44 protein-coding genes and 3 tRNA genes are annotated in these 50,414 nt (G+C 50.5%); 40 read left to right on the top strand and 7 right to left on the bottom strand.

Annotated features, from left to right (window positions below):
- The first annotated feature begins 250 nt into the window (after nucleotides 1-250).
- The 8 genes from CRG97_RS26895 (at nucleotide 251) to CRG97_RS26860 (ending at nucleotide 8,003) form a co-directional block, all read left to right on the top strand.
- Nucleotides 251-326 (top strand) — tRNA-Lys (locus tag CRG97_RS26895).
- Between the two features lie 39 nt (nucleotides 327-365).
- Nucleotides 366-448: transfer RNA gene (locus tag CRG97_RS26890), tRNA-Leu, on the top strand.
- A gap of 314 nt (nucleotides 449-762) precedes the next feature.
- Nucleotides 763-1,221, top strand: coding sequence for a KGG domain-containing protein (locus CRG97_RS26885; protein WP_098748717.1), 459 nt, complete (start codon nucleotides 763-765; stop codon nucleotides 1,219-1,221).
- 257 nt (nucleotides 1,222-1,478) lie between these two features.
- The gene (locus CRG97_RS26880) at nucleotides 1,479-3,146 is read left to right on the top strand and encodes an AraC family transcriptional regulator (protein WP_098748716.1); all 1,668 of its coding nucleotides are present in this window, start codon (nucleotides 1,479-1,481) and stop codon (nucleotides 3,144-3,146) included.
- A 117-nt stretch (nucleotides 3,147-3,263) separates the two neighbouring features.
- Nucleotides 3,264-4,286, top strand: a complete 1,023-nt coding sequence (locus tag CRG97_RS26875; RefSeq protein WP_098748715.1) for an ABC transporter substrate-binding protein — start codon at nucleotides 3,264-3,266, stop codon at nucleotides 4,284-4,286.
- A gap of 40 nt (nucleotides 4,287-4,326) precedes the next feature.
- A complete protein-coding gene (locus tag CRG97_RS26870; protein WP_098748714.1) occupies nucleotides 4,327-5,334 on the top strand; it encodes a FecCD family ABC transporter permease in 1,008 nt (335 codons plus the stop codon).
- A complete protein-coding gene (locus CRG97_RS26865) occupies nucleotides 5,327-6,346 on the top strand; it encodes a FecCD family ABC transporter permease (protein WP_098748713.1) in 1,020 nt (339 codons plus the stop codon). The genes CRG97_RS26870 and CRG97_RS26865 overlap by 8 nt, the downstream gene beginning before the upstream one ends.
- A gap of 22 nt (nucleotides 6,347-6,368) precedes the next feature.
- On the top strand, nucleotides 6,369-8,003 hold the full coding sequence (locus CRG97_RS26860) for an alpha/beta hydrolase (protein ID WP_098748712.1): 1,635 nt from the start codon (nucleotides 6,369-6,371) through the stop codon (nucleotides 8,001-8,003).
- A 101-nt stretch (nucleotides 8,004-8,104) separates the two neighbouring features.
- Here CRG97_RS26860 and CRG97_RS26855 read toward each other — a convergent pair whose 3' ends face one another.
- Nucleotides 8,105-8,749 (bottom strand): PAS domain-containing protein, encoded by a 645-nt coding sequence (locus CRG97_RS26855; protein ID WP_098748711.1) that lies wholly within the window; start codon nucleotides 8,747-8,749, stop codon nucleotides 8,105-8,107.
- A 176-nt stretch (nucleotides 8,750-8,925) separates the two neighbouring features.
- On the opposite strand from CRG97_RS26855, the gene CRG97_RS26850 reads away from it, so the two are divergent.
- From CRG97_RS26850 to CRG97_RS26825, 6 genes are all read left to right on the top strand, one after another.
- Nucleotides 8,926-9,282: a helix-turn-helix domain-containing protein gene (locus CRG97_RS26850; protein ID WP_076324662.1), complete on the top strand. Its 357-nt coding sequence runs from the start codon at nucleotides 8,926-8,928 to the stop codon at nucleotides 9,280-9,282.
- Between the two features lie 109 nt (nucleotides 9,283-9,391).
- A tRNA-Leu gene (locus CRG97_RS26845) sits at nucleotides 9,392-9,474 on the top strand.
- A 186-nt stretch (nucleotides 9,475-9,660) separates the two neighbouring features.
- A complete protein-coding gene (locus CRG97_RS26840; protein ID WP_076324661.1) occupies nucleotides 9,661-10,080 on the top strand; it encodes an Ohr family peroxiredoxin in 420 nt (139 codons plus the stop codon).
- A gap of 137 nt (nucleotides 10,081-10,217) precedes the next feature.
- Complete coding sequence (locus CRG97_RS26835) at nucleotides 10,218-10,460, top strand: zinc ribbon domain-containing protein (protein WP_006212369.1); 243 nt, start codon at nucleotides 10,218-10,220, stop codon at nucleotides 10,458-10,460.
- Nucleotides 10,461-10,549: 89 nt separating this feature from the next.
- Entirely contained in the window at nucleotides 10,550-10,825 is a 276-nt protein-coding gene (locus tag CRG97_RS26830) for a hypothetical protein (RefSeq protein ID WP_098748710.1), read from the top strand.
- A gap of 88 nt (nucleotides 10,826-10,913) precedes the next feature.
- Nucleotides 10,914-11,339, top strand: coding sequence for a thiol-disulfide oxidoreductase DCC family protein (locus CRG97_RS26825; protein WP_098748709.1), 426 nt, complete (start codon nucleotides 10,914-10,916; stop codon nucleotides 11,337-11,339).
- Between the two features lie 12 nt (nucleotides 11,340-11,351).
- On the opposite strand, the gene CRG97_RS26820 is transcribed toward CRG97_RS26825, so the two are convergent.
- From CRG97_RS26820 to CRG97_RS26810, 3 genes are all read right to left on the bottom strand, one after another.
- Nucleotides 11,352-11,828 (bottom strand): FixH family protein, encoded by a 477-nt coding sequence (locus CRG97_RS26820; protein ID WP_098748708.1) that lies wholly within the window; start codon nucleotides 11,826-11,828, stop codon nucleotides 11,352-11,354.
- A 41-nt stretch (nucleotides 11,829-11,869) separates the two neighbouring features.
- On the bottom strand, nucleotides 11,870-13,282 hold the full coding sequence (locus CRG97_RS26815; protein WP_098748707.1) for a PepSY-associated TM helix domain-containing protein: 1,413 nt from the start codon (nucleotides 13,280-13,282) through the stop codon (nucleotides 11,870-11,872).
- Nucleotides 13,283-13,360: 78 nt separating this feature from the next.
- Nucleotides 13,361-14,227 carry a thermonuclease family protein gene (locus CRG97_RS26810; RefSeq protein WP_098748706.1) on the bottom strand — a complete coding sequence of 289 codons (867 nt, stop codon included), beginning with the start codon at nucleotides 14,225-14,227 and terminating at the stop codon, nucleotides 13,361-13,363.
- Nucleotides 14,228-14,538: 311 nt separating this feature from the next.
- Between CRG97_RS26810 and CRG97_RS26805 the strand changes: the two genes are divergently transcribed.
- The 11 genes from CRG97_RS26805 to CRG97_RS26755 all read left to right on the top strand — a co-directional run bounded on the left by CRG97_RS26805 (nucleotide 14,539) and on the right by CRG97_RS26755 (nucleotide 25,778).
- The gene (locus tag CRG97_RS26805; RefSeq protein WP_098748705.1) at nucleotides 14,539-15,693 is read left to right on the top strand and encodes a P-loop NTPase family protein; all 1,155 of its coding nucleotides are present in this window, start codon (nucleotides 14,539-14,541) and stop codon (nucleotides 15,691-15,693) included.
- Nucleotides 15,693-16,943 (top strand): TadA family conjugal transfer-associated ATPase, encoded by a 1,251-nt coding sequence (locus CRG97_RS26800; protein ID WP_098748704.1) that lies wholly within the window; start codon nucleotides 15,693-15,695, stop codon nucleotides 16,941-16,943. The genes CRG97_RS26805 and CRG97_RS26800 overlap by 1 nt, the downstream gene beginning before the upstream one ends.
- A complete protein-coding gene (locus tag CRG97_RS26795) occupies nucleotides 16,940-17,797 on the top strand; it encodes a type II secretion system F family protein (protein WP_098748703.1) in 858 nt (285 codons plus the stop codon). Before CRG97_RS26800 ends, CRG97_RS26795 begins: the two co-directional genes overlap by 4 nt.
- Before the next feature lie 15 nt (nucleotides 17,798-17,812).
- A complete protein-coding gene (locus tag CRG97_RS26790; RefSeq protein WP_098748702.1) occupies nucleotides 17,813-18,685 on the top strand; it encodes a type II secretion system F family protein in 873 nt (290 codons plus the stop codon).
- A gap of 17 nt (nucleotides 18,686-18,702) precedes the next feature.
- Complete coding sequence (locus CRG97_RS26785) at nucleotides 18,703-18,897, top strand: Flp1 family type IVb pilin (RefSeq protein WP_397329698.1); 195 nt, start codon at nucleotides 18,703-18,705, stop codon at nucleotides 18,895-18,897.
- Nucleotides 18,890-19,564, top strand: a complete 675-nt coding sequence (locus tag CRG97_RS26780) for a TadE family protein (protein WP_098748701.1) — start codon at nucleotides 18,890-18,892, stop codon at nucleotides 19,562-19,564. Before CRG97_RS26785 ends, CRG97_RS26780 begins: the two co-directional genes overlap by 8 nt.
- A 2-nt stretch (nucleotides 19,565-19,566) precedes the next feature.
- On the top strand, nucleotides 19,567-21,798 hold the full coding sequence (locus CRG97_RS26775) for a hypothetical protein (RefSeq protein WP_098748700.1): 2,232 nt from the start codon (nucleotides 19,567-19,569) through the stop codon (nucleotides 21,796-21,798).
- A gap of 82 nt (nucleotides 21,799-21,880) precedes the next feature.
- Nucleotides 21,881-22,801, top strand: coding sequence for a TadE/TadG family type IV pilus assembly protein (locus CRG97_RS26770; RefSeq protein WP_098748903.1), 921 nt, complete (start codon nucleotides 21,881-21,883; stop codon nucleotides 22,799-22,801).
- A gap of 147 nt (nucleotides 22,802-22,948) precedes the next feature.
- A complete protein-coding gene (locus CRG97_RS26765; protein WP_098748699.1) occupies nucleotides 22,949-23,461 on the top strand; it encodes an A24 family peptidase in 513 nt (170 codons plus the stop codon).
- A gap of 14 nt (nucleotides 23,462-23,475) precedes the next feature.
- A complete protein-coding gene (locus tag CRG97_RS26760; protein ID WP_098748698.1) occupies nucleotides 23,476-25,335 on the top strand; it encodes a DUF6382 domain-containing protein in 1,860 nt (619 codons plus the stop codon).
- Nucleotides 25,336-25,592: 257 nt separating this feature from the next.
- Complete coding sequence (locus CRG97_RS26755) at nucleotides 25,593-25,778, top strand: hypothetical protein (protein ID WP_076324645.1); 186 nt, start codon at nucleotides 25,593-25,595, stop codon at nucleotides 25,776-25,778.
- Nucleotides 25,779-25,903: 125 nt separating this feature from the next.
- Here the strand turns inward: CRG97_RS26755 and CRG97_RS33130 are convergent, their stop codons facing one another.
- Nucleotides 25,904-26,059: a hypothetical protein gene (locus CRG97_RS33130; protein WP_161952971.1), complete on the bottom strand. Its 156-nt coding sequence runs from the start codon at nucleotides 26,057-26,059 to the stop codon at nucleotides 25,904-25,906.
- Nucleotides 26,040-28,364 (bottom strand): helix-turn-helix domain-containing protein, encoded by a 2,325-nt coding sequence (locus tag CRG97_RS26750; protein ID WP_098748697.1) that lies wholly within the window; start codon nucleotides 28,362-28,364, stop codon nucleotides 26,040-26,042. Before CRG97_RS26750 ends, CRG97_RS33130 begins: the two co-directional genes overlap by 20 nt.
- A 297-nt stretch (nucleotides 28,365-28,661) precedes the next feature.
- On the opposite strand from CRG97_RS26750, the gene CRG97_RS26745 reads away from it, so the two are divergent.
- From CRG97_RS26745 to CRG97_RS26725, 5 genes are all read left to right on the top strand, one after another.
- A complete protein-coding gene (locus CRG97_RS26745) occupies nucleotides 28,662-29,597 on the top strand; it encodes an ABC transporter permease (protein WP_237566591.1) in 936 nt (311 codons plus the stop codon).
- Nucleotides 29,598-29,648: 51 nt separating this feature from the next.
- On the top strand, nucleotides 29,649-30,521 hold the full coding sequence (locus CRG97_RS26740) for a carbohydrate ABC transporter permease (RefSeq protein ID WP_326114269.1): 873 nt from the start codon (nucleotides 29,649-29,651) through the stop codon (nucleotides 30,519-30,521).
- Between the two features lie 60 nt (nucleotides 30,522-30,581).
- Nucleotides 30,582-32,117 (top strand): extracellular solute-binding protein, encoded by a 1,536-nt coding sequence (locus CRG97_RS26735; protein ID WP_098748696.1) that lies wholly within the window; start codon nucleotides 30,582-30,584, stop codon nucleotides 32,115-32,117.
- A 42-nt stretch (nucleotides 32,118-32,159) separates the two neighbouring features.
- Entirely contained in the window at nucleotides 32,160-33,104 is a 945-nt protein-coding gene (locus CRG97_RS26730) for a DUF1861 family protein (RefSeq protein WP_237566590.1), read from the top strand.
- An 89-nt stretch (nucleotides 33,105-33,193) separates the two neighbouring features.
- Nucleotides 33,194-34,204, top strand: coding sequence for a glycoside hydrolase family 130 protein (locus CRG97_RS26725; RefSeq protein ID WP_098748694.1), 1,011 nt, complete (start codon nucleotides 33,194-33,196; stop codon nucleotides 34,202-34,204).
- 205 nt (nucleotides 34,205-34,409) lie between these two features.
- On the opposite strand, the gene CRG97_RS26720 is transcribed toward CRG97_RS26725, so the two are convergent.
- On the bottom strand, nucleotides 34,410-34,883 hold the full coding sequence (locus CRG97_RS26720; RefSeq protein WP_098748693.1) for a DUF2621 domain-containing protein: 474 nt from the start codon (nucleotides 34,881-34,883) through the stop codon (nucleotides 34,410-34,412).
- Between the two features lie 126 nt (nucleotides 34,884-35,009).
- Between CRG97_RS26720 and CRG97_RS26715 the strand changes: the two genes are divergently transcribed.
- From CRG97_RS26715 to CRG97_RS26670, 10 genes are all read left to right on the top strand, one after another.
- Nucleotides 35,010-36,131, top strand: a complete 1,122-nt coding sequence (locus CRG97_RS26715) for a deoxyribonuclease IV (protein WP_098748692.1) — start codon at nucleotides 35,010-35,012, stop codon at nucleotides 36,129-36,131.
- A 122-nt stretch (nucleotides 36,132-36,253) separates the two neighbouring features.
- Complete coding sequence (gene purU / locus CRG97_RS26710) at nucleotides 36,254-37,153, top strand: formyltetrahydrofolate deformylase (protein WP_098748691.1); 900 nt, start codon at nucleotides 36,254-36,256, stop codon at nucleotides 37,151-37,153.
- Between the two features lie 390 nt (nucleotides 37,154-37,543).
- On the top strand, nucleotides 37,544-39,904 hold the full coding sequence (locus tag CRG97_RS26705) for a DUF7408 domain-containing protein (protein ID WP_098748690.1): 2,361 nt from the start codon (nucleotides 37,544-37,546) through the stop codon (nucleotides 39,902-39,904).
- Entirely contained in the window at nucleotides 39,901-40,830 is a 930-nt protein-coding gene (locus CRG97_RS26700; RefSeq protein WP_076324640.1) for an ABC transporter ATP-binding protein, read from the top strand. Before CRG97_RS26705 ends, CRG97_RS26700 begins: the two co-directional genes overlap by 4 nt.
- Entirely contained in the window at nucleotides 40,827-41,774 is a 948-nt protein-coding gene (locus tag CRG97_RS26695; protein WP_098748689.1) for an ABC transporter permease, read from the top strand. The genes CRG97_RS26700 and CRG97_RS26695 overlap by 4 nt, the downstream gene beginning before the upstream one ends.
- Before the next feature lie 31 nt (nucleotides 41,775-41,805).
- The gene (locus tag CRG97_RS26690; protein ID WP_098748688.1) at nucleotides 41,806-43,485 is read left to right on the top strand and encodes a phage tail tape measure protein; all 1,680 of its coding nucleotides are present in this window, start codon (nucleotides 41,806-41,808) and stop codon (nucleotides 43,483-43,485) included.
- A gap of 71 nt (nucleotides 43,486-43,556) precedes the next feature.
- Nucleotides 43,557-44,546: an AAA family ATPase gene (locus CRG97_RS26685; RefSeq protein WP_098748687.1), complete on the top strand. Its 990-nt coding sequence runs from the start codon at nucleotides 43,557-43,559 to the stop codon at nucleotides 44,544-44,546.
- Nucleotides 44,543-45,490: a DUF58 domain-containing protein gene (locus CRG97_RS26680; RefSeq protein WP_098748686.1), complete on the top strand. Its 948-nt coding sequence runs from the start codon at nucleotides 44,543-44,545 to the stop codon at nucleotides 45,488-45,490. Before CRG97_RS26685 ends, CRG97_RS26680 begins: the two co-directional genes overlap by 4 nt.
- A 249-nt stretch (nucleotides 45,491-45,739) precedes the next feature.
- A complete protein-coding gene (locus tag CRG97_RS26675) occupies nucleotides 45,740-47,746 on the top strand; it encodes a vWA domain-containing protein (RefSeq protein WP_098748685.1) in 2,007 nt (668 codons plus the stop codon).
- A partial coding sequence (locus CRG97_RS26670) for a VWA domain-containing protein (RefSeq protein WP_098748684.1) occupies nucleotides 47,730-50,414 on the top strand: 2,685 nt, incomplete at its 3' end. The genes CRG97_RS26675 and CRG97_RS26670, both read left to right, overlap by 17 nt.

Below are 50,414 nucleotides of genomic sequence, written 5' to 3'. Positions count from 1 at the left end.
ATATAACTTCGGGATGAGAACCCCGTCGGTTCGTCGGAGCGTAACCCTCGTTAGGATAAGCTTCGCAGTCTCGAACGAAGAGAGAGCATCCCCTACGGGTCACCACTTTCTATATAACCTCGGGATGAGAACCCCGTCGGTTCGTCGGAGCATAATCCTCGTTAGGATAAGCTTCGCAGTCTCGAACGAAGAGAGAGTATCCCCTACGGGTCACCACTTTCTTATATGGCAGCCGCACGATTGTCATCGAGAGCCATTAGCTCAGTTGGTAGAGCACCTGACTTTTAATCAGGGTGTCGAAGGTTCGAGCCCTTCATGGCTCACCATTTTTATGAAGTAACGAAATGATGTATCCCTTATATTATGCGGTAGTGGTGGAATGGCAGACACGCTATCTTGAGGGGGTAGTGGGTGTATACCCGTGGAGGTTCGAGTCCTCTCTACCGCATACGAACATTAAGAAAAAGCTCCGCACTTTGTGCGGGGCTTTTTTTTGCGTTTAAGATATCAGAAAGTATAAACTTCGAAGCATGGCTTACCTGATATCGCAAGAAAAACAACATCTAAACGCGATCTGTCTTCTCTAGAAAGTACGTCGATAGACGTTTTTCTTATATCAAGGTTTACATAGGATTCATCACGGTTTTCATCGATTTTTCAGTGCGCGTTTATGCAAAACGGGTGTTTCATCTCTGGTCAGAAGTTTAATATCATAACGTGGACGAGCAACAACTTCAAATTACCTATAAGGAGTGATTCAGAATGGCTAATAACAACAATGGAAAGATGAGCCGTGAAGAAGCAGGACGTTTAGGTGGAGAAGCAACTGCGAACAAACATGACAAAGAATTCTACCAAGAAATCGGACGGAAGGGCGGCGAAGCAACTTCCCGTTCCCATGACAAAGACTTTTATCAGGATATCGGTAAAAAAGGCGGAGAATCCACGTCAAACTCTCATGATAAGGAATTTTATCAGGAAATCGGCCAGAAGGGTGGGGAAGCGACTTCCGACTCTCATGGCAGAGAATTCTATGAGGACATCGGACGCAAAGGCGGCGAGGCTACCTCGGATTCCCACGGACGTGAGTTCTATCAAGAGATTGGGCAGCAGGGCGGCGAAGCCAGAAGCGACAGCAACGGGGACGGCAAGATGAGCCGTGAAGAAGCGGGCCGTAAAGGCGGCGAGGCGAGAGCTAGGCAGCGCCAACGGGGGAACTAATGACAATCCGGCGGATTTGAGAAAAAGTTTCCCTTGGAGGGACTAAACTGCTCACATGCAAAAGATCCGCCTCATCCACACCATTTGAAAAGCAGCAGCTACGACTCCCTGACAGGGAGCACGTGGCTGCTTTCTTTTTGCCTTACATCGTCATGCGATAAGGTGGAAAAGAGAAGATCGTGCTGGACTTTTGGGACGGTGTGTGATAATTATATGATAATGATAACCATTCTCATTTAAGGTTGGGGTCTGTACATATGGTAAACCTATCGACGAATAGCAGTAGCAAAAAAGCTCCACGTGAATACAGCGGGCTCATGGCCCGTTTATGGAATATGGATATTGTTCATGGGCATGAGCTCTCCTTGGAGCAGCAGTTGGCAGTGCAGCCGGCCCTGATCATCCCGCTGAGCGGAGAAACCTGTTTACAACAGGCAGAGCAAATCACCCGTATGAATAAGGGATGTGTTTATTTTTGTGCAGCAGGGTCTACTTTCGGAATTACGACTGCCGATCACAAGAGTTCCGAAGAACACGAGCAAGCTTCGGTTGCAATACTTCATTTTAGTTTCATGGAAGGTGTCTCAGGCTGCGGTCGATTGCATGAGGTGGACGGCACCACTTTCATGCCCTATGACGGCATCTTTGTCATCAGCTCTCCGGACCGCTTGAATCTCGTCTGCCGGTCGATGTATAAGGATTTTCACAGCAAGGAGCCCATGAAGCAGTGGAGGGTTCAGTTGGATTTTCAAGAGCTGCTATATACGATGATTGCCGAATGCAGCCCATACTCCAAGAATGATAAGCGGCAAGCGCTGGAGCGGGTGAAGGAGTATATCGAGGAACATTATGATGAAGATTTAACGATTGAACAATTGGCGAACCTCTCCGAGCTGAGTCCTAAATATTTTGTAGAAGTATATAAGAAGACGTATGGGTACAGCGCAATGGATTATTTGGCCCATGTCCGTTTGAACAAGGCGAAGCAGCTGATGCTGGGCTCGGATTCTTTGCTGCGTGAAGTGGCGCATATGGTGGGGTATAAGGATGAATTTTATTTTAGCCGCAAGTTCAAGAAGGCATTCGGGATCTCCCCCTCGGTGTATATGAAGACAAGGAAAAATAAACTGGCGATGTACGGCTCCACAGCCCTCCTGGGTTACGCCATGCCGCTGGATTTCACGCCGTATGCGGCTCCCCTCCATCCGAAGTGGTCCCAGCATTACTATAACCTTCTTGGGCCGGATATCCCGGTCCATCTGGATGCATACCGCCAGAATCATAACAAATATGCCAATCTGGAGAAGCTGGCCTCGGCACGCCCGGAGCTCATCGTCTGCGCACAGGGGGTGGAGGATTGGGAGAAGGAGCAGCTTCGGCTGATTGCCCCCCTCTACGAAATGCCGGCAGAGCAGGAAGGGTGGCAGTTTAATCTGTTAGGTCTCGCTAAATTGCTGAACAAGCTGCCTGAAGCAGAGCAATGGATTGAAACGTTTCATCATAAAATATCGACTTATCGTGAGAAGCTCCCCATTGTAATGATGGAAGCACGCACGCTTTTGACCGCACGCCTGCATCAGGATGACCTGATGGCTTACAGCCATCCGGGCATGAAGGAACTATTATTTGATTATTTCAATTTTCAGCCGGCGCTGCCTGTGGACTGGGAGGATGCGGGATGTATAACGATTGAGCAGATCAAGGAGAGCCGCGCAGACCATATCCTGCTCTTGATCCGTCAGGATTCGGAAACGCTGGCGAATTGGAGAAAACTGCAGGCAACGCCGGAGTGGATGACCATTCCCGCGGTGCGAGAAGGAACGTTCCATCCATTATCCTCATACCCTTGGCGCGAATACTCTCCCATTGCGATGGAGCAGATGGCGGAAGAGGCCTTCCGGTTGTTTTCCGGAAATTGTCCATGAGGAATCCGGTTATTTGTCCATGGAACTAAGAGAGCAAATCCTATACTATAATCAATAATGATAATCATTATCAATTATTGAGTGATCATAGATCATGGAAGGGGTATTTGGAGAGAGATGAAACGAATGAAATGGGTTTTGGGGTTATTGCTGGCATTTGCGTTGGTACTGTCCGCTTGTGGTGGAGGTAACGAGGCTAAAGATACAGACGGAGCAAGCACGAATAATGCAGCAGAAAGCACGAATACAGCCGGGGAGGATAACGCTGCAAAAGAAGAAGCGACCCCCGCATCGTCCGATACTAAAGTTGTGAAATACCTTGATCAGGAATATACGCTTCCGGCCAAAACGGAGCGCATCGTCATTACGGGTGCCGTTGAAGCCATGGAGGACGCTATTGTGTTGGAAGTGAACCCGGTTGGAGCTATCACCTTCTCGGGTAAATTCCCGCCGATGTTTGAGTCGATCACGAAGGACGCCCAGTCGATTGGTGAGAAGATGGAGCCGAATTTCGAAACGATCCTGTCTTTGAAGCCGGATGTGATTTTGGCATCGTCCAAAGCCAAGCCTGAAGTCATTGAACAGTTGAACAAAATTGCTCCCACGATTCCGTACTCCCATATCTCGACCAACTGGGAAAGCAACCTAAAATTGCTCGGCGAGTTAAGCGGCAAACAGGAACAAGCGGAACAGGACATTGCGAAATATAAAGAGGACTTGGAAAAAGTCAAAGCGACGATTGGAGATAGCCTGAAGGACAAGAAAGTTCTGGCGCTTCGGATTCGTGCAGGTGAGATGTACATCTATCCGGCAGAGGTGTTCTTTAACCCGGTATTGTATGAGGATTTGGGGATTGAAGTACCGGCTGAAGTAGCCGCAGCGAAAGCACAGGAGCTGATCTCGAAAGAGAAGATTGCAGAGATGAATCCGGATTACGTATTTGTCCAATTCTCGCCAGATGAGAATAAAGATACGCCGAATGCTTTGGAAGAACTGCAGAATGATCCAATCATGAAGAATTTGAATGCATTCAAGAACGGCACCGCTTTTGTCAACGTGGTGGATCCACTCGCTCAAGGCGGAACTGCGTACAGCAAAATCGAGTTTCTGAAAGCTGCGGTCGAAAGTCTGACAAAGTAACATCAAACATTTCAGTATAAACCTATAAGGCGTGTTGTTCATGGGGTTCAAAAAATCACTGCCGGCTGTCATCCTTGTGATGGCCCCGGCAGTCTGTTTATTACTCATAGTGGCCTCCATCATGTATGGAGCCAAGAATATTACGATGGATACCGTTTGGGATTCCATCTTTGCTTTTGATTCGGAGAACATCGATCATCAGATTATTGTGAGTTCCCGATTGCCGAGAGTCGTCGGCGCAATGCTCATCGGCGCTTTTCTCGCGGTATCAGGTGCGTTAATGCAAGGAATGACAAGGAACTATTTGGCGTCCCCATCCATCATGGGGGTATCCGACGGTTCGGTGTTCGCGGTGACACTGTTCATGGTATTTATCCCGAACGCCAGCTCCAATATGTACATCGTCAGTTCGTTGATCGGCTCCGCCATCGGAGCAGCCGTCGTGTTTGGCTTGGCATGGCTTATTCCTGGCGGACTCAGTCCAGTTCGACTGGCTATACTCGGAACCGTAATCGGGACGTTTCTTAGCGGTACCGCAGAGGCATTGGCGGCTTATTTTCAAATATCGCAAAATATCAGCTTCTGGTACAATGCCCGACTGCACGCAATGGACCCGGAGCTGATTAAATTGAGCATTCCGTTTGCAATCGTCGGTTTGTGCCTTGCCATTGTATTGTCCAAATCGATCACGCTGTTGTCGCTCGGGGACGAGACGGCCAAGGGGCTCGGTGTGAATACATGGCTGATCAAAGCCCTTGCGATGCTGGCTGTTGTTATTCTGACCGGCGTATCTGTGGCCCTGGCGGGTAAGGTTGCCTTTGTAGGCTTAATTATTCCTCATATTGCCCGTTTCCTGTCCGGCTCGGATTATCGATGGATCGTACCGGTGTCGGGCGTGCTTGGCGGCATGTTTCTGGCATTATGCGATATTCTCGCACGGTTTGTGAATGATCCGTTTGAGACGCCGGTGGGTGTTATAACTTCGTTGATCGGGGTTCCTTTCTTCCTCTATTTGATCAAGACGAGGGGAGGGGCTCAGCGTGCGTAACACCTATTATCGATTCCCGATTGTTCTGACTGGAGGAATCTTGGTGGTACTGACTGCCGTATATTTCAGTCTGACTAACGGGACGTTTGATATGTCGATCAAGGAAGTATTTCAAACTTTGCTCCGGTTGAATCCCAATTCGGATTTTGATCTTGTTGTGTTTGAGTTCAGGCTGCCTCGTATTGTGCTTGGCGCTCTCGTCGGGTTTGCGCTGGGTATGGCCGGTGCCGTTATCCAGGGGGTTACTCGCAACGGACTCGCGGATCCGGGCATACTCGGCATCAATGCAGGTGCAGGCATGGCAGTTGTGTTGTTTATGTTCCTGCTGCAAGGGCAGATCACGATGACCGGCTGGCTCGGGGTTATGATGATGCCCATGTTCGGTATCGCTGGCGGCTTGGCGGCGACTACGGCCATATTTATGTTCGCGAGAGAAAACGGAAAGCTGGATCCGCAACGGCTAATTCTTGTGGGGATAGCGATTGCATCCGGCTTTGGGGCTATTACGATGTTCCTCTCGCTGAAAATGAATCCATCGGATTATGAGATGGCCGTAGCTTGGCTGGCCGGCAGCCTTCACAGCGCCAATTGGAAGTTCGTGGTCACGATGCTTCCTTGGCTCATTATACTGCCGCCTGTCATTTGGCTCCGCTCTCAAGTGCTCGACTTGTTCCAACTGAGCGAGGAAAGCGTGAAGAGTGTCGGGGTATCCGTCGAGCGTGAGAAAAAGGTATTGCTTCTATGCAGCATCGGTTTGGTCAGTGCGAGCGTTGCCGTATCAGGCAGCATCGGGTTTGTCGGTCTGCTCGCTCCGCATCTGGCGAGGCAACTGGTTGGACTGCGGCATAGGCATATCATCCCGATCAGCGGTATTGCAGGTATGGCGATTGTGGTCATAGGTGATTTCATCGGCAGAACGATATTCGCTCCGGCCGAGCTGGCTGCAGGCATTGTGGTGTCCGTGATCGGGGTTCCGTATTTTGTCTATCTATTAATTCGCATGAGAAAATAAAAGCAGCTTTCGGGAGGATCACATGAATCGTTATCAACAGCTGGTGGTTGAGGACAGGGAACTCACACTGTATTTACCTCCTTCTTATCATGAGTCGGACCGTTCCTATCCTGTTGCCTATGTACAGGATCAAGGAGATATGTTTACGGACTGCCTCAACTATCTGAATCATCTGTTTGCAGCAGGCCAACTGGTCGAGGTCATCCTGGTCGGCATATCGTCTACGAACCGGAATCGTGAGTATACGCCTTGGCCGGCTGAGCCGCTGTTGGAGGGCAATCCGCCTTTCGGCGGGGAGGGCAGAGCTTATGTCGATGAGGTTGCGGATGTCATCAAGGCGTACATAGATAGACAGTACCGTACACTCACAGCACCCGAACATACAGCTATCATTGGCGGTTCCTTTGGCGGTTTGATCTCGATGTTCGCGGGGTATTGGCGCGCCGAGACCTTCGGACGGATCGGGATGCTGTCGGCTTCGTTATGGTATGACGGGGTTATGGATTACATCAGACAGGAGGAAGAATTGCCTGCTGGGCTGAGGGTTTATATGTCTGTTGGACAGTTGGAAGGTGCGTATAAGGAAAATGCGCAGAAACATATGTTTTCGAATAACGTCGAGGCCCATCGGTTCTGGATCGAACAAGGGGTGAGCCCCGAGCGGCTCCAGCTGGCGGTAGATCCTGATGGAACCCATGATCCCATCTTTATGGCCAGAAGATTTCCGGATGCACTGCGGTGGTTGTTCGTCAAAGAAGAAGAAGTCCAAGAATCCGAGATGGCGCGTTCTCAGCATGAAGGTAAGGATCATCACGAAAAGGATGAAAAGCGCGATAACCGCGATGACCATAACAATAACCACGAAAAGGATTCTTTGTTTCGCATACCGGGAACGGTGACATGGTCCATGCAATCCGACGTTACCGGCCGTGAATACCGTATTTTCATTGCCGAACCGATGGGACCGCCACCCGAAGGAGGGTATCCTGTGTTATATTCGCTGGATGCCAATGCGACCTTTGGATCGCTTGCGGAGGCAATTCGGGTGCAATCCCGGACGCCCCGCGGCATTCCCTCGGCGCTTATTGTCGGGATCGGCTTTGACAGTGACAGTCCCATCGTGAGCAGCGAGCGTTTTTATAACTTTACTGAATATGCGGAAGATCATGAACTGCCGGTCCGTCCTAACGGATTGGATTGGCCGGAAACGGGCGGCGTTGAAGCATTCCTTACGTTTATCGAGGTTCAGCTGAAGCCGGCCGTGGAGCGGCAATACGCGGTGAACCGTTCGAAGCAGGCGCTGTTCGGGCACTCGCTCGGTGGTTTTTTCACCTTGTATACATTATTCACCAGACCGGAGACCTTTTCGCGGTATATTGCGGCTTGTCCTTCGGTGTGGTGGAAGAACTATGTGCTGTACAAGCGATGGGAAGAGGGAAAAGCGCGTTTACAGCAGAGTGGGCAGCGCAAAGAGCTGCGTCTCTACGTGGGAGCCGAGGAGAAGCCGTCTATGGTGCAAGACGCCAGGGAACTCTATGCATTCCTCAAAGGGCATGATGAGGTGCTGGAGACTACGTTCGATGAAATTGAGGGAGAAGGCCACGTCTCGGTGCTGCCTGCTCTGATAAGCCCTCTGCTTCGTTTTGTGAACGCGTAATATGAGAATGATGCCTTAAGCATGAAGAAGCAGCCTCATATCCAGTGATAAAGCCGGATAATGAAGCTGCTTATTCAGTGTTGTTGCATGTAGGCAGAGAGTTAATCGAGTAATTCCGGATCATCAAGGATGGAAGAGTACTTCGGGTATAATCTGCGAATGCAACCCGGACAGATATCATGGGTGAATTCAATAGGGAGGCGGCTCTCCAAATAGCTCTCCACAGGTTCCCACTCTTCCGCGTGGTGAACGTATTTGCATACGGCGCAGATCGGAATATGCCCGGGAAGGGGAAAGCTGTGAGCCAGCGCTTGTTCCAGCAGCAGTTCCTTGCGTTTGAACTTCGTAATATCCGTAAATAATATCATAGCTCCGTGAATACGGCTGTCCTTGTTGATAAGCAGCGGCAGTACCTCACATAAAACCCAGTTCTCTTGGCCGTTCCATTGCACCGCATATTCAAAGGAATAATCAGACAGCTTACCCAGCATAACATCTCTTACGGAGGGCACATCCAACTCATGGAAAAAATGATCAAATGAAGCCAAACTCAAGGGCTGGGAAGCGATATTAAAAAAAGATGCCCCCTCCCACCCAAACTCAGCGGAAACACCATATCTTTCGGCCATGGTAATGAGTGGATCGTTAATTTTGTCTATGATGCCATCCGGGGAAATGATCATCAGTCCTTTATTCAAGGAATGAACCGCATTATTCCAGGATGTGATCATGGTATCGTAGGGCAAATGACTCGCTCCTCATACTGAATAGACTCATGACTAAAAGATACAACGTTCCATGAGTACTATGGTATAATTTAGGCAATATATGTTGATTATACACTTAATTAAGTTGTTTTGCAAGAGAAAAATACGTACATAAGTAATTTTCTTTCAAAGAGAACTAGGAAGGCGGTTGTTTGATGCAGTCTATTTACCAACGAATCGAACATCTCATAGAAAGCCGAGGTATGACCAAGAAGGCGTTTTGTGAAACCCTCGGGATCAGCACAGGAAATTTTGGTGATTGGAAAAGGGGGAAAACAACGCCGAGCACGAATAAATTAATTGAGATTGCAGCATTCTTTTCCGTAAGCTTGGATTGGTTGATTATTGGCAAGGGCAACCCTACCCGAGTCAGGGAGGCGCGTGGGGAGTATGGAGTGGACTCGGAATCATCCGATCTTCCCTTAATGTCCGGATTGGCAGAGAATGAGAAGGAGTTTATCCGTGAATATATTGAGTTTTCAGCCTACCGGAAGGAAAAGCGAAACGACTAGAACTAGCTGCTCTTGCGCCTAAGCCAATGACCCATAATTTGGTTCTTTACTTTTGTATGATGGAACAGTATAATAGGGAATGTTCGCTACAGAACATCCCTTATAACATGCGGTAGTGGTGGAATGGCAGACACGCTATCTTGAGGGGGTAGTGGGTGTATACCCGTGGAGGTTCGAGTCCTCTCTACCGCATACTTTATGAAGAAGCTGTTTATCAAGAGGAATTCTTCCTTTGATAAACAGCTTTTTTGTTTGCCTTTGCGAGCTGGGAACATGCTGTTTCTTTTGCGAGTTGCCCTATTTATCGTTTCAATTTGTGCTGCAAGTTTAAAGAATACATGTAGAGACCATAATAGGGCATGAAGGAGATGAACGAGCATGAAACCATTATACACAGCAGATGTAAAAGTCATTGGAGGGCGTGAAGGCTCTGTTGAATCTACGGATGGGGTGCTTAATCACAAATTAAGCATGCCGAAGGAGCTTGGAGGACCGGGCGGTAACGGAACCAATCCGGAGCAGCTGTTTGCGGCCGGCTATGGCGCTTGTTACGAAAGCGCCCTGGCTAATATCGCCCGTAAAGAGGGCGTCGAGCTCAAGGACGTTGTGATACACTCCCAGGTGATGATCGGAAAGGACGAAGGCGCTGACGGCTTTAAGCTTGCAGTGAAGCTAAAGATCGAAATGCCGGGTATCGAACGAAGCCAGGCGGAGGATCTCGCGAAGAAGGCGCACGCATTTTGCCCTTATTCCAAGGCAACCCGAGGCAACATCGACGTGGAGTTAAGCGTAAGCTGACCATAAAGGAAGGAATTCGGATGGCTCTCTATAATGGAGGGTCATCTTTTTTGTCGGCTTATGATGCTGAATATGAAACTTTTTACATGATACTCCGTATTTCAGTTAAAGCTATGAAATGGAAAGGGGCGCTTAAGATGCGTATTGAACAAATGATAGAGGAACGGTTTGTATGCAGCAAATGTGGAGGGAATCACTGCCAGACGAAAGAGGTCTCGATGTCAGGGGCCGGGCTGAGTAAGATGTTTGATATTCAGCACAATCATTTCCTATTTGTTTCCTGCACGAACTGCGGATATGTGGAAGTGTTCAACCCGGATATATTAGAAGGTAAAAAGAGGGGGCAGCTTGGCTCGATCCTGGATGTGTTCTTCGGTTGACATCACCCCTAAAATTCTTTAATATGACTAAGTACCAGAAAGTACAAACCAGTCATAGGGAATTTAAATAAAATAAACGGGTGATGAACATGCCATACAGACCGCAGATTGCAAATGTGACCACAGCTGGAAGCAATGAAAAAGAAGGGCTTTACGAATTCATTATCCACACGGCTGACGGAACGGATATTCGCGTATTCTATAACCGCTTCCCGGAATGGAAACTGACTGCGCTTAGCCGACTTGGGAAAGTACCTTGCCCGGTTTGTCGTAAGGATTTCATATGCAAATGCATGGAGAAATTCTCAAACGAATTCGACCAGCAGTTGAAAGACGGCGAGTGGCTGAACAAAGCTGCTGAGTAATAAACCAATAAGCGTACTTGATCAAGCGTAGGAGAGGGCTCCTGCGTTTTTTCTTGTTTATGGGTATGGGAAGGGAGCGAAGGAGTATATGAAGGATCGTACAACGGAAAATCATGAGGAATATGCCATTGTGCTGATTGATGGTGTGTGCCATTTGTGCCAGGGTCTGACGCAGTTCATTATCAAGAGAGATCCTGCGGGTGCCTTTCGCTTTGCTTCGCTGCAATCGGAGATTGGGCAGGAGCTGTTGAGGCAGGGAGGACTTAATGGAGATACAACGGAGACGATGGTGCTGATTGAACAGGGGAAGTATTACACAAGGTCGACGGGCGCTCTTCGGATTGCACGACGACTTCGTTTTCCTTGGCCGCTGTCGTATATTCTGATCCTGATTCCCCCTTTTTTGCGGAACCTGGTGTACCGCTGGGTGGCGAAGAACCGTTACCGGTGGTTCGGTCAATCCACTGAATGCATGGTTCCGACGCCGGAGATTCGGCGCCGGTTTTTGTCCTAATTCGATCTTGTTTTAATGATGATGTTCTGTCGTACCTTCTTGAAATGTGGGGGTTCCCGCTTGCAGATAGGCAAGTTCTTCCTCGGACAGTTTGCCGACGGCGAACGGTTTCTGGGGAATGATGATGGAACCGTTGTTCCCGCTGTGCAGCTTGATGAAATACAGCCCCTCTTTATCGAAGGTCTTGGTTACCGTATACACACCATCACCGACCTCTACCGCATCCGTCATAGGGTCCCGCAGGGAGCCGTCATGGCTCCACAGCTCATAGTGGACAAAATCCGCACCGGGTACTCTTTTGCCATCTTGGGTAAGGATAATCTCGATGGTCTCCGGTTGATGTACGGATAATGTATCCGGAATGTTCACCTCGGCGATCAGCGGGATTTCTTTTTCATACCGGCTAGCTGCATCGGGATTGGCCGAGCAAGCGCTGAGCAGCAGGACCGATAGCAGTACGGATAATATAAAACGGCTTTTCATGATCATGAAACCGCCACCCCTTATTGTAGTTAGAGTATAGAACCGAATCAGGCATTTAGAAATGTCTTGATCGCCGGTACCCTCCGAACGATGACATAATCGATGATCCACACGATGATGAGCGACAAGCCCACAAGCGGGAACAGGATCCCCAAAGCGATGAGCAGCAGAAGGAATACCCTCATGTTCTTGGCTTTAACCTCGGGTGCTTTGGGTGCCCCCAGTCCATGCTCCGGTTTTCGCTTCCACCACAAGTACAAACCGCTCACCGCAATGAAAATGATTCCTATGCATATAAGCAAACTGAAGATTTGGTTGACGATGCCCAGCTGCGTTCCTTTATGCAGCGTAATGCCGAGGGCAACGGCTTTGCCGACCATTCCGTAATGATCATAGCGATAATCCGCCAACACCGCGCCGCTGTACTGGTCGATATGCATGGTAGCCTCGTCTTGTGCTTTGGGCGGATAGGCCGACAATGTGTACACCCCATCCGCTTGCTGCGGGATGCTGATGGTGTAGCTTGGATGGATCCCCTCACTTCGGGCCACATACATCACATCTTCGATGGGAAGCGGGGTAAAGTCGGAGATGGTCGAATTGGGAACCGCCAGATTCTCGGCGGCCCAAGGTACTTCGGCCACTTCCTTGGTCTGCATGACATGGGAGGATGGCGCATTGCCCGACCAGATGGAAGGCGGATAACCGGCACCGGTATTGGTCGCCATGGTTTGAAAATTGCTGCCCCACAGGCCTGACCAGGGCAGCCCGGTCATGATAAGAAACAACATGCCTGCGGCAATCCAGAATGCAGGAACGGCGTGCAGGTCTCTGCGAAGAATTTGCTTTCCCTTGCCCAGACGCGGGTACAGAATGCCCGCCAGGCTTCTTTTCTTTTTGCTTTTGTTTTTATTTTTCGGAAACCACAAATACACCCCGGTCATGATCAGCACGATCGCCCAGCAGGCGGCAAGCTCCACGATCCGGTCCCCCACGGTCCCGACCATCAGCTCGCCGTGGAACTCCTCGATTTTGTCCATGATGCGGTCTTTGTCTTTCAGCTCGCCAATCTTATCTCCCGTGTAGGGGTCCATGAAGACGGTCATGGATTCGCCCCCTGAGGTCAAACTGATCTCTGTAGATCGGGAGTCCGACTCGCCGGGGCGGTATTTCGTGATCGTAGCGTCAGGGTAGAGCTCTTTAACTTGTCCGACCAGCTTGCTGGGCGTTACCCGTTCAACCTGGGGGGTTATCGTGTAGTAGTCCCGATATAGCGCTTGTTCAATCTGAGGTTTAAATAAGTAAACGGAGCCGGTGATAGCCAGGATGATCAGAAAGGGAGCGAAAATGATGCCGGCATAGAAGTGCCATCTCCAGACGGTTTTGTACCATGCGGCAGAGCTTGGATTTGGCGTTTGACTTTCATTTGGGTTGCTTGCTGGAGGTTTCTTTTTCTCCATGGCTGGTGGCTCCTTTTCAATGACGGCTAAAATTTATATAAGATGAACATGAGCGTTCATTTCATATATCAGATGAGTTTACTTCGGGGCCCGGAAACCGGCCTGGACGGCTTCTGCCTCGCTGCAGAACCACTGCTCCTGCTTTGTGCGCTCATAGTATGGAGATTCCGGAGTGTGGTAGATTTTTTCACCCTTCGAGTTGATGTTGCCTTTGATGTCGCAGCCTTGCTTTGACTTTTGGCTGTTCTCTTTCGGGACTTGAGTTGCTGCTGTGCCATTTCGGCTGCTGTTGTTCTTGTTGTTGGCGTCGTCCTGCTCCTCCGGATGGAAGCCGTCTTCCTGGGCATAGTTCTCTACGCTCCATATGCCAAGTGCCTTGTCCCGGCTGATCCGCTGCAAGTCATCAAATTTGTCTACATAGCGGGTGTTGGGCGGGTAGATATAGGCCACGCGGGCGAGTCCTTCTTCAAGCAGCGATTCCTGGACCATTTTTCCGTCGGCATATACATACGCAAGAAGCCTGGAGTATTTATCGCGGTTCGGACCGATATCAAATTCCAATTCAAGTTGATCGGCTTGTTCCACCAGATCCTTCGTAAAAGCCTTGGCCTCGGGTCCGAATGGCTGTACGCCCAGCTTCGGATGACTCGTCTCGGGCGTGTCGACCAGGAGCATTCGAACATTCTCTTTTTTCCCTTCGAACATGACGCTGATGGTGTCTCCGTCAACGGCTTTAACCAGTTCCACGGCTACCCGTGGAAGATTCAGATCATCGGTTGGATAGGTCGTTTGTTTGGAATTCGTCGCGTTGGTATCTTTCTTGGTTTGGGATTTAACGGTTGTTGCGGTTCCTTCGTTTGATGTCGCCGGGGACATCAGCGGCTGGCTGCAGCCTGACAATAGCAGCAAGGCGGTCAGCACAGCGGTTAACATTCGTTTGTTCACTTGTTGTCACTCTCCTGGCTTGGAAGTTTAGTTCAGATGGTTTAGGAGTTTATGTAATGTTGATTCTATATAAGTAGTTCCTATATAGAGAACATTCGTTCTAAGCCTATATAGTAGGACATATATCCTTGTTTTGACAATAGTGAATAAGGGCTATCTGTATATCAAAAATAAAATCTTGCCGTTCTGCTGCAACTGTGATATTCTAATGTCAAATTATAACAGACGACGGAAGCACCGTTCATTGACCGCATATTGCGGCCTCTGACGGTGCTTTTTTGGCGTTGTTACAGAAAAGAGGGATTGGCTTTATGATACCGGCCCGACTTGTGCTGGCAGTGCAGGATTCCCGGTATGTTGAACCGCTGCTGAGTTATTTGCATGGAAGTTCTTACGGATCGGCTCTTCAGGTGACCGCATTTACCCGCACCGATTCATTTCTACATTATATGGAAGTGGGGGAAGTACCGAATCTGGTCGTGGGGGATACGGAAATGCTGGAGAGTTGGCTTAGCCGGGGGGAGACTTCGGTTCCTTGGCTGCATCTAAGTGAAGGCCATTCATCATCTTCACTCGTAGAGGGGGGCAACAGTACATTCAAGTATCAACCGCTACCTCAGTTGATGGAAGTCATAATCACCCATTGCAAGCAAAGCGGTGGGGCGCTGGAGAAACTGAATGTCGGAACAACCTCGGTGATTGGCATTGTATCTCCCCTGAGCGGGAGTGGAAAGTCAACGATAGCCATGAACATGGCGAAGCAGCTGGGCGTGCTGGGATTGAAGGTGTTCTATCTCAATTTGGAGACGGTGAACAGCAGCGCATTATTTCCTTCCGGTTCGGTGGGCATGGAGGGCAGCTTTTCAAGGTTGTTGTATGACATTAAGGCCTCACAAGAATCGGCTTCGGGGACCGAGTTCTCGATAACCCCTTATATCATCAGACATCATGGCCTGAAGTGCGATTCCTTTGAGCCCAGCTTCAATGTAAAGGAAATCACGGAGATGACCATGGAGGACACCGCTTTGCTGCTGGCTTCCCTCGTATCGTGTAATCAATATGATGCCATTGTCGTGGATACCGAGGGATACATGGAGGAACGAATGCAGGCGGTTCTTGAACAGGCCGGAGTACTATTCTGGGTTTTACTGGATGATTTAATGAGTATGTATAAAAGCGGTGTATGGATGGATCAACTGGAGCTCAGGGATTCCGCGCTTTTCGGAAGCTTGAAGAAGCGGAGCCGATTCATTGTCAATCGATACACAGGACAACTTGTTAACGGATTCCCCCGCAAGGATATCAGCATAGACAGCGTACTGCCTTATATTCCTTCATGGAAACAGCTCCATCGGGAAGAACTGCTGTTGTCCTCACCCATCTATCAGAGAGAGGTATTGAAGCTCTGCCAGCAGCTGCTGGAGGGCTCGGGTATCACACCAGTGCAAGCGGGTGGTGGGCAGTGATGATGGAGGATCCGTTTAAGTCGGTTCGTGACCAGGTTCGTTCCGAGCTTGACATGAGTGCGAGCATTAACAATTCGGAATTGATGGCCCGCATCGAGGAAATGGTGTGGAGAAGACGCGAACTTATGGAGCTGACAGCAGCTGAGAAGCGGAGGCTGGTGCGCAGGGTATTTGATTCTTTTCGCGGGTTGGATGTGCTTCAACCCTTAGTGGATAATCCTCGAATTACAGAAATCATGATTAACAGCCACCAGGACATATTCATAGAGCAGGATGGCGAGGTGAAGAAGCTGCCGCTCCAATTCGAATCGCAGAGCCGCCTGGAGGATATCATTCAGAGCATTGTCGGTACGGTAAACCGGGTGGTGAATGAATCAACGCCCATCGTTGACGCCAGATTGAAGGATGGCTCGCGGGTCAATATTGTGCTCCCTCCTATAGCGCTGAAAGGGCCGACCATGACGATCCGTAAGTTTCCGGAATCGCCCATGACAATGGATGACCTGGTTGGAAGGGGCGCGCTAACAGAGGAGGCGGCGGAGCAGCTTCGGATACTGGTCAAGGGTAAATACAACATTTTTATAGGCGGAGGGACGGGTTCGGGCAAGACGACTTTCCTGAATGCATTATCGCAGTATATTCCGCCTGATGAGCGTGTTATCACGATTGAGGATTCGGCGGAATTGAAAATCGTGACGGTCCCGAATCTCGTGTCGCTGGAGACCCGGAACGCTAACACGGAAGGCCGGGGGGAAATCGCGATACGCGATCTGATTCGTTCCTCGCTGCGGATGCGCCCCAATCGGATCGTGGTGGGCGAAGTGCGGGGAAGCGAGGCGCTGGATATGCTGCAGGCGATGAATACCGGGCATGACGGAAGCCTTTCTACGGGGCACGCTAACAGCACAAAGGACATGATCAGCCGTTTGGAAACGATGGTGCTAAGCGGTGCGGATCTTCCGATCAGCATGGTCCGTCAGCAGATTAGCTCCGCGATTGATATTTTCGTTCATTTATCCAGGCTTAGGGATCGATCGCGGCGCGTAACAGAGATAAGCGAAGTGATCGGAATGAGCGGCGGCGAGGTGCTGCTGAATCCGCTGTACCGGTTCCGCGAGACGGGTGAATCAGGCGGCCGGGTGATTGGGTCTCTTGAACCTTGCGGTAACCCACTTCAATCGGCGGACAAGCTTCATATGGCCGGGATTACGGCTTGGCCGCTGCAGAAGATGATGGAGGTGACGTCATGAAGCGATCTGGCGGTTCTGTATTGACTCCGGAAGAGGGTCAAGGTGAGCGGGTGATCAAGAGGAGTAAGGGGGCTGGAAAACGTGAGCATGCTGTCCCAGCTCGAACTAACACTCTCCCGGATTACGGTGTCTATCATCTCTCGATGAGACAGAGAATGGGATGTGTCATCCTTGGCGGTCTTGTGTTTTTCTCTATCGGTTATCTGTTTTATCACAATCTGATTTTGTCGCTGCTGCTTGGAACGGGAGGTCTGACGATCCCTAAATTTTGGCGACGGTTTATGCTGGAACGCAGGCGCAAGACGCTGAATCTTCACTTCAAGCAAGCTTTGTATTCCTTGTCCTCATCTCTGTCGGCTGGCCGCTCCGTGGAGAATGGGTTCAGGGACGCGGTACAGGATTTGCTGCTGCTTGATCCCGGAGGCCATAGTGATCTGATCTTTGAGCTCAAAGTCATTGTGTCTCGGATGGAGTACGGCGAGCCTATTGAAGTGGCTTTGCAGGATTTTGCCCGGAGGGCAGGGATGGAGGATATAGCGAATTTTGCGGATGTCTTTTCGACTTGCAAACGCACAGGCGGCGATCTGGTTGAAGTCGTGCGCAGAACCTCTTCGGTCATCGGAGAAAAGCTGGATATTCAGCAGGAGATATCCGTGATGATCGCCCAGAAGCGGTTCGAATCCAAGGCGCTGCTGGCTGCGCCGTTCCTGCTGCTGCTGTTCATGAACCTGACGTCTCCAGATTATATGGAAACGATGTATAGCGGACCGGGGATTATGATCTCCTCTGTTGCGCTGGCCGCTCTAGGAGGCTGCTTCTTGTGGATCAGCAAAATGATGAATATCAAGGTGTAAGGAGGTGAGGCGGGCATGTTGCCATGGGTAGCGGGCGCGCTGGTGGTTCTGCTTGTGGGTGGTTGGGTGGTGCTGAATCATATGTGCGGTGAACGATACCATCGTCTCAGCAAAGTGCAAATGGAAGGTCTTAGGCTGCAACGGTTAGCACCGCCTCTGTTGTTCCTGCTGGAGCAGGGAAAAATTCCGATGCGTATTCCAATCGTTTTCTATCGGATGCAGGGCTCCGTCCAGAAGATACATGGCTTGCGGCATTGCACAGAAATGACGTTGTTGTTTATGGCCGAAGCTCTTGCATATACATGGCTCATTTTGATCGGTGGCTGTATATGGTCATTGCTGTCGGGAGGTGTTGTCGGACTTCTGGCCGGATTGGGATTAGGGGTGTTGCTGCCTGTCGCTTTGGTCAAGGATCTCCACAAAAAGGTAATGCTGCGCGAGCAGGATATCGTTATGGAGCTGCCGGAGCTTCTAAACAAGATTGTGTTACTTGTTGGCGCCGGCGAGACGGTGCAGCGGGCGGTCATTCATTGTGTAGAGCGGAATGAGGACATGAACCATCCACTGTATGTCGAGCTGAAGCGAATGGTGCTTGAATGGGAAGGAGGCCATTCATTTCAGCAAGCCTTCGAACAGTTCAATAAACGATGTGGTGTTCAGGAAGTATCGATATTTACAACAACCGTTTTGCTTAATTTTCGACGCGGCGGGAATGACTTTGTTTTGGCACTGCGCGATTTGTCCCGAGTACTCTGGGAGAAGCGTAAGGCCATCGGAAGAACAAGGGGGGAGCAGGCCTCCTCGAAGCTGGTGCTGCCAATGGTGGTCATTTTTATGATCGTGATTGTTTTGCTCGGAGCGCCTGCATTTATGATGATGAACATGTAGAAGGGATCGGTGTATGAATGATGATGTTGTCCATGGTAAAGAGCGGGTTGAAAGCTTTTTGGAAGGATGAGAAAGGAATCGGAACACTTGAGATGATTCTGATCCTTGTCGTTATTTTGATTATCGCGCTTATATTTAAAGATAAGATTACGGCGTTGGTTAATAATTTGTTTCGTAATATTGACAATAAAAGCAAAGGTTTTCTTGAGTAAAGGGTTTCAGAGAAGATGGAAGGACGAGTCAGGGAGCTTCACGGTGGAAGCTTCCCTGGTGCTTCCCATCGTGTTGATGGTGACGGTATTGCTGCTGTTCCTATGCTTGTACATCTATCAACAGTCTATGTTGGTCCAGGCTTCAGCTGCAGCATCCGAGCGGACTGCGTTTAGCTGGGATAACAGTCATAAGATTGCAGCCACGGGATCCGTAGAGCAGGGACAATATGATGCGCTATATTGGCGGTTGACGGATGATCACGTGTTAGGAACTCTATTTGGTTTGGCCGGTGGAGACGGCACGAAGGCGATACAATTGCCGCACGGCGAAGAAGGCAGCGGGAAGCTGCCCGAACTCAAAATGTCCAAGGGCGGTACGGCTGTGCCCGCTAGCATGGCGGGAGAGATGCGTTATACGAATCAGCTGCTCATTCGAAAGGTGACGACTTCATTAAATGAGCAGGTATCTCTGACGCCATTGAGTCGAATATTGGACGACGGAGGCCAGATCAAGGTCAGCGCACAATCGATCGTGGTGGATCCTGTTGAGTTTATTCGCACGGTGGATCTAATGCGATATTACGGATCGAAGTTTCAAGGCGGGAGAAATGGAACGGATAAGGCTGCCGCAGGAGAAGTTCTACAAAAGTTCGGAGGTTCGCGATAGTCATGACGAAGCATAGGGAAGCACGGTCGAGTCGAAGAAGGAGAGAGGGTGGCCGATCGTCCGATGGATCTGTATCTGTTTTTTTGATTATCGCCCTGGCTGCTGTATTCATGTTTGTAGCTATCTTTATTGATTATTCCCGCATAGCAGCGATGAAGGTGCAAAGCGAAAGGCTGACTAGAGCAGCCGTACGCTCCGTGATGTCCTCCTATGATCCGCAGCTTCAGAAGGAATATGGATTATATGCCCTTGGAGACACCAGCGGCGATCTCATTATGGGCAATGTTCTCAATGACAGCATGAATCCGGGAGAGCGGAGCGATGCATTCCGGTTAATGGCAATGGAGCTCGATAGTTCGGGTCTTGAGCTGCAGCGTCCGCTGGGGACTTATGACATATTCAATCGACAGATTATCGAGGATATGAAATATAAAGCGCCGATTGATTTCACTTTGGAATTAGTGGGCAAGTTCAAACCGTTATCGCAGTCCATGAAGGAAGCTTCCAATACAATTGATGTCCTTAAGAAGCTTCGCAAATTGTATGACAAACGGGAAGCGGCGCTGGATGAAATGCTGGCAAAGCAGCGAAAAGCAGGGGAGCATGCAATCCGGCTTTCGAAGCTGGTTATGGATCCGCCGGGACAATCGATCTCCGACACTTCGCTGGGGGGCAGTATGTATACCGCCGCTGATGTGGCATCACAATACGAGGATTATAAGGCTAAACAACAGGAAGATGCGGACAGGCCTCCTAAGGAACAACAGTATACGCTGCTGCTCATGACTTACCGGAGCGGAATTTCTTCCATTGGATCACAAATTTCGAGAGAAGCCAGCCGAGTTCAGAAGGAGAATGACAAGCTGCTCTCGGATGCGCATCAATTATGGGAGGAAGCAAGGAATCTGAATGAAGAGATGAAGCAGGTCATTAAGGATTCCGAAAACCGTTCATCTAATAAGGGATATGATCAGGTCACGAATGATGTAACACCAGGATCTACCGATTCTTCCGGGGCAGAAGCGGAGATGATTCAATCCATACGGAAGCAAGCTGACAAATTAATTCATAGCGATGAATTCTTGAACGGCTTCCGGCAAGAGATTGATAGCCAGGAGAGTCGATACCAACAGGTTGTACGAGCGGTCACTACTCTTCATTCTTCGCTGGGGGGAGAGGGAATGAAGGGGACGGTGCTTGAAGCCAGTCGCACATTACAAAGTTATGTGTCTAATTATGGAGTATCAGGCAGTGGGAATATTATAGATCGGCAACAGGCGTCATTGGAACAGTTCCGCACATCCGATAAGGAACGGAAGGCGATGGAGAAGCAGGCCAGTCAGAAGCTGAAGCAGGCATCCAAGGTCATTGAGGCGATTAACGGGTTGAATGGACAACATCAGGCTATTATGGATGAGTTCCGTGAACTCCAGCAGTACTATGACGAAAGCCTTCAATTTAATGCCGAAGCGGACAACATGAATAAGGGAAAGCCTATGGACGATGATCCGTATGATGCCGGTAAACAAGCAATGGATAATATGGACGGTATGTTTGGATTTATGGGGAACGTGCTGGGCGGTGTCAGGGATGAACTGTTTCAAAATGAGTACGCCGTTCATTATTATCAGCATTTTGATATTGGGAAATTAACCGGAATGGTTGATGGTTCCAACACGGGCGGGGATGTCATCCAGGAATTCGCCATTGGGAACCAGGAAGTGGAGTACATTCTATACGGATTTCATAACCCCGCCGGGAATATATCAGCGGCCTATGCAGAGATCTTTGGTTCCAGACTCGCGATCCGGACGATGGAAGGATTTATTGTGAATAGTAAATTGGGAAATCCGTTGGCGATTTTGGCGGCAGCCATTCTGTATGGGATTGAGAAGGCCATTGAGGATATGATCCAGTTGTGTCAGAAGGGGAGCGTTCAGCTATCCAAGTATGTCCCCATTGAGCTGACTTACAGGGATCATTTGCGAATATTTCTGTTTATTCACAGCAATAACGAGAAGAAGCTATCGCGCATGTTGGCGTTGATTCGATTGAACACCGGCACTAATCCTGCGGAGCGATTTACCTACGCTTCAGGAGAGGTCAGGACGGCCATGCGTTTATGGTTTCTTCCAGGAGTGACGAAAGCGATCGGCGTTGTATTTGGAAACGATGGGGACGAAGTTCAGGGAAGTCGTTACATGGTAAAGCGTAAGGCGGATTTTTCCTATTAGGATTAGGGGTACTTGAATGAAACGATTATCGGTAATACAGAAACCTCTCCATAAAGGTAAAGCGTCATCGGAACGAGGAAGCATGGTGGTGGAAGCTGCACTTGTGCTGCCGATGTTTATGTTTTTTGTCATTTTCCTCATTTATATCGTGCAAATGACGTTGATTTCGACAGCGCTCCAGAGTACCGTTTCGGATACGGTCAAAACCGTAGCGGCTCATATGTATCCTGTCTCTCTGGCCGTGCAGGCCAATGCTGATGGTAGTGGAGCAGGAGAAGGCTCACCAAGCACATCCCATTGGGAGATTCCCAAATTGTCACTTTCTGATTGGGTTTCAAATTACAGCGACTCTCTTCCTTCTCCTGTTAATGAGTGGATCACGCAAGCCGTAGCGTCAGGCGAGGAGCCGCTGCAGCAGCTTAAGAACCAAACCGTGGAAGCTGTACTCGATCCTGTGGTCAAGCCGCTGCTGAAGCCATTTATGCCTGACCATCTTCTGGACTATGAACGAATCCATGTGTCCAATGTTCACATTCCGAATTTGAAGAGCGGAGCGAGTCCCTATTTCGGCATTGAGGTGAATTACGCGCTTCCGATCCGGGTTCCTTTCTTGAACAAACGCATTGTGCTGCAGGCAAAAGCTCAGGAGAGATTATGGATTGGCGACACCGGCGAAGGAGGGACGGGTTCAGGGGATGGCTCGGGGACGAACGGGGCTATCGAGCTGTTGGAGAAGCCGAATCCGGCCGTTGCTAGCAAGCAGGCTAAGGTAAAAGTAAAAGTAGAGCCGGGAAGCAGTGCCCAACTGTCAGTCTATTATAAGAGCGGTCAGAGCACGGCTAAATATTTGGGCTGGGAGACCGCGGACGGTAACGGCTATATCGAGTGGGAATGGAACGTAGGCTTTAATACAACGCCTGGAACGTGGCTGTTTGTCGTTGAGACAGCAGACGGGCAGCGGATTGAGGTTCCGTTTACGGTGGTGGCGCGGTCAGGTTCTTGAGGCTTGATAGCAAGAGTCCGAAATGAAGGGTTCCCAAAGAAGCGTTTCAGAGAGTCATTCTAAAGAAGCATTCGTTGTTCATCCATAGTTAAAATCTTATCAAGGCTATTCCAGTGAATAGTTTAAGCAAGGGAGTTTTGATGCAGTATGGCCGTTGCTTTTGGTGTTTGTGCCGTTTATCTGATCGCAGCATTCATTACAGATCTTCGTTCCATGAAAATACCGAATGTTTTAACCGTTTCTGCTATGCTGTCCGGTCCTGTCTATTATGGCGTTCTGGACGGGTGGGAGGGGCTGTTCTTTTCTTTGCAGGGTCTTGGAGCAGGGTTTCTTATCTTGTTGATCATGTATTTTATAGGGGCTGTGGGAGCGGGTGACGTTAAGCTGTTTGGGGGGATTGGTGCCTGGACCGGCTTATGGTTTACCTTGCAAGGCGTCATGTATTCTGTAATTTTTGCCGGTGTCATCGGTTTGCTCATCCTGCTCTGGCGGCGGGAAATGATGAAGCGAATACGCAATGTCGTTGGCAGTATCGCCGGTGTTTTTGTTATGAAGAGCTGGTTGCCATGGCGCAATAGCCAGGAGGAACACTTGCGATTCCCCTTTATGATTGCTGTCCTTCCTGGCGTAATCAGCACGTATGTGGTACTGCACTTGTAGGAGGGAGGGAGCTTATGCTCGGATTAAAGGCGGATTTTATGCAGAACGGTGGAACCATTATGGTGCTGGACCGGGCTGAAGGAATCCAATCATCAGAACTTAATCATGTACAGCTGGGAATGATCCGTTCTTCGAGAATCCCTCATTTCCTGAAGCTGCATATGAAAGAAGTCGATTATAAGGTAACGCTGGAATATGATATCACCGGCAAAAAAATGCTATCTCAAGCGTTAAAGAGCGAGCGAATGACGCTGACCGAATATTTTGGATTGCTGTTGCAGATCGTCACTGCTCTGGACGACAGCAAGTTGTATATGCTTCAACCGGAAAATTATATTTTGCATGAGGATTATCTGTTTATTGAAGGTTCCCTGCATCTTGGCACTTTATATTTAACGTATGTTCCCGTTGCAGTTACCGAAGCAAGCGGCACTCGTCTTCCGGTTATGCTCAAGGAGCTAATGACAAGGTTGCTCGCATCGGTGACGGAGCTAAAAGGGGGAGGGATACAGGCACTGATGTCGTTCTGCAGTGAACAGAGCTTCAATCTGCCGGGACTTAAGAAGCTTGTGGTTGAGCTATTAGCTGGAGAGGGCGAAGACCATCGTGCTGTAACTCAAACAAATGCAGCAATGCCTTCAAGCTTTAATCAAGGCTTGCCCTATACCGATAGTCAATTAAGCAGCATGGGCTCCAAGCCTGCATTTGCATTTACAGAACCGGCTCGCGGGCGGACAGCAGTGCCGCAGACAGAGAGTGACACCCACACGGATAAACAGAGTTTAATCCGAGGTCTGGCGGAACGTACGAATGAGATGTTTGGGAAGAGGGACAAGAGCGAGGAAATGAATTCTCAAGTGGATCGAAGCCCCTTGAGCTCTAATCCTGCGTGGCTCCCTGATACAGATGATACAAATTCAGAAGCTTCGGACAATGGCAAAGCCTCGCCGGTTCGCACCTATATTTTGTTAGGGTGTTTACTCGCCGCAGCGGGAGCTTGGAGATTGCTGTACATGAATCAGCCTACTTCACTGATGCTGGGGTTGTCGGTAGGGATTACGGTTCTGCTTGCTGCAGTAACCTGGCTTGGCTGGACAGGTAAACTCAAGCTGCTCTCACGAAGATCTGGCGATTGGTCCGGTTCCTTGCCCATATTCGAGTCAACAGAGCTTAGTCCGCAGGACTCCAAGTGGAAGTCTGTCCCACGTTTTCAGGCGGACCCTTTATCGGGTCTTCTTGGGGATAGCCGGGAAACAGACGCTGGAAAAGCAGAAGCAGAGCTTGAGGAGGGAAAAGAGAACTGGAGATGGCGGGTCCCTAAATCTCCAGTTAACTCCGAGAGAGATCACCATTCAGCGGGATATCCTGCACAGTCTCCGCAGGGCCATACTTATTCGCGTTCATCTGAGGCAGCAGCTGCGACTGCGGATCCATATGGGGAGGAGGGGGATTATTATGCCCAGTTGTCCCAACGGACGGAGGTGCTTTCGTTCCCTGAAGGCGGGGGGGCTACCGTGCTGCTAAGTCCGGATGCCGTAGCCCGTCCAGGCGTGCAACATTCAGCAGGTGCTTACCTCGAGCTAAACGAACCGAATGCAGCCGCCCCCCAGCGGATTGAACTGCATCAGCCCCATTTCATTATCGGCCGGTCCCCTGACGTAGCCCAATTCGTTGCACAGGGAGTGGGGACTTCACGGGCGCATGTCGAGCTTTCGCGTGAAGGCGGAAGTTACGTACTGAAGGATCTAGGTTCGAGAAACGGTACGATATTGAAGGGAGAGTCCATGGTGCCTTATAAAGAATATCCTCTAATGGAGGGGGATGTCTTTATTATTGCCGGATGGTCGTTTACTCTGCGCAAGGGTTTATATTAATACGGCACAATTATAGTAAAAGTAAGATATACGAAGCTGTTATTCTATGAAGTTTTGAGAAAATTCGGATTATTGCAGAAAACCAAAGGTGTAGGTGCTTTTGGTTTTTTTTTTTTACTAGATCTATAAAAACATCTGGTATGATGATTATGGTAAAATGTACCGACTAACTATATATAACTAAGTTTGTATTTTTTAACGATTAATTGAAAAATATCTTGTGTTTTTTGATTCATGTGTATAAGGAGGACTTTGATGTGTCTGAAGATCTAAATAGAGAAATATTGAAAGAGCTAAAAGAAATCAATAATAAACTAGACACCTTGAACTCGTCAAAAGGAATATCAGGAACTCTAAAAGTTATTGCCCTGATATTCGGGTTTTTAGTGATAGGCCCTTTGCTTGTAGGGATAATGGTGTATCTATTTAATTTAACTGGCTAAGGTAAATAGCCCCTGCCAGAAGCCCAGACGGACAATCCCGGAAGGGGCTTTAAAGCTCCAACAAGAGTAACTCGTCCAGCGATGCTGGTATGGCGTGTAGTCGATGCTTTTTTGTGTAGAATCATCTATAGGTAAAAATGAATTCTTTTTGTATTGTACCTTGAGAACAGCACTCTACTCATTGAGGTCACTGTCATAGCTGGAGCTGGAAATTTAGCTGCAACACCAGTTTTTTCTCGCAAACCGAAAGCTCTAATTTGTTTATTCTCCAGCCCTTTCATTGCCTCTTATCGCCTCCTGCTCGCGGAAGACGGAAGGAGTCAGGCCGTATTTTTTCTTGAATAGAGTGGAGAAGTAAGTGATATTGTACATTCCGACCGATTCACTGATTTTGGCTGCAGTCTCATGGGTGGAAGCAAGCAAATCCTTTGCTTTCTCCAGCCTGGTGTGATTCAGGTATTCACTGAACGATTGACGGGTTGCTTTTTTGAAGAGCTTTCCCAAATAGCTTGGCGACAGGCCAGCAATGTTGGACACCAGCTCCAGAGATAAGTTTGGCTCGGCATAATGTTCCTGGATGTAATTCTGCACTTTTTCAATGATAACATTGTGCTTCTGGGCATTCATCCAAAGATTCTTCTCTTCGATTAATGTGCAGATATTAAAACAATAGCGATTGAAAGTTTCCTTGATTTCCGTCAGATGTTCGGCGGATTCAATTTCGGTCACCGCATCCAGATACTCGTTGAAATTGGAATCCGGCACATGCTGCAAATAGTCAAAGTGTTTAAGTAAGGATAGCATGAGCTGGGTGCTGTATGTAATGACCTGATTGATTGAACCGTTAGAGATCTGTTCCACGAATTGTCCGATTGCATCCCGGATTGGTTCCGGCTTCCCGGACTGCACAGCATCGATTAGCTTCTTCTCGAAGGCGCTGGGATAACTTAAGGCCGTCATCATATGGGGCCGTGTTGTAACGGCATCCAGTATCGATTCCTTCCCGTAGATTAGCCGGTATTTAACATACTGCTGCGCCGAAGTATAGGAGTAAGAAATATTTTTCCTGCCGTAACTTATATCCCCTATGCCAATGGATACCGTCACCTTGAAGTAACGGTTCAGAAAACTCTGAATATTGCCCAAGGCAGCCTCGAGCTCCTCAGGCTGTTGGTTGTTCGTACACTGAAGGATTGCGACGGCTTCATTTCCCCCCATAAACAGGTAATCACATGCTCCGATAGGCTCCAGCATCTCTTTTGCAATATTGCCTAGAGCGAAGAGCAGCAGCGGCTGCTGTTCCGTCTCCATCCTCCCTCTTGTCGGTTCCAGCGCATTGATTTTGAATACAATCACGCAAAAATAAGGCCCGGATACTTTCTTGTCGATATCCCGAATTAATTCGCTCGGAACAGAATGTTCCAGCGGATGACCCCAGAGTAATGAAAGTAAGTAATGCTCACGAATCGTTCGGGAAGAGCGGTTGATCACGAATTGCATCGATTTTTCACGTTCCTCCAACGAATGGAAAACCTCGGTCATCATCTTATATTCATCTATGAACGGCGAATCGGAGACTGGAGAATCCGTGTCCGGCATGATCTTTTCAAACAGCGTCGATAACGGTCTATAAATGCTCTTGGTCAGAAAAATAGAGATCAGAAGACCTGTCAGTACAATTCCGGCTGTCACAAGCAGCGTAACGTTGCGGAGACGGTCAATGTTGGAGATGAGTCCGGAGTAGGGGGAAACGCTTACAAAATACCAGTCCATTTTCTCCGACTTCACATAAGTGACCAGATGCTTTTTATTTAGAATATTTGTTGTGAAGCTGTTCTCTTCCTTGTCCTGATTTAGAATTTGCTGAACATACTGTTCCTCGGACCAATCTTTCAGAAATAAACTTGAATCGGTATGGGAGAGCACTTTGCCCTCTTTGTTGATGACAAAAACGTTGTTGGCGGAATCCGTTTTGCTGATTTTGCGGATCGTCGTCAGAATCGACTTTTCTTCCACATTGATATAGATAAGCGGGTTGTCGGAGGTCTTAAATGAAAAATCTGGGTACAGCAGAAAGGTCAGGAGCTGAAGTGGCGCATCGTTGTTGCGGTCGGCAACGGTCAAGCTACGTGGATAGAATTCCATGTACCGCTCCGCGCTAAGGGTGGTGAGCGAGGAGTCGAATGGAAGCCCGGCTGTATCGACGGCTGTTCCCGTAGAAGGCCGGTAGATCCCGGCACTATAAATATAAGGATACACACTTATAATCTGGTTCATTTGTTGGAATATCTGATAATTGTTCGTCTTGTCCTCCAACGTGTCGTTCAGGAATGAGGTGATCTCCGGCTGGATGAGCAGCGCATTACCGATTGTCATGACTTGGTTATAGACGACCTCCGAGGCGTAAGTGATTTGGGACAACATGGCTTTGGAATTGCGGTCTATCTCCTTGACGGCGCTTTTGGAGAAGAGAAGGAAGAGGACACCGGACAGCAGGCTGACGGTTAGTAGAACGAGCAGGAAATATGAAATTGTAAGTTTTTGAAACGCCTTGTATCGAACAAGCCGATTCATGGTGTTCCGCATGAAGAATTCCTCCCAATGCCGTTAATATAACCTCTTCACTATAGGACATATCTGGCTAAAAAGGTACTCCTTCTCGCAAAAATGAAAGCCGTTTCGATAATTTGAAAGGTTGTGCTTTATATCAATAATTTCCATTCTTGTGCAATGAAAATCAGTTCGAAATTTGAAAGCCCTTTAATCGAATCGTGAAAGCGATATCCGGTATTTGAAATTGGAAACGCTGACCCGCTGCTGTAGAGTTAGAGCAAGCGTCAACGCAGCCCAAAAATGTACACTGCAAAGAAGGAGGATAAGAAATTGGAAAAGAGACAGCGACCGGCATTCGGCATGTTTTCTGATATCCGTAGGAATGGAACATCTTACTTGCTGGTCCTTCCGGCGATGGTTTACACGTTTATTTTCGGGTATATGACGTATCCGTATATACTGATTGCTTTCCAACGATTCAATTATAGAAAGGGCATATTTCATAGCGAGTGGGTAGGATTAAAGAACTTCGAGTTCTTTTTCGGGTCGAGCAAGGCGTTTACGGTCACCTTTAACACAATCTTTCTAAATTTGCTCTTTATTGTCTTTGGAACGCTGACGGCACTGGCCATTTCACTGATCCTGAACGAGCTGCGCAAGAAGCTGTTCGTCAAAATTAGCCAATCAATGATGTTGTTTCCGAACTTCATTTCCTGGATTGTCATCAGCTATGTGCTGTATGCGTTTTTTTCTATGGATATGGGGATCGTGAACAAATTGCTGAACCAGCTTGGCCTCGCCTCGGTCAACTGGTACACCGAGCCGAAGGTATGGCCGGCTGTTCTTACCGTCATGCATGTGTGGAAAGGAGCAGGGATGAGCGCCATTATTTATCTGGCTACCATCACCGGGATCGATGAGACGTTGTATGAAGCTGCCGAGATTGATGGGGCTAACCGGTGGCAGATGTGCATGCGCATTACGATTCCGTTGATGATGCCTACAGTGGTTATACTGATGCTGCTCTCGGTCGGCAAAATCATGTACGGCGATTTCGGGATGATCTACGCCTTGATTGGCGACAATGGCACCTTGTATTCGACCACGGATATCATTGATACGTATGTATTCCGCTCTTTGCGTCAGATTGGCGATCCTTCCGAAGCTATGGCTGTCGGATTGTTCCAGTCCGTCATTGGGTTTATCCTAGTCTTCGGCACGAATGCCATTACCCGCAAATTTTTTAAAGATGGCGCGTTGTATTAGAATCCGGTTTCGGCGATAGATTCCCGAAGAAAGGTTTTAGGAGGTATAGAAGTGAAGACGTTTTCATTCAGCAAGACGATTATGTATGCTCTCATTACGGTTTATTCGGCGCTTTGTTTGCTTCCAATGCTTCTGGTTCTGATGATCTCGGTCACGGATGAGGATGCCATATTGAAGAACGGATACAGCCTTTTCCCGGAGGAGTTCTCTTTGTATGCCTATAAGCTAATCTTTACAGGGGGTTCCCAGGTCATGCAGAGCTACGGTATTTCCATCTTCGTCACAATTGTTGGTACGGTGCTGGCGATTCTGATTACGTCCATGGCTGGCTATACGTTGGCGAACAAAAATGTGAAATACCGCAATCCAATGGCGCTCTATTTCTTTATTACCATGATTTTTTCCGCGGGAATTGTTCCCTGGTATCTGATGAATCGGTCGCTTGGATTGACCAATAACATCTTCGCTTTGATCATTCCGTCGCTGCTGTTCAGCCCGTTCAACCTCTTCCTTGTTCGGAATTTCATGAGCGGGATTCCCGACTCGCTGCGAGAGTCGGCAAACATAGATGGGGCCAGCGATATTACGATTGCCTTCCGGATCTATCTTCCTTTATGCAAACCGGTATTGGCGACGATTGCGCTATTCTACGGACTTGATTACTGGAATAATTGGTGGAATGCAATCATGTTGATTGACAGCAAGGATTTGTACCCGCTGCAATTTATGCTACTGCAAATGCAATCGGAGATCAGCATGCTGAACGAGATGACGATGCTGGCCGGAACAAGCGACATCACGCTTCCTTCAGAATCGGTCAAGATGGCAACAGCGATCGTGACGATCGGGCCGATCGTCTTACTCTATCCGTATTTGCAAAAGTACTTCGTGAAAGGCCTGGTTATTGGTTCTGTCAAAGGCTGATATACTCCCTTCGGGGTTAACATAAATTAAGCACTTTATAGAAGGAGGTCAATATTTAATATGAAAAAGTATGGTGTGTTTCTATTGGCTGTGGTGCTTGTCCTTTCGACGTTAATTGGATGCGGTAAGGGAGACAATTCTTCAGTCTCCAATTCAGAGAATAATGACAAGCCTGCCAATACGGTCAAAATCAAATATTTAGTTCCAGGCACAGAGCCGAAAGACTACAAGGAAGTGTTCCAAAAGGTCAATGAGAAGCTGGCTGCGGACGGTGTCGGCGTTGAGGTGGAAAAAATATATATACCGTGGGATGCGTGGGATCAGAAGCTGAACTTAATGCTGTCCACTGGGGAAGATTTCGACCTGTTCCACGTCATGCAGGACCGCACGCCGTTCTCGAGCTACTATAACCGCGGTGCACTGGCGGATATCACGGATGCGATCGAAAAGTATGGAGAAAATCTGAAGAAATATATTCCTGATGATATCTTCGACGGAGCTAAAATCGATGGCAAGTATTATGCTGTTCCCTCTTATTGGGTTGAAATGGCGAGTGAAGGTCAATTCAATATTCGTCGTGACATTCTCTCTGAGAATAATCTCGAAGAGCCGACGACTCCAGCTGAATTGATCAGCGCTTGGGAGATTGTCATGAAGAACTGGAAGGGAAGCAATAAGCCCTATCTTGGCACTCGCGCTGACTTTGACCCGATCTACCTGCATACGTCCATCCTGCACCGGACTTATGACACGTTCCCGTTTACCGTGAAGGATAAGTTCTTCTATGTGAATCAAAGCGGCGAGGTTAAGTCTTGGATTGAGACCGAAGAGTTCAAGAAAGATGCGTCTTTCATGCGCGAGCTGTACACAAAGGGTATTACCAATCCCGATATCCTGGTCATGAAGCAGGAGCAGGTAGATGCACAACTCGACAGCGGTGAATGGTTCGTCCGTTTGGGAACTGGCGGAAGCTTGAACGGGCTCAAGAAGTACAATCCAGAAGCCACTGTAAACGATATCGGCGTTGTATGGTTTAACCCGGAGAAAGAATATATGCGTCCGCTCACCTTCAAGAACGGAAATGCCGTACCGGTAAATAGCAAAAATCCGGAAGCGGCCGTCAAATTCATGGATTGGATGCTGGCAAGTCAAGAAAATTATGATCTGGTACAATATGGCATTGAAGGCAAGCACTACACCAAGGACGGTGAGACGGGCTTTAAGCCGATCAAAGATCCGAATAACAATAATAATCCGGGGTTTAGAGGTTCTGATTCGCAAAACGGCAACGTAAACTTCATGCGATTTGACTTGGAGAACAGCATTCCAGATAACAACAAAGTCTTGTTTGAGCCAAATCCGAATGCAATCAACAGTATCGCGGCGAACTTTATTTTTGACCCGACGAATGTAAGAGCCGAATACACCAATATTTTGTCGGAAGCTTCGGCAAGCATCACTCCGATTTATATGGGGGTTCAAGAATACGATAAGGCCTTCCCGGCTGCACTAGAAAAAATGAGGAAAGCCGGTCTGGATAAAGTGGTTGCAGAATACCAGAAGCAATTCCAGGAGTATCAAGCTTCACTTAAATAAACGAGTTGAAAAACAAAAGGAAGGTGTGGAGGAATTTTGACCTTGCAGAAGCAACGAATTGAATTTGAAGCGACAAAAACGATCTATGAAAGTGCAACCTTGAAATTTCATGGCGTGGATGGTTTTGATGTCTACAATATTTCGATTCCATTCAAACGGGATGGGAAGCGCTATTTGTTCGGGCGGGTAGAACGTCGCGAGGAATGGGCCCGCTCTTGGGTCCGCCTGTTCGAGGAAACGGGACAGGATGAATGGAGCGTGGTGGAAGATAGCATGATCTATACTCTGGAGGACCCTTACATCAGCGAAATCGGTGATGAGCTCGTAATGGGCGGGACTCATGTGCAATACCAAAGTGGAAGATACAGCACATTTTTCGGCTATTTCTTTCGGGGCACCGACCTCCATAATTTGTACTACTTCACGACCGGACCTAACAAAATGAAGGATATTCGTCTTGTGTCGTTGTCGGACGGAAGGATCGGCGTTTTCTCGCGTCCGCGCAGCGCCGAGATGAGAGGCAAATACGGGAGCGAATCCATGATCGGCTTTACGGTCGTTGACAGACTGGAAGATTTGACTGCGGACGTCATCGAGAACGCACCTTACATTCATGGCATCTTCGGGGAAGGCGAATGGGGAGGCGTCAATCAGGCTTATCTCCTCGACAGTGACAAAATCGGAATCATTGGCCACATTTGTTACCTGGATAAGGATGAGAACGGAGGGGAATTGAAGGTGTACCTGAACATGGCCTTCGTCTTCGATCCAACCACCTGTGAGTCATCGGACCTTCATGTGATCGGTAGTCGTTCCTGCTACCCGGCAGGACCTGCCAAAGCACCGTATTTGGTGGACTGTGTTTTTTCTTCAGGCATTGTCATGCGCCCGGACGGCAAGGCTGATCTTTACAGTGGTCTTAGTGATTGTCAGGTAGGACGTATTACGATCGACTATCCTTTCGCAAGGCATGGGCTTCTTGTTTAGAAGCTCATGGGAGAATTCGCACTCGCGAAGGACACGTTGATAACCCGGAAATTGTACTTTTCAGCTTACAAGGAGGAGGATATTAATAGATGAAAACCACGAATATGCCCAACATTGGAACGCTGGCGTCCAGCCCGTTCATTCGCCGCCATCCGGCCAACCCCGTGTTGGACGCGGCACGTGTTCCGTATCCCACCGCACTTGTCTTCAATGCAGGCGTCGCTAAGTTTAACGGCCGCTACATCATGGTATTCCGCAATGACTATGGCTCGCTGGAGAAGCAGATCATTGATCCGCATCATACGACAGATCTCGGCATCGCCTTCAGCGACGATGGTATTCACTGGACAGCGGGGCCAAAGCCGATCTTCAAACTGCGCGACGAAGAGATTCTCCGCGCCTATGATCCGCGTCTGACGGTCATTGACGGCCGCTGCTACATGTGCTTCGCGGTAGATACGCGGCACGGCATCCGGGGAGGTATCGCAGTAACGGACGATTTTGAATCCTTTGAAGTATTGAGCATGTCAACGCCAGACTTGCGAAATATGGTGCTATTCCCGGAACGGATCAACGGCAACTACGTCCGGCTGGAACGGCCGTTCACGGTGTATAGCCGCGGCGGAGTGGACCGGTTCGACACCTGGATCTCGGAGTCGCCGGATCTGATATATTGGGGCCGTTCCGAGCTGCTGCTGGCGGTGGAGCAGGTGCCGTTCGCCAATGACAAGATCGGTCCGGCCGCACCGCCCGTGAAGACAGATAAGGGCTGGCTTACTACGTTCCATGCGGTGGATATTGATTCCGCTAGAGGGAAGAACGGCTGGGAGCCGACCTGGAAGAAACGGTATACTGCCGGCATTATGCTGCTCGATCTTGACAATCCGAAGAAGATCCTTGGCATGAGCGCATCGCCCCTGCTTGCGCCTGAGGCACTGTACGAGACGAATGGTGGCTTCCGCAATGATGTCATTTTCCCCGGCGGCATGGTGCTGGAGGAGGATGGAGAAGTGAAAATCTATTACGGGGCCGCCGACACGGTGGAATGCTTGGCTACCGCTCATGTGGACGATCTAATCCGGCTCTGTTTGGAGGGATAAGGATGGGGCAGGCGGAACACTGCATCTTTCCGTCTTCAAATTTGTACAAGAATTGCATGATACCTGCGGTTCGGATTATATCCTGATGTGGAACAAACCAGCCCGTGGTGCATGTGCGGAATTCAACCGCCATGCACCACGGGCTGGCTGGGCTTTGTTTCTCTTTTTTTGTAAGCCTGGCCGATCCATTAAACTCAACAGACTTCTACCTATTAATCAGGTGTTTGTAAGGCGTATAATCAATGCCTTTCTTGTGCAGAAAGTTCATCAGGAATTTGTAATCCCGCTTCGGCGTAGCCACGATGTAACCTTTGATGCAGTGATCCCGGGTTACTTCGTTTGCGCCGGATTCGACGGCGATTTTGCCGATTTCGGCTGCAATGGAGTGTTTGGCGATATCCCGGAACGGTCCTGGAACAGGCTGCACCAGTTCGTCCAGAAATGCTTTGGATTCATCCGTCCACAGCGGGCGGCTTCGCTCTACCCAGTAATTTTGCCAATCGAGCTTCGATTTGCCGTCGGCTTTGGGAAGCACTTTCAGAAACTTGCGGAACATGAAAAATCCGCCGATGCCCATCAGCCCAAGCATGACCCATCCCCAGAAGGCAATGGAGTTCATGAACCATGACGGCGGCGCACTGGACGACAAATAGCCCATGACGGCCCCTGTGCTCTTCATTTGTATATCACCTCAATGATTATTGTCACATGACACTTTCATGAGAATTATAACGCATTTCTAGATTTATTTCGATATACAAGCTAAAATAGGTGTAATTGTGTGTTAAAAAAAGGGGGATACAGCATGTTGAAAATTGGTTCCCACGTGTCGTTTTCGGACAAGGGATTGCTGACTGCGACGGCTGAAGCTACATCATATGGCTCAAGCTCGTTCATGATATATACCGGCGCGCCGCAAAACACGCGCCGCAAGCCGATCGATTCCATGTTTATCGAAGAAGGCAGAGCCGCTATGCAGGAAAGCGGGATTGATGAGATTGTGGTCCATGCGCCATACATTATCAACCTTGGATCGTACAAGCCCAACACGTTTGAGCTGGCGGTAAGCTTTTTGCAAGAGGAGATTCGCCGCACGCATGCGGTCGGCGTGAAGAATATCGTTCTCCATCCGGGTGCATATACCGATAAGGATGCGGAATACGGCATCGACCGAATTGCCGAAGGGCTCAATGAAGTGCTCGGCGGTACGGACGAGACCGAAGTGAAGATTGCGCTGGAGACGATGGCCGGCAAAGGCACCGAGATGGGACGCAGTTTTGAAGAAATTGCTTCCATTATTGATAAGGTGAAGTACAATGACCGTTTGGCCATCTGCCTCGATACCTGCCATATTCATGATGCGGGTTATGATATTGTAAATGATCTGGACGGCGTGCTGGAGCAGTTCGACAAGCTGATCGGACTCGATCGGTTAACGGTCGTGCACGTGAATGACAGCAAGAATCCGCGTGGAGCGGGTAAAGACCGTCATACGCCGATTGGAACCGGATGGATCGGCTATGAAGCCATTCAAAGAGTGGTTCATCACGAGAAGCTACAGGGCAGACCGTTCATTCTGGAGACGCCGTGGATCGGTAAAGATCCGAAAACGCAGCGTCCGATGTATGAGATCGAGATTGCGCTTCTGCGTGGGGATGTGGAAGGCCGTTTCGGGCCAACTTTTGCTCAGCAAGTAGAAGAACTGGGTGCTTTTTTTGCGAAGGAAGGCATTGAATCCCGTTCGTTCGTGCTGGATACCTGGACGCTTCTGAAGAATGATGCCAAAGCCAAAAAGGCGGATCCTCGCGAGCCGATGGAGCGCCTGTATGATATGGTCATGGCAGCAGGCCTGCTGTCCGACCTTTCGGAGGAAGAGATCAATCAGCGCCTGATCGCTTGGTTGTCCGGTGTTTCCCTGACTTCATAAGCTTCATTAAATGGCTTTATATTCAGAATACTAAGGCATTCTCAGGATAACGTCCGCATGTCGCGGCATGTTTTCCTGAGAGGCCGTTAATTGCAGATTCAAAAGGAGGATCACCGAGTCTCATGGAAATTCACATCAAGAAGGATCTGCCCTCTGCGGCAGGTCAGTACCCTAATCGCGCCCGCATGCTGATCTCCTGTCCGGATGGACCGGGAATTGTGGCGGCGGTCTCCCAGTTTCTGTACCAGCATGGCGCCAACATTGTCCAGTCTGATCAATATACGATGGATCCTGCCGGCGGCATGTTTTTTATGCGGGTTGAATTTGATCTGGAGGATTTGAATACGAAGCTTCCCAAGCTGGAGGAGTCCTTCCAGGAAGTTGCCGATCAATTCCGTATGGAATGGAATATCTATCATGCGGTCCGTAAGAAACGACTGGCGATTTTTGTTTCAAAAGAAGATCACTGCCTTGTAGAGCTGTTGTGGCAATGGCAGGCTGGCGATCTGGATGCGGATATCGCACTGGTGGTGAGCAATCACCTAGATATGAAGGAATACGTAGAATCGTTCGGTATCCCGTATCACCACATTCCGGTTACAGCGGATACGAAGCCTCAAGCGGAGCAACGTCAGCTGGATGTGATCGGCGATGATATCGATGTGATTATCCTTGCGCGTTACATGCAGATTATTTCGCCAACCTTTATCGAACATTACCGGAACCGGATTATCAATATTCACCATTCCTTCCTTCCGGCCTTTGTCGGCGGCAAGCCTTATGCGCAAGCTTATAACCGCGGGGTGAAAATTATCGGAGCAACCGCCCATTATGTAACCGAAGAGCTGGATGGCGGACCGATTATTGAGCAGGACGTGCAGCGCGTTAGCCACCGGGACGATGTCAACGAGTTGAAGCGTATTGGCCGTACCATCGAACGCGTGGTGCTTGCAAGAGCCGTCAAATGGCATGTCGAGGATCGGATTCTGGTGCATAACAACAAAACGGTTGTATTCAACTAACGGTTTGCAAGCGGAAGTATAATCAGACGGGAAGACAGCCTGTGTCTGGGTGCAAGTAAGAATATGAGGCTGTATTCGGACGATTCATCATAGATAGTACAATGGAGCAGCCCAACACTTTAACGCTGCAATGGATTACCCCTTGATCCCGCTCCTCTTATTGGAGTGGGATTTTTATTTATAGTTGACTTGGTAAAAAAAGCTGAATCCCCCGGAAATGCTGAAAATACGGTCCAATACAACTTGTTATGGAAGGAAACGTCAAACTTTTCATGAATTCGACTCGTCAATATAGTTGAACTTGTGAAGAGAACCTTTACATACGTCTTCGGAACATATGTGTCATTTTTCATGTGAAAGCAATTTATATGTGGAGAGGGGAATCATCAGTTGTCGTTTTATACAAAAAAAACGTGGATGTTGCTGCCGATGGTGGCGCTGCTGATTGTGGCCACGTTATCCTTGTCGATTCCGGCCGGAAACGTCTACGCCGACGGAGCGAAGATTGGCATTCAATCCGAAATGGGTTATCAAGGCAAGATTAAACATGATAAATGGAATCCGCTCAAACTGACCTTAACCAGTGACCGGGATATATCCGGTGACGTGGTCGTGCAGATTCAGAACTACAATGGCTTCGGATATCAAACTTCCTACGTCCAGCAGGTGGACCTGCCGAAGGATACGCCGAAGGAAGTCGTGATCGGCATTCCAGGGGCCATGCTGAATAAAGATAATAACCAGATCCTCTTCTATGAAGGATCTTATACCAAGGGGAAGCAGATTCCGTTTGCCACAGGTAAAAACTACGTGCAGGCTTCTCCTTATCAAGGCGCACTCATTGCCGTGTTATCGGATGATCCGGATACGATGAATTTCATGAATGTCCTTAACGGCAAGGGCAACAGCGTGAGCGTGTTCCCGCTTAAGAACGCCAGCGTTCCGTCGGATGGAATGCTGCTGAACGGATTGGACGTCATTGTTATCAACAATTTTGCTTCCGATACGCTGTCAGAGCCTCAGCGCAAGGCGATTACAGATTGGGTAAATGGCGGCGGCACCCTGATTCTGGCCGGAGGCGCGGGATATACCAAAACAGCGGCACCGTTTGCCGACATTACGCCGGTAGTTGCGAACGGCACCACCACCGTTAACTCGCTGGCCGAGCTGGAGAAGCTTGGCGGGAAGCCGCTGAAACTGGATGGGGCATTTACTATTTCTACAGCGAAAGCGGTGGAAGGCGCACAAATCGGGATTGAAGCGGATGGACAACCATTGTTTGCCTCGAAGGCCTATGGTCAAGGAAGTGTTCAATATGCGGCCTATGATCTGGCTATGGAACCAGTGAGCTCATGGGCAGGCCATCCGGATGCTTGGGCATCGATATTGCGCAATAACCTTCCCATGATGGGTGCGCAGAATGGCATGTACTACAATTCGCTGATGGACAATTTGAATTACGTTCTGGAATATTTTCCATCACTGAAGATGCCTTCCTTCACGCTGCTGTTGTGGATGCTCATTATTTATGCGGTGGTCGTTGCGCCGCTGCTCTACTATATCTTGAAGAAGGCGGACAAGCGGGAATGGGCTTGGTTCTTGATCCCGATCATTGCCGTCATCGCGAGCGGTTCCGTTTACGTGGTCGGCTCATCGGACAAGACGCGGGAACTCGCACACACCATCAACTTGATTGAACTAAACGGTCAGGGGGATGCGGTTAAATCGACAGCTTCCGCATTCTTCACGCCTAGAAGCGGGAACTATGCCTTGGAATTTCCGGAGAATACGTATTTGAGAACGGCGCAGTCCCGAAACACGTTTGGGGGAATGGGCGAGAATAAGAATTTTGTCCGAGTGGAGCAGGCCTCCACGACGCTGGAGCTTCGCGACATGTCCCAATGGTCATTAGCCAAGGTATGGGTGGACCGTCAAGGAACCGAGGAGATGGGGCGCCTGGGCATGGATTTGAAGCTCGATGCCAAAGGAGAATTAAACGGTAAGGTCACCAATGACACGATTAACGATTTGACCGAGGTTGCACTGGTTATTGGAGGCAAAGCCTATAAGTTGGGAGATATCAAGAAGGGAGAGGCGGCTGCCGTTCCTCAGGACCCGAAACAAATCATCAAGTTTACGGGCGGTGACTTGTCCGGGATGCTGTACCCGTATTCGCAGAATGATCCGAAACAGCGTGAGCGCGATATTTTGTCCCCATACGGATATTCCAACAGAATGGTCAATAGGGATGCTTACATTTTGGGATGGAGCAAGGACCATTTGACGAATTATACGCTGAAAGGCGCTGAGGTGGACAGTGATCAGCTCAATTTCTGGATACAGCCGGTGGAGATGGATTGGGGACTGAACGGGGAGATCAACATTCCTTACGGCTTCCTGTCTCCTGAGATATCGCAGGTGAATGCGCCGATGTTCGGGGTTTACCCTCATGGGGTCGAAATGGGACAGGGCAGCCTGATCGCCGAATTCCCGTTAATATCGGAAGGCAACGTGAAGTATTCGGAATTGTCTATAAAAGGCACTAAATTCAATAACAACGTTACGATGGAGATCTGGAACTCAAAGAAGAGCGAATGGGAGCCTGTTACAGACGTGAACAATGTGCATACCATTACCAAAAATCCGGAGCAATATATCGTGGGGAATCGGATCCGCTTCATGATCACCGCCAAGGATCAGACCAACTTTATGATGCCGGAGCTGTCTGTGAAGGGGGAGGCCACTCCATGATCGAGATTAGAAACCTGAGTAAAAAATACGGAACGTTCCATGCGTTGAAGGACATCAGTCTTCATATCGAAAAAGGGACGGTATTTGGATTTGTCGGCCCGAACGGAGCAGGCAAATCCACGACGATGTCCATATTGGCCACCCTGATGCTGCCAACCTCGGGTGTTGCCAAGGTCGGCGGCTTCGACGTGACCCAGCATCCCAAAGAGGTCCGCAAGCGGATCGGCTACATGCCCGATTTCTTTGGCGTGTATGACCAGCTGAAATCTACCGAATATTTGCATTTTTACGGGGCAAGTTACGGCATTCCGCGCGCCGAGAGGGAGCAGCTCATTCCGCAGCTCCTGGAGCTCGTCAACCTGAGCGACAAAGCGGATACGTACGTCGACAGTCTCTCGCGCGGCATGAAGCAGCGTTTATGCCTTGCCCGGTGTCTGGTGCATGATCCGGACGTATTGATTCTGGATGAGCCGGCTTCGGGGCTGGATCCGCGGGCGCGGATCGAGATGCGTGAAATCTTGAAGGAATTGAAGCTGATGGGCAAGACGATCATCATTTCGTCGCATATTTTGCCTGAGCTGGCGGAGATGGTGGATGAAATCGGGGTAATCGAGCACGGCGAGATGGTTGCCCAAGGCAAGGTGGCTGATATTCAGAGCCGTCTCCGCGTGAAAAAAGTTATCCATATCCGCACGCTCGAGCGTGAAGAGGAACTGGCCGAGAAGCTGCGGGACGAACCCTTTGTCTCGTCGGTATTAACGGATAACACCGGTGTCCATGTTCATTACGGCGGGGATGATGCGCAGCAAAGCGCTCTGCTGCGGCAGGTGGTCTCCTGGGAAATTCCGATTGTCTCGTTTCAGGAAGCACAGAGCAATCTGGAGGATGTATTCCTCGAAATTACCAAAGGGGGACCCCGCGAATGAATTGGAGCAGAAAGCTAATTAATCCGGTCATTGACAAGGAATTTCGGCTGCGGATGCGTTCTACGCGTTCTATGCTGTCGGTGTTATTTTATGTGTTGGCGCTCGGAGCTGTTGCGATGGGCTTCATTTACCTCTTCTTATATTTGGGACAGCGGGGACCTCAGCGATTCGATCCGCAGATGAGCCAAATGATGTTCTATGTGCTGAGTTTTGCTCAGCTTGTCCTCATCGCGTTCATGGCGCCTGCTCTTACCGCCGGCGTCATCAGCAGCGAGCGGGAGAAGCAAACGCTGAGCATGCTGCTGACGACGCAGCAGAGCTCGGCCACGATTGTGCTGAGCAAGCTGGTGTCGGCACTCAGCTTCATGACACTGATCGTGCTGGCCACCCTGCCGGTATACAGCATTGTTTTCCTGTATGGGGGGATTTCGCCGAAACAGCTCATATCCGTTTTTGTTTTTTATTTATTCGTCATGCTGCTGCTCGGTTCGCTTGGCGTGATGTTCTCGACTTTATTCAAAAGAACCATCGTCGCGATTATTGTCACCTACGGTGCGGGACTTATGATCTTCCTTATAACAGGACTGCTGTATTTGTTCTTCATGGGGATTGAACAGCGGAATATGTATCAAAGCGGGCAGGCGCCTACGCCGGGCAGCTATTCCTGGGTCGGATATTTGCTGGGCTTGAATCCGGCAGGGGCGATGATGAGTTTGTTTAACCCGTCCTTCTCAAAAGACGTATTCCTGCTGCACGGCGGGAGTTTGAACAGCAAGGCTCCCATTGAATTGTGGCTGGAATTTTTCATCGTCTATTCGGTTGTGATCGTTCTCGCCCTGTGGGTTGCCATACGGAAAATACGTCCTATCGCAAGGCGGAAACGTAAGGATAAGAACGAAGTAAAGCTCTCGCAAGAACCGGAAATGACGCGGGACGAAGCGTAAAAGCATAAGAGTACGGTAAGGAGGAAGAGCAATGGACAACATCATGCGTTTTATCGAAGCTGCGAGACGGCGGCTGCAGCGATTTCGCGTCATAACGTATGTTTTATACGGACTGATGGCAGGGTTTGCCGCGCTGCTGCTGCTCCTGGTGCTGGGGAGATTCTTACCCATAGCCTGGCTTCCCGTCGCATCCGTGGCCGTTCCTGTCGGAGCCGGCTTCGTAGGCTTGTTATGGGGATGGCTGCACCGGGTTCCGATCGAAGAGGCCGCTTCAGCGATGGATCATGTTCCGGACGGAGCGGAGCGAAGCGACATGATGGTGACGGCACTATCGTTCAAAGAAGAGGAATCGCAGGCCGCTAAATGGCAGCGTGAGCAGGCGGAACGCTATGGCGCGCGTTTTGCGGAGCAATTGCCGGAGCGTCTTCCTTACCCTAATCGAAAAAGACATCTTTTGATCTGTGGCGCTTCGCTGGCTGCCGTGCTCATCCTTGTTTTTGTTCCGAACCCGATGGACAAGAAGGTGGAAGCGGCAAAAGAGGCGCAGAGCTGGATGAAGGAGCAGGCAGCCAAAACCGAAAAGCTTGCGGAGGAACTCCAGAAAGAAACGATCGATCCTGCTGACAGGAAGAAGCTGCAGGAGAAGCTGGATGCTTTGAAAAAAGCGCTGGACCGTGAGAAACATCCCGAGCAAGCGCTGGAGAAGCTGGAAGAAGCGATGAAAGAGCTTGAAAAAATGGCGAAACAGCAGGAGGAAAAAGCGAAGGCATTGTCTGAGCTGGCCCAAAAAATGCAGCAGCAGAAGGCGTTGTCCCAGGTAGGGAAAAAGCTTGCCGAAGGCATGGCCGATGAGCTAAAGCAGGAAATGAAGAAACTCACCGAGCAGGTGAAAAAGATGTCCCAGGAAGAGAAGAACGAGCTGTCCGATGCGTTGAAAAAGTTGGCTGAGGAAGCTGCCAAGCAGCTGGAGGACGGGAAGCTGGAGCAAGAGCTCAAGAAAGCAGCCGACTCGCTGAAGGAAGGCAAGCTGCCGAAGGAGCTGGAAGAAGCGCTCCAGCAGCTGGCCGAGGAGCTGGCTAAAGCGGCGCAAGCCAAAGCCGCGTCGGACAGTCAGTCGCAATCCGCCGCTTCGCTGGCGTCCTCCCTTGCTTCGCAAGGACTGAGCTTGGCCGATCAGATGACGGCTGCCGGGATGTCGGTATCCGATGCCTGGAGTAACGGCGGTAGTGCCGAGGCGTTGGCGCAGGCGGGATCCGGGGAAGGCTCGGGAGAAGGAGGCGAAGGCTCGGAGGGAAGCTCCGGGGAAGGCGGCTCCGGGGCCGGTGAAGGTCAAGGCGCCGGCAGTGGGTCCGGTTCGGGGAGCGGCTCCGGATCAGGAGCAGGCTCCGGCTCAGGTGGCAGCGGAGGATCGGGAAGCGGGACCGGCAGCGGAGCCGGCTTTGGCTCTGGCGGTCGCGAGCTTGTGACGATCCCTCGGGATTACAAGGGCAGCGGCAATGTGCAGAACGATTCCGGCGAGATCAAGGGCAGTGGCGGTGATATTCAGAAGGGCGGCGTTTCACCGACCGTTCCGGGCATGTCCAGGCCTTATGAGGAAGTGTACCGTGATTATGAGACAGAAGCGCGCAAAACATTAGATCGCAATCAGCTGCCTGACCAAATGCAAGGGTTGGTTGAGGAATATTTCATACAGATCAATCCGAATCCGTAAGGGATCGAAGAACCGATCACGGAAGCTAGAATGAGTATTTGAACTTTACCAAGAAGATGGAGGTTTCGTCCATGTCGGATATTGCAGTGAGACCACAGGAATGGATGGAGAAAATATCAGGCCTGCGGGAACATATCGGCAAGGTGATTGTCGGGCAGCAGGATGTTGTGGAGCAGATGCTCTGGTGTATTTTTGCAGGAGGGCACGCCCTCCTGGAGGGGATTCCGGGTCTCGGTAAAACGATGCTCGTTCGCACGGTGTCGGAAGCGTTGGAATTGTCCTTTTCCCGTATTCAATTCACGCCGGATTTGATGCCAAGCGATATAACGGGCACCAACATTTTGTCGTTCGGGCAGCATGGAGACACCGGAATGACCTTTCAAAAGGGTCCGCTGTTCAGCAGCATCGTGCTTGCCGACGAGATCAACCGGGCCACGCCCAAAACCCAAAGTGCCTTGCTGGAGGCCATGCAGGAGAAGACCGTCACGGTGGGTGGAGTAACCCATCAGCTGCCAAAACCTTTCTTTGTTCTGGCGACGCAAAACCCGCTGGAAAACGAGGGGACGTATCCATTGCCGGAGGCGCAGCTTGACCGCTTTCTGCTAAAGATCGAAGTATCGTATCCGAGTGCGGATGAACTGAAGGAAATCGTGAAGCGGACGACGTCCTCCCACGAATTCCAGGTGGAACGGCAAATGACCGGAGACGAGCTGCTGGAAATTCAGCGCGGAGCCCGGGAAGTGCTGGTTGCCGAGGAGATTTTGGACTATGCGGTTCGTCTGCTCATGATGACGCATCCGGAAGAGGCAGCTGCCCCGGAGGCGGTACGAAAATACGTCCAGTTCGGTTCCGGACCGCGGGGTATTCAGTCCATCATATCAGTGAGCAAGGTCCGTGCATTGTGCAGCGGGCGGATGCATGTATCGACAGGGGATATTCGCGCCGTAGCTTTATCTGCGCTGCGCCACCGTTTGTTCCTGAATTTCGAGGGGCAGGCGCTAGGCATTACGACAGACCAAGTTATTCAGGAGGTTCTGCAAGCGCTGGAGGCATCCGCGTGAGCGGGGGCGGGCACTTGCTTCCTCCGGAATGGCTTCCGCGTCTGGAACGATTGAGTCTCGATGCCAAGCGACGGGTTGCCGGAACGCTGCAGGGAAAGAGACGATCCCGCCGGCTTGGTTCATCCCTCGAGTTCGCCGATTACCGAGTATATTCGCCCGGGGATGATGTCCGCAGGTTTGACTGGGGCGTCTATTCTCGTACGGGAAAAGCATTCGTGCGTCAATTCATGGACGAGCAGGAGCTGACGGTCAGCCTATTCGTGGATTGCTCGGCATCGATGGGGGCCGTCATGTCATCGTCATCCGAACTATCCGCTGCGGATCCGGTAGGAACGAAGGGAAGCCCGAAATGGCTGCTCGCACGTCAACTCGCCGCAAGCATCGGCTACATGGCATTGTCCTCCTACGACAGGCTGCAGGTCGCCTGTTACAGCCGTTCGATTAATGCTCGTCTTCCGATCATGAGAGGAAAGGGCTCGGCCCATCGCCTGTTTTCGTTCCTGCAAGGGGCAGAAACGGGAGGTGAGGGAAGTTTGGGCGCCGCGCTTGCGGTTCCTGGCGCACTACCCCGGCAGCCGGGAATGACCTGGGTGTTCTCCGATTTTTGGCTGGAGGGCGGCGAGGAGGAATTGTTCAGGGCGCTTTCCCTTCTGTCTGGTACCGGACAGGAAGTGGTGCTGGTGCATGTTTTGTCGAGGGAAGAACTGGAGCCTAAATTGACCGGCGATTTGCGATTGGTCGACAGCGAAACGATGAGCGGCAAGGAAGTGGCGTTGACGGGTAAAGTACTCGATGCTTACAAAGAGGAGCTGGAGCGGTATCGGACGATGCTGTCCCGCGTGTGTGCGGAGCGGGGAATGTCTTACGTGCTTATTCCGGCAGACATGCCGCTTACGGATGCGATGTTCGGGGTACTGGCAGGAGCAGGTCTGGTCACTGGATAGACAAGCCTCATACAGGACGCAGTGTTCCAAGCATCTGCCGGACTTCATACGCTTTGGGAAGCTTGTAGACAGGGTAACACCGGTAAATATACACACTATGAAATGCAGGCTTCACGAGCACCTGTCGTTTAGAACAAATAAGAAGAGAACTCATTCAAATAGGAAAAGATGGACGAGCCTTCATCCGATGCTTTGAGAAAACATCCAAGTCGTGTTAGTCAGGGTCCACGGGAGTAAGGAGGGGACACGTTGGGGATTCAATCTTGGCTGAGCCTATGGTTCGGTTTAACGCTGCCGGCCATCGTGCTTATGTATATGTTCAAACGAAAATATGTGGATACAACCGTTCCCAGCCACTTGCTGTGGGAGCGGGTGCTTCGGAACCTGGAGGCCAACAGGCCGTGGCAGAAGCTGCAGAACCGGCTTCTGCTGTGGCTCCAGCTGCTTGCTGCTGCGCTGATGGTCTTCGCACTGATGCAGCCTTTTATGCAGGTGTCTGGCGGAGGCAGCGCCCATGTGGTCATCGTTGCCGATACCTCGGGCAGCATGAGCACGCAGATTCAGCCTTCGGCAGAAGGCGAAGCCGCATCCAGGCTGCAAATGATGCAGGAACGAATTAAGGAGTACGTGAAGGACCAAGGGAGACGGAGCGAGATTACCCTCCTGTCCGTGGGAGCAAGTCCCACGACGCTGGTCTCCCATGAAGGCGACCGCGCCGCCATCGATAAGGCCGTGGATGGGTTGCGGCCCTATTACGGCCAGGCATCCTACAGGGAAACCTTATCGCTTGCTTCCGCTCTGACACGGGAAGAGCGTGATGCAGAGGTCGTTATTTTTACGGACAGCTACTGGAAGCAGGATACCGCTCCCATAACGTTTCAGGTTCCGGTATCCGTAGAGAAGGTACAGGGGGAGCTCCCTCTTAACGTTTCCATCGACCAATTTGGCATTTCACCTAAGGGTGAAACAGGTTCATCCTATGGGGCGGTCGCTGTCCTCAGCACGAATGCCAAGGAAGCGATGTCGGCCGAAGTGAATCTTTACGGGGATGAACAGCTGCTGGCCAGCAAGGTGTTGAATCTTACGCCGGGGAAGAAATTAACCGAATCCTTTGCCGATCTCCCGTTTGCGGAGGTGTATCGGCTTGAGTTATCCCAGGATGACGGGTATGCGGCAGACAATTATTCCTTTGCATTCGGTTTGGGTCACGGATCTTCGCGCGTACTTCTGCTGACTTCGGGCAATTTGTTCCTGGAGAAGGCCTTGCAGCTAAGCGGAGCCGAAGTCACCCGGGTTGCCTGGGATGGCTCCGAAGACAAGAAGGGTGAGGATCCAGGCGGCAAGGATCAAAATACGGACAAGGGCAGCGCAGCATCGGATGTACCGCCCGTACCCGATGGCGAATTTGATCTGCTCGTCGTAGACGGGAGCATGCCGGAAGGGTTCAAGCAAGGGAAGTGGGCGGAACTGGCCGCCAAAACGGCGCTCTGGACGATCGGCGGAGAAGGTGCCAAAGTTGGAAGCCAAGGAGGACGCGCCGTGCTTGCGAAGCATCCGGTGACCGCCTATGTAACCTTATCGGGCGTCTATTTCGGTACGCTGGTAGATCAGGCTCCTGCTTGGGGGGAACCTGTAGCCAAACTGGGAGATCAACCCATCGTCTATGCGGGAAGCGAAAACGGGCGACCGCGGTTGTCGTTTAATTTCCTGCTTCAGGATAGCGATCTTCCGTTATCGCCGGAATTCCCGGTCATGGTCAGCAATGCACTGGAGTGGATGACCTCGGGCAAGGGAAGCGGTCTTGGCCGATATATGGCGGGCGCGCAAGCGGATATACCGATTGCGGCGGATACGGTAGCGGCAAAATGGGTACCCAAGAGCGGTCTTGCTCTTGCTGACGGCCTTCCTGCTGCGGAAGCCCTCCGGAACGAGCAAGGGATATCGCCGGTACAGCTCGTACCGGAATATCCGGGGCTGTACGCTTTTGAACAGCAGAATGAAGCGGGCGAGAAGCTTAAGTTTTGGCTGGCCGTAACGGCAGACCCGTACGAGGCAGATTGGAGCAACGATCAGGGCCCGGTCGTGAGTCAAACGTCACCGAATTCGGATGATACGGCAACTGGTGAACATGCCGGGACGTCTGGGCACAGCGAGACGGCAAGCGATACCGGTTCGTTAATGCCGTGGCTGGCGGCCTTGGCACTTGCTGTAATCGCAGCGGAATGGGGGGTGTACCAGCGTGGGCGTTCAATTTAGCCAACCATGGTTGTTGCTGCTGTTGATCCCGGCAGGGGTCTTTCTCTATTACGCATACAAATCGGATTTTCGGCTCAGCGGTTTTCGCAAGAAATTGGCTTTATTCTTTAGAACCTGCGTCATTCTGTTATTGATTCTTATGATTTCGGGTCTGCACGGTTATACCGTCTTGCGGGATAAACAGGTCGTGTACCTGGCGGACCGTTCCGACAGTATGGGGGATTCGGCCCGGATCACGAACTGGATTAATGATTCCCTTGCGGCAAAAGGCGAGAAGGATGGCACCGCTGTTGTTTCTACAGGTCTTGAGGGCGCGGTGGAGCGACGTTTATCCTCTACGGAGAAAGCAGGAGCCTCTTTAAATGCGCTGCTGGAGCAGCAGTTTACGGGGCTGGAGTCTGGTCTTCAGCTCGCGGGAAGCCTGTTCGAGGGCAACAGCGATTCTAGAATCGTGTTGATCTCGGACGGGGAAGAGAATGTGGGTAGCATGGCAGCGGCCGGAAGGCTGCTGAAGGATCGGGGCATTGCAGTTGATGTGCTTCCGACTCCGAAGCAGGCTATCCGTGACGTTGCGGTGGAGGAACTGAAGGTACCGGATAAGCTGTATCAAGCGGAGTCTTTCTATGTGGAGGTTATGATCCGCAGCACGTTTAAGACCTCCGGTGAATTGCGCATTTACGAGGACAACCGTGAGATCGGCCGGGAACGCGTCGACGTAACCCCGGGCGAGAACCGGTATGCCGTAAAAGGCCTGGCTAAGAGCCCGGGACTTCACCGCTACCGTGCCGAAATTTTCATGGACGGGGATGAGGCATCCGCTAATAATGCAGCGTTCGATTTCACCCGGGTGGAAGGTCCTCCCAACGTCCTGATCGTGGAAGGAACCCCGGGAATGTCGAGTAATATCACGGCAGCACTCGAGTCCGGCATGATCGGCACCGAAGTGATTCCGCCGGAGCTGCTTCCGCTGGAAGCGGCCAAATATGCCGTGTACGACAGCATCATCTTTAATAACGTCTCGGGCAGTGACGTCGGCGGCAAGCAGATGGAACTGATCGAGCAGGCGGTCCGAAGCTTCGGCATCGGGTTTATGATGGCGGGCGGCGAGGATAGCTTCGGGATGGGCGGATATTTTAAAACCCCGATTGAAAAAGCACTGCCGGTCTCGATGGAGCTCGAAGGCAAGCGGGAGATTCCATCGCTTGGTCTCATCCTCGTCATCGACCGTTCGGGGAGCATGGATGGCAATAAGATCGAATTGGCCAAAGAATCGGCTATGCGCACGGTGGAACTGCTGAGAGCCAAGGATACGGTCGGCGTCGTCGCCTTTGACGATCAGCCGTGGTGGGTCGTTCCGCCGCAGAAGCTCGGGGACAAGGAAGAGGTGCTCAGCAGCATCCAGTCGATTCCGAGCGCCGGAGGGACCAACATCTATCCTGCCGTTTCCTCCGCACTTGAAGAAATGCTGAAGATTAACGCCCAGCGCAGACATATCATTCTGATGACCGACGGACAATCGGCCATGAATTCCGGTTATCAGGATCTGACCGATACGATGGTGGAGAACAAAATTACGATGTCTTCGGTGGCGGTCGGGATGGATGCCGATACGAACCTTCTTCAATCCTTGGCGGATGCGGCCAAAGGCCGTTATTACTTCGTTGAGGATGAAACGACGCTGCCGGCCGTATTCAGCCGGGAGGCCGTGATGCTGGCCAAATCCTATATCGTGGATAAACCCTTTATCCCGGCCGTTCAGAATGCGGGCGATTGGGCGAGTCTATTCCAGCAGGGCGTACCGGGGCTATATGGTTATGTAGCAACAACGCCGAAGTCTTCCGCCCAGACGGTTCTGTCCAGTCCGGAGCCGGACCCGATCCTGTCGCGCTGGCAATACGGATCCGGACGAACGGTGGCATGGACGAGCGATTTAAGCGGAAAGTGGTCCAAGGAATGGGTATCGTGGTCCGGCTTCGCCAACACGTTGACGGAAATCGTGAAGTGGACGTTCCCGCAGTTTACGTCGTCGCCCTATGAAGTGACTACCGAAACGGCCGGCAACCAAGTCAAACTCCAAGTTATGGCAGAGGGCGAGAATCCGCCGGAGAAGCTGAATGCGGTAATCGGAGACGATGAAGCCGGCGAGCAGACGGTGGAGCTTATCCAGGAAGCTCCCGGCCGTTATACGGGACTCGTCAACGTTACTAAGCCGGGAGCATTCCTTATGTCGCTTGAGGATGCCAGCGGGGAAGAAGCGCTGCAGGCGGCGCCAGGCACCGGTTTTGTTGTGCCGTATTCGCCGGAATACCGGCTATCTTCCGGCAGCGGAGAGGAAGCCATGAAGCGGCTGGCCGAGGCGACCGGAGGCCGCGTGTTATCCTGGGACAACCCGGCCGAAGTGTTTGACCGGCAGGCGACCTCGCGGATGAATCTCCATGATTGGAGCTATCCGCTGCTGGCGGCGGCCCTGCTGTTGTGGGTCGCCGACATCGCCGTGCGGCGCCTGGCTCTGCCATGGGGCGCCATCGGCGCAAGGCTGGCCGCCCTGCTCCGCAGGCGGCCGGCACCTGCCGGCGAGGCCGCGCGTGACGCCGGCCTCGAGCGGCTGGCGGCGCGCAAAGCCCGCGCCGCCGATTTCTACGGCGGCAGCTCCGCGAAGCCGCCGCCG

It is taken from the genome of Paenibacillus sp. EZ-K15 (assembly GCF_002573715.1).
Taxonomy (GTDB): Bacteria; Bacillota; Bacilli; order Paenibacillales; family Paenibacillaceae; genus Paenibacillus_AQ.
The sequence above is the reverse complement of the archived record's forward strand: the minus strand, read 5'-3'. Positions and strand labels throughout refer to the sequence as shown.

What these genes read in the sequence shown, in the direction of transcription:
- CRG97_RS26770 (WP_098748903.1), top strand. Translation starts at nt 21,881, where the DNA reads ATGGTGGTGGAAGCTGCACTTGTGCTGCCGATGTTTATGTTTTTTGTC.
- CRG97_RS26720 (WP_098748693.1), bottom strand. Translation starts at nt 34,883, where the DNA reads ATGAAGAGCACAGGGGCCGTCATGGGCTATTTGTCGTCCAGTGCGCCG.
- CRG97_RS26835 (WP_006212369.1), top strand. Translation starts at nt 10,218, where the DNA reads ATGCGTATTGAACAAATGATAGAGGAACGGTTTGTATGCAGCAAATGT.
- CRG97_RS26795 (WP_098748703.1), top strand. Translation starts at nt 16,940, where the DNA reads ATGAAGCGATCTGGCGGTTCTGTATTGACTCCGGAAGAGGGTCAAGGT.
- CRG97_RS26800 (WP_098748704.1), top strand. Translation starts at nt 15,693, where the DNA reads ATGATGGAGGATCCGTTTAAGTCGGTTCGTGACCAGGTTCGTTCCGAG.
- CRG97_RS26685 (WP_098748687.1), top strand. Translation starts at nt 43,557, where the DNA reads ATGTCGGATATTGCAGTGAGACCACAGGAATGGATGGAGAAAATATCA.
- CRG97_RS26695 (WP_098748689.1), top strand. Translation starts at nt 40,827, where the DNA reads ATGAATTGGAGCAGAAAGCTAATTAATCCGGTCATTGACAAGGAATTT.
- CRG97_RS26690 (WP_098748688.1), top strand. Translation starts at nt 41,806, where the DNA reads ATGGACAACATCATGCGTTTTATCGAAGCTGCGAGACGGCGGCTGCAG.
- CRG97_RS26790 (WP_098748702.1), top strand. Translation starts at nt 17,813, where the DNA reads ATGTTGCCATGGGTAGCGGGCGCGCTGGTGGTTCTGCTTGTGGGTGGT.
- CRG97_RS26870 (WP_098748714.1), top strand. Translation starts at nt 4,327, where the DNA reads ATGGGGTTCAAAAAATCACTGCCGGCTGTCATCCTTGTGATGGCCCCG.
- CRG97_RS26775 (WP_098748700.1), top strand. Translation starts at nt 19,567, where the DNA reads ATGACGAAGCATAGGGAAGCACGGTCGAGTCGAAGAAGGAGAGAGGGT.
- CRG97_RS26860 (WP_098748712.1), top strand. Translation starts at nt 6,369, where the DNA reads ATGAATCGTTATCAACAGCTGGTGGTTGAGGACAGGGAACTCACACTG.
- CRG97_RS26880 (WP_098748716.1), top strand. Translation starts at nt 1,479, where the DNA reads ATGGTAAACCTATCGACGAATAGCAGTAGCAAAAAAGCTCCACGTGAA.
- CRG97_RS26785 (WP_397329698.1), top strand. Translation starts at nt 18,703, where the DNA reads ATGATGATGTTGTCCATGGTAAAGAGCGGGTTGAAAGCTTTTTGGAAG.
- CRG97_RS26715 (WP_098748692.1), top strand. Translation starts at nt 35,010, where the DNA reads ATGTTGAAAATTGGTTCCCACGTGTCGTTTTCGGACAAGGGATTGCTG.
- CRG97_RS26735 (WP_098748696.1), top strand. Translation starts at nt 30,582, where the DNA reads ATGAAAAAGTATGGTGTGTTTCTATTGGCTGTGGTGCTTGTCCTTTCG.
- CRG97_RS26700 (WP_076324640.1), top strand. Translation starts at nt 39,901, where the DNA reads ATGATCGAGATTAGAAACCTGAGTAAAAAATACGGAACGTTCCATGCG.
- CRG97_RS26725 (WP_098748694.1), top strand. Translation starts at nt 33,194, where the DNA reads ATGAAAACCACGAATATGCCCAACATTGGAACGCTGGCGTCCAGCCCG.
- CRG97_RS26885 (WP_098748717.1), top strand. Translation starts at nt 763, where the DNA reads ATGGCTAATAACAACAATGGAAAGATGAGCCGTGAAGAAGCAGGACGT.
- CRG97_RS26765 (WP_098748699.1), top strand. Translation starts at nt 22,949, where the DNA reads ATGGCCGTTGCTTTTGGTGTTTGTGCCGTTTATCTGATCGCAGCATTC.
- purU (WP_098748691.1), top strand. Translation starts at nt 36,254, where the DNA reads ATGGAAATTCACATCAAGAAGGATCTGCCCTCTGCGGCAGGTCAGTAC.
- CRG97_RS26850 (WP_076324662.1), top strand. Translation starts at nt 8,926, where the DNA reads ATGCAGTCTATTTACCAACGAATCGAACATCTCATAGAAAGCCGAGGT.
- CRG97_RS26820 (WP_098748708.1), bottom strand. Translation starts at nt 11,828, where the DNA reads ATGATCATGAAAAGCCGTTTTATATTATCCGTACTGCTATCGGTCCTG.
- CRG97_RS26750 (WP_098748697.1), bottom strand. Translation starts at nt 28,364, where the DNA reads ATGCGGAACACCATGAATCGGCTTGTTCGATACAAGGCGTTTCAAAAA.
- CRG97_RS26825 (WP_098748709.1), top strand. Translation starts at nt 10,914, where the DNA reads ATGAAGGATCGTACAACGGAAAATCATGAGGAATATGCCATTGTGCTG.
- CRG97_RS26815 (WP_098748707.1), bottom strand. Translation starts at nt 13,282, where the DNA reads ATGGAGAAAAAGAAACCTCCAGCAAGCAACCCAAATGAAAGTCAAACG.
- CRG97_RS26840 (WP_076324661.1), top strand. Translation starts at nt 9,661, where the DNA reads ATGAAACCATTATACACAGCAGATGTAAAAGTCATTGGAGGGCGTGAA.
- CRG97_RS26760 (WP_098748698.1), top strand. Translation starts at nt 23,476, where the DNA reads ATGCTCGGATTAAAGGCGGATTTTATGCAGAACGGTGGAACCATTATG.
- CRG97_RS26805 (WP_098748705.1), top strand. Translation starts at nt 14,539, where the DNA reads ATGATACCGGCCCGACTTGTGCTGGCAGTGCAGGATTCCCGGTATGTT.
- CRG97_RS33130 (WP_161952971.1), bottom strand. Translation starts at nt 26,059, where the DNA reads ATGAAAGGGCTGGAGAATAAACAAATTAGAGCTTTCGGTTTGCGAGAA.
- CRG97_RS26830 (WP_098748710.1), top strand. Translation starts at nt 10,550, where the DNA reads ATGCCATACAGACCGCAGATTGCAAATGTGACCACAGCTGGAAGCAAT.
- CRG97_RS26875 (WP_098748715.1), top strand. Translation starts at nt 3,264, where the DNA reads ATGAAACGAATGAAATGGGTTTTGGGGTTATTGCTGGCATTTGCGTTG.